This is a genomic window from Streptomyces sp. CB02009 (genome assembly GCF_001905825.1).
Classification (GTDB): Bacteria; Actinomycetota; Actinomycetes; order Streptomycetales; family Streptomycetaceae; genus Streptomyces.
The window spans coordinates 671956-729626 of record NZ_LIVV01000002.1 but is presented as its reverse complement, the minus strand read 5'-3'; the positions used below and the strand labels follow the sequence as shown (position 1 = coordinate 729626).

The following is a 57671-nucleotide window of genomic DNA, read 5'->3' as shown; positions in this document are numbered from 1 at the left end:
CGGGCGCCGCCCTTCGCCCACGGCGACCGATCTGAGTAGCCGTACTCATGGCCCGGGGCGGGGCCGGGCGGGAGCATGGCGCCAGGGTGTGAACGGGCTCGGAGGGGGCGGCGTGAACAAGGTCGTGGGTGTGTTCGTGGCTGCGGGTCTCGCGGTCGGAGCGCTGGTCCTGGCGTACGCCGTGGGGGTGCCGCCGGGCACCCTGCTCGCCGTGGGAGCGGGCGCCCTCGGACTGCTGTGGCTCCTGCTGCTGCTCACCGCGCCGTGGAATCTGTACTTCCGCGCGCACGCGGTGCTCGCCGAGATCGCCGTCAGCCGCGAGAAGGGCATCGCCGTCTCCGGGGAGCGGGACACCGAGGCGCGGCGCATCGCGCGTGTGATGCTGCGGGCCGCCGTCGGCGGGCATGTGGTGACGGCCTGCGTGGCGCTCGCCGCGGCCGCGACGACCGGCCGCGAGGCGGGCTACTGGTTCGCCGGCTTCTTCCTCCTCAGCACGTTCTTCAGACCGGCCGGGGCGTACTTCGGCCAGCTGCGGCGGAGGCTGGGCGTCCTGCTCAAGGACGTGACGTTCCCGCGTGACGACGTGGTGGCGCTGACCGGGCGGGTCGCCGCCCTGGAGAGCGGCGCCTCGGTGCTCGACGGCAAGGCGGAGGAGCAGTACCGGGCCCTCGCCGAGCTGCGCCGCACGGTGGACGCCGTCGCGCTGTCCTCGCATCAGCGGGCCGACGAGACGGACCGGAGGATCGCCGCGCTGGCGCGGGAGTTCGAGTCGACGGTGAACCGCCTCACCGACAACGAGGAGATCGTCACCGGTCTGAAGGCCTTCCTGCGCCTGCTGCGCGCCACCGACGCCGGCGGTTCTCACAACACGCCCGGCGCCGCTGTGTGACCGGTGTTACGGATCAAGATCCGCCGGGTTGACACGGGTGTAACGGCCGTTCCGTACGGTCGGGGCTCGAACGGTTCCACAGAGAGGCGCCCCGGTGACCCGACAGGACACGCCGACCCCCCGGGCCGGCACGGCGGGCACGCCCGACCAGGTGCGGACCGTCTGCTCGTACTGCGGCGTGGGGTGCGGCATGCTCCTCGACATCGGCGCCGGGCCCGACGGGCGCCGTACCGTCCTGAAGGCGACGGGCGACAGGGACCACCCCGCGAACCGGGGGCGTCTGTGCACCAAGGGCGCCACCACCGCCGATCTGCTCGCCGCCCCCGGACGCCTGGCCACCGCACTCGTACGGGAGGGGCGCGGGGCCGGCCTCGTCCCGGCCGACACCGGCCGGACCCTGACCGAGACCGCCCTGCGGCTGCGCGCGATCGTGGACGAGCACGGGCCCGACGCCTTCGCGCTCTACGTCTCCGGCCAGATGAGCCTGGAGGCCCAGTACCTCGCCAACAAGCTCGCCAAGGGCTTCCTCCGCACCAACCAGATCGAGTCCAACTCGCGGCTCTGCATGGCGAGCGCCGGAACCGGCTACAAGCTGTCCCTCGGTGCCGACGGCCCGCCCGGCTCGTACGACGACCTCGACCGGGCCGATGTCTTCCTCGTCATCGGCTCCAACATGGCCGACTGCCACCCGATCCTGTTCCTCCGTGTGATGGAGCGCGTGAAGGCCGGGGCGAAGCTGATCGTCGTCGACCCCCGCCGCACCGCCACCGCCGACAAGGCCGACCTCTTCCTGCGGATCAGGCCCGGCACCGACCTCGCGCTGCTCAACGGGCTGCTGCACCTGCTGCACGAGAACGGCCACACCGACCCCGGCTTCATGGCGGCGCACACCGAGGGCTGGGAGGCGATGCCGTCGTTCCTCGCCGACTACCCGCCCGACACCGTCGCCCGGCTCACCGGGATACCCGAGGCCGACATCCGTACCGCCGCCGAGTGGATCGGCACGGCCGGCGAGTGGACCAGTTGCTGGACCATGGGCCTCAACCAGTCCACCCACGGCACCTGGAACACCAACGCCTTGGTCAACCTGCACCTGGCGACCGGGGCGATCTGCCGCCCCGGATCGGGCCCCTTCTCCCTGACCGGCCAGCCCAACGCGATGGGCGGCCGGGAGATGGGCTACATGGGCCCCGGTCTCCCCGGCCAGCGCTCTGTCCTGGTCGCCGAGGACCGGGCCTTCACGGAGGAGCTCTGGGGCCTCCCGCCCGGCACGATCCGCGAGGACGGCACCGGGCAGGGCACCGTCGACCTCTTCCGGCGCATGGCGGACGGCGAGATCAAGGCCTGCTGGATCATCTGCACCAACCCGGTCGCGTCCGTCGGCAACCGCGCCACCGTCGTCGAGGGCCTGCGGGCCGCCGAACTCGTCATCACCCAGGACGCGTTCGCCGACACCGAGACCAACGCGTACGCGGACGTCGTCCTGCCCGCCGCCCTGTGGACCGAGACCGAGGGCGTGCTGATCAACAGCGAGCGCGGCCTCACCCTCACCCGGCCCGCCGTCGACCCACCGGGGGAGGCGCTCGCCGACTGGCGGATCATCGCCCGGATCGCCTGCGCGATGGGGTTCGAGGAGGCGTTCACGTACGACAGCGCCGAGGAGGTCTTCGAGGAGATCAGGCGCGCCGGGAACCCGCGGACCGGCTACGACCTGAGCGGAGTGTCGTACGAGCGCCTGCGCGCCACCCCCGTCCAGTGGCCGGCCGCCGCCGGCGGTCCGGCACGGAACCCGATCCGGTACGTCGAGGGGAACGGCGGCGGGCGGGGAGGCGGCCCCGTCTTCCCGACGGCGAGCGGCCGGGCCGTCTTCCATGCCCGGCCGCACATCGACCCCGCCGAGATGCCCGACGACGCCTATCCGTTCGTTCTCAACACCGGGCGTCTGCAGCACCAGTGGCACACCCTCACCAAGACGGGGAAGGTGCCCAGGCTCAACAAGCTGAACCCGGCGCCGTTCGTCGAACTGCATCCCGAGGACGCCGCGCGGCTCGGCATCGCGGCGGACGACCCGGTGGAGATCGCCTCGCGACGCGGGAAGGCCGTGCTGCCCGCCGTGGTCACCGACCGGGTGGCGCCGGGGAACTGCTTCGCGCCCTTCCACTGGAACGACCTGTTCGGCGAGGACCTGTGCGTCAACGCCGTCACCCACGACGCCGTCGATCCGCTCTCCTTCCAGCCCGAGCTGAAGGTGTGCGCGGTGGCGCTGGCGAAGGCCGCGGTCCCGGCGCGGACGGTCGCGACGGTCCCGGCGCCGGCCGTGCGGGCCTCCGCGGTCCCGGTCGTCCCCCTCACCCCCCTCGCCCCTCTCGCCCCCGCCCTCCCGCAGGTGCTCGTCCCGGGCGGTGGCCCGCCGCCCGGCCCCGCGGCCGCCTTCGGCCTCGACCCTGCCCCGCCGCCCGTCCTGTCCGCCGAGGAGCGGCAGTACCTCGTCGGCTTCCTCGCGGGACTGGAGTCGGGCGCGCCCGGAGTACCCGTCCTGCCGCCCGGCGCGCCGTTCCGGGAGGATCACGCGCAGTGGGTGAACGGGGTGCTGGCCGGGCTCTACTCCCGCGCGCCGGAGACCGCTCCGGTGGGCGGCGCGGGGGCCGCGGGCCGCGAGGTCGTCGTGCTGTGGGCCTCGCAGACCGGGAACGCCGAGGACTTCGCGGCCGCCACCACCGAGCGCCTCCTGTCCGCGGGCCACCGTGCCGCGCTCACGGGCATGGACCGGACCGATCTGACGGCGCTGCCGCCCGCCGCCGACCTGCTGCTGATCACCAGCACCTTCGGGGACGGGGACGCGCCGGACAACGGCTCCGGCTTCTGGGACGCGCTCGCCGCGCCCGACACCCCCCGCCTCGACGGCCGCCGCTACGCCGTGCTGGCCCTCGGGGACTCCTCGTACGGTGACTTCTGCGGTCACGGGCGGCGCCTGGACCAGCGGCTGGACGAGCTCGGCGGCGTCCGCCTGGCACCCCGCGCCGACTGCGAACCCGACTACGAGACCTCCGCCCTCGCCTGGCTCGACCAGGTCCTGACCGGGCTGTCCGACGAGCCCGCGGCCTCGGCCACCACGTCTGACCGCACCCCGTCGACCGTGCCCTCACCCTCACCCTCGTCCTCGTCCTCGCCCTCGTCCTCGTCCTCGCCCTCACCCTCACCCTCGCCCTCGCCCTCTGCCGTACCCCCTGCCGCACCCGCCCCGGCCCGTCGCTCCGGCCCTGCCACCGCCCCCGCACGGCTCGTCGGCAACCGGCTGCTCAGCCTGCCGGGCGCGGGCAAGGAGGTCCGGCGGTTCACCTTCGACACCGGCGAGAACGGGGTGCCGCTCGGCTACGAGAGCGGTGACGCGCTCGGCGTCCATCCCGTCAACTGCCCGGAGCTCGTGGCCGAATGGCTGGCCGTCACCGGCCTCGACGCGGACTCCCCCGTGGACCTGCCCGGCCAGGGCCCGGTGCCCTTCGGCCAGGCCCTCCACCGCCACCTCGACATCACCCGGGCCACGCCCGCGCTGCTCGGGCTCGTCACCGAGCGGACCGGCGACCGCGACCTCAAGCGGCTCCTGCGGCCCGACAACAAGGACGGGCTCGCCCAGTGGACCTGGGGCAGGCAGGCCGTGGACGTGCTCGCCGAGCATCCCGTGCGCGCCTCCGCGCAGGAGTGGGCCGACCTCCTGGGCCGCCTCAGGCCGCGTCTGTACTCGATCTCCTCGAGTCCGCTCACCGACCCCCGTCAGGTGTCCCTGACCGTCTCCGTGGTCCGCTACGAGAACCGTCGCGGTCGCGCCCGGAAGGGCGTCTGCTCGCCGTTCCTCGCCGACGCCGAACCCGGCACCACCGTCCCCGTGCACGTCCAGCGCGCCCCCCACTTCCGGCCGCCCGCCGACCCCTCGACCCCGATGGTGATGGTGGGACCGGGTACGGGCGTGGCGCCGTTCCTCGGCTTCCTCGACGAGCGCCGCGCCCTCGGCCACCGGGCCCCGAACTGGCTCTTCTTCGGCGAGCAGCACCGCGCCACCGACTTCTACTACGAGGAGGAGCTCACCGCCCTCCTCGCCGACGGCACCCTCGACCGCCTCGACACCGCCTTCTCGCGCGACCAGCGCGCCAAGGTCTACGTCCAGGACCGGATGCGGGAGCACGGTCCGCAGCTGTGGTCGTGGCTGCAGTCCGGCGCGCACTTCTACGTCTGCGGTGACGCGGCCCGGATGGCGAAGGACGTCGACCGCGCGCTGCGCGACATCGCCGTGGCGCACGGCGGGCTCGACGAGGAGTCGGCGGGGGTGTACGTCAAGCAACTGGCCGCCGACAAGCGGTACGTGCGCGACGTGTACTGAGAGAGGGACCGGGGACAGGGAAAGGGACCGGGGCCCGCGGCTCGGGGGCGCGCGGGCTCACCCGCCGTCCGTCGCCCGGCGCTCCGCGGCCGTCCGCGCCCCCCGGTCGGTCAGCCAGCCGATGACCTCGTCCGCCTTCTCCGCTCGGGCGATGTCGAGCGGGGTGAGGTCGTCCCAGCCGATCCGGTCGATGTCCGCGCCGGATTCCAGGAGCCGTACGGCGACGGCGAGCCGGCCGCCCTGGCAGGCACCCCAGAACGCCTGGTCGATCTCCTCCGGTGACGGGACGGGGACGGCGGTGAGGCGGGCCTCGACCACGTCGAGGAGACCGAGGGTCGCGGCGTCCTGGAAGGTGGGACGGGCGCCGAGTTCGAGCAGCCTTCGGGCCGCGCGCCACTGCCCGAAGGCGCGGGCGTCGGCCAGCGGCGTACCGCCGGCGATGACCGCTCCGTCGGCCTCGATGTCGGCTCCGGCGGCGATGAGCGCGTCGACCATCGGGACGTCGTCGTTGCTCGCCGCCCAGTGCAGCGGGGTCTCCCGGTGGGCTCCGGCGAAGCGGGCGTCCGGGTCGGCGCCGGCCTCGACCAGGACGGCGACGGTCTCCGGGCCGCGCGGCCGGTGACCGGGCCAGTCGGCGGCGAGGTGCAGCAGGCTGCGGCCACCGGGCCCGCGGCCCTCCCGGTCCTCGACGATCCGGGCGGCGGCCAGTCCGGGATGCCCGGCGAGCAGTCCGCGCAGGGCGTCGGTGTCACCGGTGGCGATGGCCGCTGTGACGGCGACGGCCACCGGATCCTGCGAGCTGAGCGTACGGGGATGCGGCATGCCGCCAGGGTGCCCCACCGGGGGCGCCGGCGCACGGACCGGCCCCGACGCGGTGCCGCACGGACCGGCTCCGACCTGCGCGGACGCTTCCGGGGACGGTGTGGTCCGGGCCCGACGTGCGATCCCGTGCCCACGGTGGTAAGGCCACCGGGCGGGAGCCGGTTCACCCGCTTGCCGGTCCCCGACTTGACGCTAGTGTCGATATATAGGCCACATGTGCCTCCTGCGTCCCGCACTCATCAGGCGGCGGGAAGGCGGAGTACGGAAGGAGCCTCCCATGACCCGTACATTGCGGGGCGCGATAGCCCTCGCCGGAGCCACCGCCCTGTGCCTGGGCGCCGTGGCGACCAGCGGGGCCGTCCAGCCGGGCGCCGAGTCGGCGCGGCAGGACGTGAGGATCGGCCTGCTGCTGCCGGAGAGCAAGACCACACGGTACGAGAAGTTCGACCGGCCCTACATCGAGGCCAAGATCAAGGAACTGGCGCCCGACGCCCAGATCGACTACTACAACGCCGCCGAGAGCGCGAACACCCAGCAGCAGCAGGTGAACACCGCGCTCGCCAAGGGCGACAAGGTCCTGATCCTGGACGCCGTGGACGCCAAGTCGATCCAGTCCTCCGTGCAGAAGGCCCACGACGCGGGTGTGAAGGTCGTCGCGTACGACCGTCTCGCGCAGGGCCCGGTCGACTCGTACGTCTCGTACGACAACCGCAAGGTGGGCGAGCTGCAGGGCCAGGCGCTCCTCGACGCGCTCGGCGACAAGGCCGGGAGCGGCCAGATCGTCATGCACAACGGGTCGCCGACCGACCCCAACGCGGCGGAGTTCAAGGCCGGCGCGCACTCGGTCCTGGACGGCAAGGTGAAGATCGGCAAGGAGTACGACACGCCGAACTGGGACCCGAACAACGCCAACCAGCAGATGTCCGGCGCGATCAGCGCCCTGGGCAAGGACAACATCGTCGGCGTGTACTCGGCCAACGACGGACTGGCGGCCGGTATCTCCACCGCCCTGAAGGCGGCGGGCATCAACGTGCCGCTGACCGGCCAGGACGCCCAGCTCGACGCGATCCAGCGGATCCTGCTCGGCACCCAGACGATCACCATCATGAAGCCGTACAAGCCGGAGGCGGACATCGCGGCCACCATGGCGGTCGACTTCGCCGAGGGCAAGCAGCTGCCGGCCGACCTGGTCCCCACCACCGTCACCAGCGGCAGTGGCCAGAAGGTCCCGGCCAACCTGCTCACGCCTGTCGTGGTCGACAAGACCAACATCAAGGACACGGTCGTCAAGGACGGCCTGTACACGGTCCAGGAGATCTGCACCCCGACGTACGCCGCTGCCTGCAAGGAGGCCGGCCTCCAGTAGCGGCACGGCGTTTCCGTCCCGGGCGCTTCCGCCCGGGACGTCCCGCCCGGGCGGCATCCGTCCCGGCGGGGTCCGGACCCGCGCGAGCGGGCGAGCGGAGGAGGCGGTTCCTTTGCCGGATCCCGTGCTCTCACTGCGGGGGATCTCCAAGCGGTTCGGCGCGGTCCAGGCGCTGAAGGACTTCGACCTGGACGTCCACCCCGGTGAGGTGGTCGCGCTGGTCGGCGACAACGGCGCCGGCAAGTCGACCGCCGTCAAGTCGATCGCCGGGGTGAACCCGCCCGACGAGGGCGTCATCACCTGGGAGGGGAAGCCGGTCAGCATCAGCCGGCCGCACGACGCGCAGCACCTCGGCATCGCCACCGTCTACCAGGACCTGGCGCTGTGCGACAACCTCGACGTGGTCGCCAACCTGTTCCTCGGCCGGGAGCTGCGGCGCTTCGGCGTGCTCGACGAGGTCCGCATGGACCAGCGGGCGCGCGAGCTGCTCGACACGCTGTCCATCCGCATCCCGAGCGTCCGCATCCCCGTGGCGTCCCTCTCCGGCGGTCAGCGCCAGACGGTGGCGATCGCCCGTTCGCTGATCGGCGCACCGAAGGTCGTCATCCTGGACGAGCCCACCGCCGCCCTGGGCGTGGAGCAGACCGCCGAGGTCCTCGACCTGGTCGACCGGCTCCGCGAGCAGGGTCTCGGGACCATTCTGATCAGCCACAACATGGTGGACGTGATGGCGGTCGCCGACCGGATCGCGGTGATGCGCCTCGGCCGGAACAACGGCTTCTTCGACAAGCGCTCGACGACCACGGAGGAGATCATCTCCGCGATCACGGGGGCCAGCGACAGCGCGGTCACCCGCCGCCAGGCCCGTAAGCGGGAGCAGGAGGAGGAGCGATGAGAGGCGACCGAGGCCGCGACCCCTCCGGCTCCGACGCGGGCCAGGAACCGGCACCCGGTGCCGTGCCCGCCGTCGACACCCGTCTCCTCGTCCGCGAGGAGGGCGTCAAGGGGTACCTCGGCGAGTTCCGGCGCAAGCTGCGCAGCGGCGAACTGGGTTCGCTGCCCGTCGTGCTCGCCGTGATCATCATCTGGACGGTCTTCGGCAGTCTGAACAGCACGTTCCTCTCGGCCCAGAACCTGTCCGACCTCAGTCAGCAGATCGTCGGCACGGGCATGATCGCGGTCGGCATCGTCTTCGTCCTGCTGCTCGGCGAGATCGACCTCTCCGTCGGCTCGGTCAGCGGTCTCTGCGCCGCGATCTTCGCCGTGCTCAACGTCCTGAACGGCATGAACGAGTGGCTCGCGCTGCTCGTCGCCATCGCCGGCGGCGCCGCCGTCGGGCTCATCCAGGGGTTCTTCTTCGCGAAGGTCGGCGTACCGGCGTTCGTGGTGACCCTGGCGGGCAACCTCGCCTGGAACGGGCTCATGCTCCAGGTGCTGGGCAGCAGCGGCACGGTCAACATCCCGAGCGAGAGCATCGTGTCCAAGCTGTACTCGACGATCTACCACAGCCCGGCGGCCGCCTATGTGACGGCCGCTGTCGGGGTGGGACTGTTCCTGACGGCCTCGCTGCTGGACGCCGGGCGCCGCCGGAAGGCCCGGGTGCCGTTCCGTCCGATCGCCGAGATCGTCCTGCGGACCGTCGTGATCGCGGCCCTCGCCTTCGTCACGGCGTACATCCTCAACCAGTACCAGGGGCTTCCGCTGGCCCTGCTGATCTTCCTGATCGTGCTGGTGCTGCTGGACTTCGTCCTCCGGCGCACCACGTACGGCCGCCGGATCTTCGCGGTGGGCGGCAACATCGAGGGCGCGCGCCGGGCGGGCATCAGCGTGCCGTTCGTCCGGATGTCCGTCTTCTCGATCGCCGGGACCATGGCGGCGGTCGGCGGCCTCTTCCTCGCCGGGCAGATCCAGTCCGCGAGCCAGACCTCCGGCGGCGGCAACCTCCTGATGAACGTGATCGCCGCGGCCGTCATCGGCGGTACGAGTCTGTTCGGCGGCCGCGGCACCGTCTGGTCGGCGCTGCTCGGTGCGCTCGTGATCGGCTCCATCCAGTCCGGGATGAACATCATGGGCGTGAGCAACGCCGTCCAGTTCATGATCACGGGTTCGGTCCTGCTGGCCGCCGTGGTCGTGGACTCCCTGTCCCGCCGCACCCAGAAGGCGGCGGGCAGGGCGTGACCCGTCGGGTGGTTCAGGGCGCGTCGGCGTCCTGCGTCCCGGGGCCGATCCTGAGCTCGAAGTCGCCGTCGTACTGCTCGTGGCCGGCGATCACGGCGAGTTCGACGACCTCCGCGCCGACCTCGCCACGCACGATCAGCGGGTCCCTGCGGAGGTCCCGCATCAGGGCCACGCACATGCCGATCATGACCAGCACGAACGGCGCCGCCACCAGGATCGTGAGGTTCTGCAGGCCCGCGAGGGCGTCGCCCTGGCCGTCGCCGATGAGGAGCATGATGGCGGCGACCGCGCCGGTCACGACGCCCCAGAACACCACCACGGGGCGGGTCGGTTCGAAGGCGCCCCGCTGGGACAGGGTGCCCATGACGATCGAGGCGGCGTCCGCGCCCGACACGAAGAAGATGCCGACGAGGATCATCACGAGCAGGCTCATGGTGCCGGTGATCGGGAACTCCTGGAGCACACCGAAGAGCTGCCCCTCCGGGGTCGACTCGCCCGCCAGATCACCCTGTTCCCTGAGCTTCATCGCCGTTCCGCCGAAGATGGCGAACCAGACCAGGCTCACGGTGCTGGGCACCAGGATGACTCCGCCGACGAACTGGCGGATGGTGCGGCCCCGGCTGATCCGGGCGATGAACATGCCGACGAAGGGCGTCCAGGAGATCCACCAGGCCCAGTAGAAGACGGTCCAGCTGCCCAGCCAGTCGTGGATCTCCGCACCGCTGGTCGCCTCCGTGCGGCCGGCGAGCTGCGGCAGGTCGTCGATGTAGGCGGCGATGGAGGTGGGCAGCAGGTCGAGCACGATGATGGTGGGGCCCGCGATGAACACGAAGAGGGCGAGGATCCCGGCGAGCACCATGTTGATGTTGGAGAGCCACTGGATGCCCTTCTCCACACCGGAGATGGCGGAGAAGACGAAGGCCACGGTCAGTACGGCGATGATGGCGACGAGCAGCCCGGTGCCGGTCTTCTCCATCCAGCCCAGCTCCTCGAAGCCGCTCCCGATCTGGAGCGCGCCCAGGCCGAGCGAGGCCGCGGAGCCGAACAGCGTGGCGAAGATCGCCAGGATGTCGATGACCCGCCCGGGCCCGCCGTACGCCGCCTTCTCGCCGATCAGCGGGACGAACACGGCGCTGATCGTCTGCCGGCGCCGCCGCCGGAACGTGGAGTACGCGATGGCGAGGCCGACGACCGCGTAGATGGCCCACGGGTGAAGCGTCCAGTGGAAGAGCGTGGTGGCCATGGCGGTCTGCATGCGCTCGGCCGAGTCCAGCGGGCGGGTGCCGGGGGGCGGGGTGCCGTAGTGGGCGAGCGGTTCGCTCACCCCGTAGAACATCAGGCCGATCCCCATACCGGCGCTGAACATCATGGCGATCCACGACACCGTCCGGAACTCCGGGCCCTCGCCCTCCTGGCCGAGCGTGATCCGGCCGTAGCGGCTGATGGCCAGCCAGAGCGCGAAGACGACGAAGCCGGACGCGGCCAGCATGAACGCCCAGCCGCCGTTGCGGATGAGCCCGTCGAGGAGGTCGCTCGACACGCTCTCCAGGCTGTCCGTGGCCGTGGCGCCCCAGACGACGAACGCCACGGTGAGGACGGCGGTGACACCGAACACGATCCGGTCCGTACGGGCCCGATGGTGGTGGTCGGGGCGGCCCGGCAGATTCGCCGTCACCGGCAGCCCGCCCCGTTCGGCGCCTGTTCGGCCACCGTCCGGCCCCTGATCTTCCTGCGACACAGATGGCACCTTTCACCGGCAAAGCAGCATTTCACCACAAATCTGACGAAGTCTCTGTAAGGCAGTACCACAGCCGGGGCCGAACCGTGCGGACCAACAGACCCCGACCGCTTGACCGGTGGCTGTCGGCGGGCCGACGTATCCTCGCCCCGGGCACCCCGAACGGGGGACGGACAGCACGGCGGAGCAGGGAAGAGGTCGGGGCGCGTGACGGACGGACGACGGACCGACTCGACTGCCGCGGGCGACGGCGCCTCTCCCCCCGCCCCCGCCCCGCTGAGCACGCGCGCGCGTGAGGCGGTCCTCCAGCGGATCGTGGACCGGCGGTACGCCCAGGGAGCCCGCCTCGTCGAGCGGGAGGTCGCGGAGGAGCTCGGCATGTCTCGGGTCCCGGTACGCGAGGCGCTGCGCGCCCTGGTCACCGAGGGGCTCCTGGAGCTGCTCCCGCACAGCGGCGTACGCGTCCGGCGCCTGGAGCGCGCCGACGTGGAGCACCTCTACGAGGTGTGGGAGCCGCTCACGGTCCAGGCCTCCCGGCTCGCGGCGCGGGCGCGCGCGGCGGGCGACACCGAGGGACTCGCCGCCCTCGAAGCGGCCCTGCACCAGGCCGAGTCTGCGGCCGCGGCGGACGAGGCGACCCGCGAGGTGGCGGCCCACACGGCGTTCCACGAGAGCATGGTGGCCATGTCGGGCAACCCGCTGCTCGCCCGCACGATGGAGCAGCTGAGCTGGCAGCTGCGGCTCGTGTTCGGCCTGCGCGAGGAGCCCGCGCACATGCGGGCCCAGCACGCCGAGATGTACCGGCACATCGCCGCGGGGGACGCGGAGGCCGCCGCGGCGAGCACCCTGCTGCACGTGCGGGACAGCCGGGCCGTGGCGCTGCGGTCCCTCTTCGGCGAGCACTGAGGGTACGGGTGGCCGAGCGCCGCCCATCATTCGTATACCAAGATGCGTGATCGCACACCCCTCAATCCGTCGGTGCAGCCATCAAACAGGGCAAACCTGTACCGGAACGGGTGTTTCCGATTCCCTGGATCATCACCCTTGTCCGGCGCCGTGAGCTTGGTATACAAAACGGGGAAGCCCTGGCCCACTCCCCCCAAGGAGCACCCATGTGCGTCGAAGGCACCCCGCCGCCCTCCAGCAAGCTGACCCGCCGCGGCATCCTCGCCGGAGCGGCCGCCCTCGCCGGCACCCTGGCCGCGGCGGGACACGCGACCGCCGCCGGCGACCACCGAACCGACTCCGGCCGCCACTCCCCCGGCACCACCCCGCGCGCGGGACACCTGGTGATCGAGGGCGGCACCCTCCTGGACCCGGCCACCGGCGGGGTCACCGAGAACGCCGTCGTCGTCATCGAGGACGGCACCGTCGGGGCCGCCGGCCGCCGGGGCGCCGTCGCCGTGCCGCAGGGCGTCGAGGTGCTCGACGCGCACGGCCGCTGGATCCTGCCGGGCCTGGTCGACGCGCACATCCACCTCAGCACCGCCGCCGAGGCGCGCGACGCCGTCCGCAAGGGCGCGACGAGCGCACGCAGCGGATCGACCTCCTTCTACCAGGACATCGCCGTCCGCGAACTCGCCCGGCACAGCCCCGCGCTCGCGCCGCGGCTGACGGCCGCCGGGGTGTTCGTCACCCCGGACCTCGGCGACACCGTGCTGGCCGACCCCGACCTCACCCCGCTCGCCCGCCTCAAGGACGGAGTGCGCTCCCCGGAGGCACTGCGGCGCGTGGTGGAGGTGAACCTCGCGCGTGGCGCGGACGTGATCAAGACACGGGTCAACGAACGCGCCGGGCTCCCGGAGCAGGACCCGCTCGCACAGGTCTACTCGCGCGACCAGCTCGCCGAGATCGTGGCGGCGGCCCGGCGGCGCGGCAAGGGCGTCCTCTGCCACAGCTACAGCGAACAGGGCTGCCACGACGCCGTCATGGCGGGCATCCGCTCCCTGGAGCACGGCGCCTTCGTCGGCGAGCGCACCCTGCACGAGATGCGGCGCCGGGGAACGTACTTCACGCCCACCCTCACCGCGATCGCCGGCCTGGCGGAGTCCTCCGACCCGGTCCTCGCCGAGCGCGGACGCACGTACCTCCCGGTCCTGAAGCGCGCGGTCCTCGCCGCGCACGAACTCGGGGTCCCGCTGGCCGCGGGCACCGACTCGTCGGGCGGGGTGGTGGACCCGATCGGCGGCGAGGTCGAGCTGATGCACTCCGCGGGCCTCTCGCCCCTCGACGCGATCCGCACGGCGACGACGGGCGCGGCCCGCCTCCTGGGCCTCACCGGCACGGCGGGCCGCCTCACCCGCGGCCACACGGGCGACGCCCTGCTGCTGCCGGGCGACCCGCTGGCGGACCCGGCGGTGCTGAAGCGTCCGGTGACGGTGGTACGGGCGGGGGTCGTCGCGGCCTGAGACGGCCGAGACGTCCACCTCCCGCTCGCCGTCCCTCTCCCGCTCCCCTCCCCGCGCCTTCCCCTCACCCTCTGCCTCTGCCTCTGCCTCTCCCTCGACCGGTAGCGCCCTTCACCGGATCCGCCGGACACCCGGCGCGGTCCGCGCCGCCCGCCTTCACCACGGCGACCTCGCCGTCCCGTCCCGCCAAGGAGCCCCCATGCAGTCGTCCTCGTCCCCGCAGTCGTCCTCCCCGGCCTCCCCCGGCGCGCTGTCCCGTCGCACGATGCTGGCGGGAGCCGCGGCGTTCGCGGGCGCCTCGGCCACCGCCGCGGCCACGGCCGGGCCCGCTGCGGCGGCGGCTCCGGTCGCCGCCGAAGCGGCGGCCTCCCGCACCTCCGGGCACAGGGCCAGGGCGGTCGTCTTCCGTGACGTCCGCCCGTTCGGCGCGGCGCGGGCCAGGGACCTCGTGGTCGTCGACGGCCGCGTCTCGGACCGACCGGCGCCGCACGGCGCGAAGGTCGTCGACGGAGGCGGCCGGATCGCGCTGCCGTCCCTCGTGGACGCGCACATCCACCCGGACAAGACGACCTGGGGCGGGTCGTGGGTGTCGCGGCGGCCGGCGAGCGAGATCGCCGACTACGTGTCGCAGGACGTCGAACTGTTCCGCAGCCAGCGCCGCCCGGTGGCCGAGCGGGCGTACGGCCTGATGTCGCACGCCGTGTCGCGGGGCACGCGCGGCATGCGTGCCCACGCGGACGTGGCACCGGCGTACGGCCTGGCGGGGGTGGAGGGCGTGGCGGCGGCCCGCGAGCGGTTGCGTCACGCGCTCGACGTCCAGATCGTGGCCTTCCCGCAGCACGGGGTGATCCGGACTCCGGGAACGGCCGCACTCCTGGAGAAGGCGGCGCGCGAGGGTCTCATCGACATGATCGGCGGCATCGACCCGATCGGGTTCGACAACGCCCTCGACGATCAGCTGGACGTCGTGTTCGGCATCGCGGACCGCCATGGTGTGGGCGTGGACATCCACCTGCACGATCGCGGGGAGAAGGGCATGAAGGCGATGCGCGGCATCGTGGAGCGCACCCGGGCGCTGTCCCTCGCGGGGAAGGTGACGGTCAGCCATGTCTTCTGCCTGCCGGGTCTGACGGACCGCGAACTCGGCTCGATCGCGGCCGACTTGGGTGACCAGGACATCGCGCTCACCACGGTCGCCCCGTCCGACTCGCTGGTCCTGCCGATCGCGCGCCTGCGGGAGCACGGCGTGCGGGTCGGGCTCGGGTCGGACGGCGTGCGTGACTCGTGGAGCCCGTTCGGGAACGCCGACATGATGCACCGGGCGCACATCCTCGGCTGGGTCACGGATGTACGCCTGGACGACGAGCTGAGGGACTGCTACGACGTCGCGGCGCACGGCGGCGCGGACGTGATGGGCCTGGCGCACGCGGACTTCACGGCCGGCGCCCCGGCCGACTTCGTGCTGGTCCGGGGCGAGTGCCTGCCGCAGGTGGTCGTGGACATGCCTCGCCGCGACATGGTGGTGCACGGCGGCGTCGTGGTGGCCAGGGACGGCGAGTTCCTGGCCTGAGGAGGACCCGAGGGCCGGCCGGGCACCGCACGGGTGCCCGGCCGGCCGCGGTTCGCCCCGCCTCGCCCTACAGGTAAGGACGCGTGATCAGCTCGAACGCGTGACCGCCCGGGTCCTTGAAGTAGACCCCGCGGCCGCCGTGTTCGTCGTTCGTCTCGCCGGGCCGCTTCATCTGGGGGTCGGCCCAGTGCTCGACACCCTGGTCGCAGAGCCGCTGGTACGCCCGCTCGAACAGCTCGTCGTCGACGAGGAAGGCGTAGTGCTGCATCTGGATGTCCATCGGGGGCTCGGCGAACTGGATGAGCACGCCGTCGGCGAGCTGGACGTTGATGAAAGGACCCCAGGACGGTGCCTCGGGGAGTTCGAGCAGCTCCCGGAAGAACCGCGCGGACTCGTGGCGGTCCTTGGCGGCGATGATGGTGTGGTTGAACGTGACTGCCATGTGGATGACCTCGCTGTTGATTCGACACGAAAGGGACTCGTCGCAGTGCCGGAGCACTGGGGGGTCCGCGTGCCGAACCGTGGGGGTGCTGTCGACGCACCCACGGAGCGATCAGTCGTCCACCGGATGGCCCGTCTGTGTATGGCGTCGAATCGCCGGTCCGGTGTTCACGTCGCAGGACGCTACTTGATCATCTCTGAACTGACAAGCGGACAAGCGACTTCGACGCACCCGCGCCGACCGCTCCACGAAGCCGACTCCTGAGGCGGCTCACCACGACGCCGTCGCTCCGACGGAGGGCGTGATGTCAGTACGGCATGGCAGGGTCTCGCTCATGACGACGCCGAAGCGAGGCGGCCTGTGGCGTGATCACGGCAGGTAATCAACGCGATCGCGTTCAAGTACCGCACCGGCACACCGTGGATGGACCTGCCCGAGGGCTTCGGGTCATGGAAGGGCGCCCACAACCGCCTGCGGAAATGGGCTGCCGACGGCACCTGGGAGAAGGTCTTCACCACGCTCCTCGCCCAGGCCGACGCCGGAGGCGACCTCGACTGGGTCGTCGCGGTCGACTCCACCATCGTCCGCGCCCACCAGCACGCCGCCGGGGCCCGTCAAGAAGGGCCCCGGCCGGCGAGCCCGACGACCATGCCCCTCGGACACTCCCGCGGCGCACCGACCACCAAGATCCACCTCGCCGCAGACGGCAACTGCCGATCACTCGCGTTCATCCTCCCAGGACTCCACATCGCCGCCATCTTCATCTGGTCAGCGAGATGATCTCTAGGAAACGCCCTCGTGAGTAACCGCGTTGTGGCACTTGGACGGTCTCAGTTCTCCGTCCGCGCCGGCGGGCGTTCGCCGCGTGGGTGGGCACTGTTTCAGTTCCCTGCGACGCTGAGGGATCCCATGGTGCTCGTCACGCCCACTTCGGGCATGTGTCCGGGTTCCTGTGCGGCGATCGACAGGGAATGTCCGGTTTGCGGGCGCCGCCGCAATGTGTTTGTGCACGTCAGGGGCATTGACGAGGTACTGCTTCCCGGCGTTGTATCCCCACACAGGAAGATCACATATGGAACTGGGATCTTCACTGCACATGCATGTGCGTCAAGGGTCATGCACTGGTGCACACGCATCCGGTTGATCTGCGGGTGGGGAATGAACATGAGATCGGGGCGTGCGCGGCGCGCCCAGGGGAGAGGGCGTGCACTCGCCCTGACAGCAGCCTGGACGCTTCTGACGGGTGTCGTGCCCGGTCTGGCCGCCAGTCCGGCGTGGGCCGATGAAGTTCCTGCAGTTGTTCTTACAGTCGTCCATCGTCCCGGTTCGGATGAACACCGGCAGACAGTGGACGCGGCCCGACGCAATGAGATCTTCAACGCTGTAGCCGCACACCTAAAGACCGGAGACTATGCCGTGAAGGCAGACTTCGAAGCGTACCGAGGGAGAAGATTCTGATGCGAAAGCTGCGCCTTAGATTCCTCTCTCGCCCCTCTGTTGTCATGGGTATAGTCGCCGTTGCGGTGGCAGTAGTGGGTGTGCTCGCATTCCTTAGAGTTTCGAGCCGCCCCCCTCTCAGTGTGGGCGATGTTGAGGGGGTGTGGAGGGGAGAGAACGGGGAAAGTGTCTCTGTTTCGGTCAGGCCAGATGGAACAGCCACGCTATACAATGTTCCGGAACCCTGCCCACCCAGTAACGGCCGCTATTATTCTGGTCCTGCATCTTGGGAGTTCCATACCGTCCCCGATGAATCGCCAGGCGTTCGTTTCAGGTTTTCGGGCACTCCTGAAGAATGCATACTGTCTTTCTCCATCGTGGAGGATGGGAGCGGTTTCTTCACGGAGGACCGGAATTCCATAGGGTACGTTCGCGATTAGGGTAGATATATTAAGCCGTAGATCCTGACTCGGCTCTCAGAAACTGTCAAGTAGGGTTTATCTGGTGCGGCAGATCATGTGACCGCTCTATGCCCGAGTCGTTCCCGAGGGAATGGGGCGGGGTGATTCGAAGGGTGCCGGGTGGGAACGGCTGCGGCCGTTCCCACCCGGCCGGTTAGGCCGTTTCGTGCGAATCTTGCGAGGCTTGCCACACTTCCCAAGTGGAGCTGCAAGCCGAGAAGGCAGCGCGGCGTTGGCTGGCTGAGCAGGGCGTCAGCCGGCTGCTGGAGCCGCCCACGTCGATGGCGTCACGCCTGCGGAGGGCCTGATGTCAGTGCGGCATGGCAGGGTCTCACCCATGACGACGCCAGAGGGGCTTACGCGAGAGCCGGCCGGGATCGCCCACCGCGACACGTTCGACGCCGTCGTCATCAGGACCGACTTCAGCGACGACGAGTGCTGGGGCGCCGTGGTCGAGGAGCTGCGCCGTCCGTGGGGGCCGTCCGGCGAGTACCCCTCGACGGTGCGGGTCGTCGATGCGCCCGCCTGGTCGGGAGCGACAGCCGACGAAGTCCTCGCCGTGGTGGACGAGGACGAGTATCTGAGCGTCGTCTTCCTCGCCGACCGCCACACCATGGAGTCACCGGCGCGGGCCCTGCTCGCCCTGACGACGACCTGGGAGGACGAGGGCGACCTCGATCCCGTCTACTACCAGGAGCTCATCGATTCACCGGAGCCCCGGGAGTTCCGAACCGCGCCCGCAGCCGTGCACGAGGTCCACGTGAACCTGGCGCTCGGCACCATGGACTTCGCCGAGTTCGCCGCGGCGGCCTCCGCGGAACCCGACCAGGTCCTGCGCCCCATCTGACCGCAGCGGCCGACGCACGTCGCCTCGACAGCGGTGGGGGCTTCGCGGTCACCCGCGTACGGAGGTCCTCCTGCGCGGAGTCTTGCCACGTTCCCGGGTGCGTCCTATCGTCCGTCGCGAAGAAAGCGCTTTCTTTCTGTCTGTGGGCAGCTCCATCCGTCTGCCCATGGGCTCTTTCCGCCGCACCGAACGACGTTCCGCACAGCACCTCAGCCAGGAACCGACCCCCAGCGTTCGAAGACGAGAAGGACGGCGAACATGAGACGACCAGTCGCACTTCGGCTCCACGCGGCCCTGGCCGCCCTGGCCCTCGCGGCCGCGACCGGAGTCGTGCTGTCGATGCCTCAGGCAGCGGCGGCGACCGGTGGCGCCACGGGCTACGCGACCCAGAACGGCGGGACCACCGGCGGCGCCGGCGGGCAGACCGTGCGGGCCACCACGGGGACCGCGATCCACGCGGCCCTGTGCGCACGGGCAAGCAGCAGCACCCCGCTCACCATCGAGGTCGAGGGGACGATCAACCACGCCAACACCACCAAGGTGTCCGGCGGCAGTTGCAACACCGCCGCCGGCGTGATCGAGCTCAAGCAGATCAGCAACGTCACCCTCGTCGGGGTCGGATCCGGCGCCGTCTTCGACCAACTCGGTATCCACATCCGTGAGTCCAGCAACATCATCATCCAGAACGTGACCGTGCGGAACGTCAAGAAGTCGGGCTCGCCGCTCTCCAACGGCGGCGACGCCATCGGTATGGAGAGCGACGTCCGCAACGTCTGGGTCGACCACACCACCCTGGAGGCCTCGGGCGGCGAATCGGAGGGCTACGACGGCCTCTTCGACATGAAGGACAACACCCAGTACGTGACCCTGTCCTACAGCGTCCTGCGCAACTCCGGCCGTGGCGGCCTCGTCGGTTCCAGCGAGACCGAGCTCTCGAACAGCTTCATCACGTACCACCACAACCTCTACGAGAACATCGACTCGCGCGCTCCCCTGCTGCGCGGCGGCACCGCCCACATGTACAACAACCACTACCTGCGGATCAACGAGTCCGGCATCAACTCCCGCGCCGGCGCCCGCGCCAAGGTCGACAACAACTACTTCGAGGACTCCAAGGACGTCCTGGGCACCTTCTACACCGACGCGGCCGGGTACTGGCAGGTCGGGGGCAACGTCTTCGACAACGTGACCTGGTCCGCGCGAGGCGCCGAGAACAACCCGGCGGGACCGGACCCGCAGTCCAACACCACCGTCGCCATCCCCTACGCCCACGCCCTCGACCCCGCCGCCTGCGTACCGGCCGTCGTCGCCCGAACGGCCGGTGCGGGCAAGGGGCTTCTCGTGTCGGACGGCAGCTGCTCCCCGCAGACCCCGAGCCCCACGCCCACTCCGACGCCGACCTCCTCCTCGCCCACCCCGGCGCCCACCACACCCACGCCCGGACCGACCGCCCCGAGCGGCACGAACCTCAGCATCGGGGCCGGCGCCGACGGTTCCAGCAAGGCCGACGGCACGAGCTACGGGAACGTCCGGGACGGCGACCTCGGCACCTTCTGGTCGCCGGCCGGTTCCACCGGCTCGGTGTCCGTCAAGTGGGGCTCCGCCACCACCGTGTCCGCGGTCACCATCCGCGAGGCGGCCGGGTCGGCCGGTGCCATCGGGTCCTGGCGCCTCCTCAACGGCGACACCGGAGCCGTCCTCGCCTCCGGCAGCGGGGCCGGCGCCCTCACCGTCCCGCCCACCGCGCTCAAGAAGATCACCTTCGAGATCCTCGGCTCCACCGGCGTCCCCCGCGTCGCCGAGTTCGAGACCTACGCCTGAGGCGTGCGGGAGGCTCTACGGAGCCGACTGCGCGAGGCCGCGGACGAGGAGGGCGAGGCCGAACTCGAACTCCTCGTCCAGCGCCACGGACGTGAGGGACCGGGCGGCCCGGAGGAGGGCGGGGTAGGAGGCCGGGTCGAGCCCGCCGTAGAAGTCCGCGAGTTCGGTGCTGTGGTCGGGGGCGGCCCCGGGACCGTACTGCTGGACGGCGAAGCCGATGGCGTAGTGCGTGACGGACGTGAAGGCACGGGCGGCCAGGTCCACCGGCAGCCCGTGCTCCAGGAGCGCGGCGAGGACGCGCTCGCGTCGGGCGAGTGCGAGGGGGCCGACGGGGACGTACGCCATGAGCAGCGGCAGGGTGTTCGGGTGGCGGCGCAGGGTGTCGTGGAGCCCCCGGGCCGTCACCGTGAGGGCCTCGCGCCAGTCGGAGGCCGTGGCCGGGGCGTCCGCGTCCACCTCGCCGAGGACGCGGTCCACCACGTACGCCATGATCTCGTCCTTGCCGTCGAAGTGGCGGTAGAGCGTGGCCGTACCGGAGTTCAGGGCATCGGCGAGCATGCGCAGGGAGAACGCCTGCGAACCGTGCTCGTCGACGAGCCGCAGCGCCGTGCCGACGATGTGCGCGGTGTCGAGCGACGGGCGTCCGCGCCTCGGCTCGGCGGCGGCGGAAGGGGTCGCGGGGGCCGGGCGGGATGCCCACCACGCCGGACTGCCGGGGGGTGGCGGGGTGGTGGCCATGCGCGGGCCCTCTCTCGCTGAGCCGGGTCGTCGCCGCCCTGGGCGTCACGCGCCCGGCGGTCATCCGTGGTGCGCTGACACGGTACCGGGCGTGCGGGTGGGGCCCTGGGCCGGGCAGGGCCCCCGGGGCCGGGCACGCGCCGGGACCGGGCGGGGCCGCCGGGACCGGGCACGGGCCGCCGGAACCGGGCGAGAGCCGCGCCCGGGCGGGGCGCCCCGCCCCGGCCCCCGCGCGGCCCCGACTCGGGCCGGCGCCACACAGGAGCCGGGGGGGGAATCAGGCGGGAGTCAGACGCGCGATCGCCGGGGACACGGGTGGCGTGCCCGTGCCCAGCGGCTCCTCGGCGTCCGGGCCGTTGCCGCCCGGGCCGTTGCCGACCGGTCCGTGCCCGACCGGTGTGCGGTCGCCGTCCGCCTCTTCCGCCGTGAGGCGGATGTCGCCGATGTGGCCGTCCGGGCGGACGAGCACGATCGTGTCCTCGGTGATGCCGTACGCCGCCAGCAGGGCCGCTTCGTCCGGCGTCCCCGGTGTGGTGCGCGTCAGCACGGTGTGGCGGCGCAGCGGGGCACCGCCGGGCGGCCAGGGAAGGCGGTCGAGCGCCGTGGCGGCGCCGGAGCCGAACGCGAGGGCGGTGAAGTGCGGGCCCCGGTAGAGGTCGAAGAGCCGACGCGCCGGTCCGGTCGCCACCGCCGCGTCCGGCGCGCGGTCGCCGCAGCGCAGGCTCGCCGTGCGGGGCGCGTCGGCCGGGGCCAGGGGGCCGCCGAAGTACGAGATGCCGAGCTGGTGTTCGTCGGGGCCCCGGGTGAGCCCGCCGGGGCGGGTGCGGCGCAGGCCCTCGTACAGCTCGGTCGAGCGGCCGAGGACCTGCGCGGCGACCGGGCGGCGCTCCCGTTCGTAGCTGTCCAGGAGCGTGTCGTCGGCGCCGGCGAGGACCTGCTGGAGTTTCCAGCCGAGGTTGTGGGCGTCCTGGACCCCGGTGTTGAGGCCTTGGGCGCCGGCGGGTGTGTGGACGTGGGCGGCGTCTCCGCACAGCAGGAGCCGGCCGTCGCGGTAGCGCTCGGCGAGGCGGATGTTGGGGCGGAAGACCGAGGTCCAGGTGATGGCGCGCAGGGTGAGGTCGGCGCTCGCACGGCGGCGCAGGAGGGCGGCGAGGGCCGGGCCGGAGAGGTCGACGGGGTCCTCGGGGCGGATCCTGATCATGATCTGGAAGCGGCCTCCGCCTTCCGGCAGGGGGCATGCCGCGATGCCGCGCCCGCGCAGCCGGGGCCAGACGTGCCAGCGGTCCTGGGACAGTCCGTCGACGGTGGCGTCGACGAGGATCATCCGGTCGGTCTCGTCCGTGGTGCCCTCGAAGGCGATGCCCGCCGCCTTGCGGACGGTGCTGGAGCCGCCGTCGGCCCCGACCACGTACCGGCTGGTGAGGACCCGGCCGTCCTCCAGGCGTACCGTGCACCTCTGCTCGTCCTGGGTGATGTCCACGGCGCGCGCGCCGAAGTCGACGGGCACTCCGAGGCGTACGACGGCATCGTGGAGGAGGGCGGTGGTGGCGTACTGAGGGAGCAGGAGGATGTCGGGGTAGGGGGTGCCGATGCTGTCCGGCGCGGTGGCGTGCATCTGCCAGGTCTTGGTGAACGGGCCGACATGGAGGCCCATCGGCGGGTAGGCGCCGCCTGCGGCGCGGGCGGCGTCGGCGAGGCCCAGGTCGTCGAGGACCTCCAGGGTCCGGGGCTGGATGCCCTTGGCCCGCGATCCCTGGAAGCGCCGGTCGTCGCGCTCGACGACGCGCACCGGGACCCCTCGGCGGGCCAGGTCGAGTGCGAGCGCGAGGCCCACGGGTCCCGCGCCGACGACGGTGACGTCGGTGTCGGGCGCGCGCGCCGCCGCGTCGCCCGTGTCGTTCGATTCCGGCATGTCCGTTGCTCCTCGCCGCCCCGGGTGCGCGAACGGGTGCGCACACCTCGATCCACGTTTCGGATACAGCGTATCCGAAAAGTGGCTCCCCGGGTGCGCGGACGATCCGACGCACCCAGAGGACCTGCCCGGCTCAGCCGTTCGGGAGGATGACCGCCCGCCCGTTGACGCGCCCCTCGTGGAGCCGCTCGTAGGCCTGCGGCGCGTCGTCCAGGCCGTACGTCTCGGTGTGGACGTCGACGGCGCCGGCACGGGCCAGGTCGAGCACCTCGATCAGCTCGGCCCGGGTACCCCAGTACGGGGACGCGACCGAGACCTCGTACGGCAGGGCGCCGAATCCGACGGGCAGGGTGCCGCCGCCGAGGCCGACGACGGTGACGTCGCCCTCGACCGCGACCATCGCGCCGGCGGCGGTCACGGTCGGCTGGGCGCCCACGAAGTCGAGGACCACCTCGGCACCGCGTCCGCCCGTGAGTTCACGGACCGCGGGGGCCGCCCCGGCGTCCGACAGCACCGTCTCGTGCGCGCCCACGGCGCGGGCCAGGGCCAGCTTGTCCTCCGTGACGTCCAGGGCGACGACCCTGGCCGCGGTCATGGCGCGCAGCAGCTGGATGGCGACGTGGCCGAGTCCGCCGGTGCCGATGACGACGGCGGTGCTCCCGGGGACCAGCTTGGGCAGGGAGCGCTTGACCGCGTGGTACGGCGTGAGGCCGGCGTCCGTGAGCGGTACGGCCTGGACGGGGTCGAGGCCGGCGAGCGGGACGAGGTGGCGGGGGCTGTCGACGATCATGTACTCGGCGATGGCGCCGGGGGCGCCGAGTCCCGGCGGCCTGATGCCGAGTTCGGCGGCCCGCAGGCAGTAGTTCTCCTTGCCCTCGGCGCACTTGGCGCAGCTGCCGCAGCCCCAGGGGCCGTAGACGGCGACGGCGTCACCGACGGCGACGCCCTCGGCTCCGGCGCCGAGCGCCGCCACCGTGCCCACGCCTTCGTGGCCGAGGGTCAGCGGCAGCGGGAAGGGCAGCTGGTCGGCGGACCAGCTCATGACCGCGATGTCGGAGTGGCAGACGCCGGCGGCGGTGACCTTCAGGAGCACCTGGCCGGGTCCGGGTTCCGGGTCGGGGACGGTGACGACCTCGGGCGGGGCGCCCACCGTGCGGTACTGCAGTGCCTTCATGACGCTTTCCTTTCGCGTTTCTCTTCCCCCAGCCGCGGCCGCGTGGCTCAGCGGGCGGCGTAGGCCCCGTCGACGAGGTGGTAGCTGCCGTGGACGAAGGACGCGCGCTCCGACAGCAGGAACGCGACGAATTCGGCGACCTCGTCGGCGCGGCCGAGCCGGCCCGCCGGGTGGAGGGCGACCAGGGCGTCGTACGCCTCCTGTCCGATGCCGGCGAGGAGGGGGGTGTCGATGTAGCCGGGACCGACGGCGTTGATACGTACCCCCTGGGAGGCGTATTCGAGTGCGGCCGTCTTGGTGAGACCGACGACGCCGTGCTTGGCCGCGACGTAGGCGGCGCTGCCGGCCGAGCCGTTGGTCCCGAGGATGGAGGACATGTTCACGACGGCGCCGCCGCCGGAGGCGAGGATCGCGGGGAGTTCGTGGCGGAGCGAGTGGAAGACGCCGTCCAGGTTGGTGGAGACGACGCGCCGCCACTCCTCGGCCGGGGTCTCGGCGATCGGGACGCGCGCACCGGCGACGCCCGCGTTGTTGACGGCCAGGTGGAGGCCGCCGAAGGCGGCGACCGCGGCCTCGACGCCCTGCCGGACGGACCCGTCGTCGGTGACGTCCATCGTCACGGCGAGGGCCGTGGCGCCGCGCTCGGTCAGTTCGGCGACGGCGGCGGCCGCGCGGTCGGCGTCGTGGTCGGCGACGGCCACCGCGGCACCGGCGTCGGCGAGGCGGCGGGCGACGGCGAGTCCGATGCCGGAGGCGCCGCCGGTGACGAGGGCGGCCTTGCCGGCGAACTCCCGGGAGTCGGCGGTCCGGGCCTCGGAGGCGGGAACGTCGGGCGTGGGGGTGGGAGTGGGGGTGGGGGTGTGGGTCATGGTGGTTCCTCAGACGGTTGTACGGGTTTCCGCCGGCGGCGGTTCCGCCGCCAGCAGGGCGAAGGCCTCCTCCACGAGGGCGGGGAGGGCCTCCCGGGGGCCGCCGAGCACCCAGGCGCGGGTGGCGGCCAGGAGCGTGGCGGCTCCCGATCCGACGGCGACGGCGGGCCGCAGGTCGTGTTCCGGGTCGGTGCCGATGCGGGCCGCGACCAGCCGGACCGACGCGGCCTCGCCCTCCAGGAGGACGCGCCGGAGGACGGCGCGGAGCGGGGCGTCGGTCTCGGCGAGGCGGAGGATCTCCCGCACCCCGTCGCGGCGGTGCCAGGCCGGGGTGACCGGATCGGCGAGCCAGCTCCGCAGCGCAGCCCGGTAGGCGGTCAGCGGGGTCTCGCTCGCCGGGCGGGCGGCGAGCGCCTCGTTGATGCGTGCGCAGTCGGCGCGGAAGCCGTCGAGGACGGCCTCCTCCTTGGAGCGGAAGTAGCGGCTGAAGGTGCGGCGGGAGACGCCGACGGCGTCGGTGACGTCCTCGACGGAGACTCCGGCCGGTCCCCGCTCCAGGACGAGCCGCAGCGCGGCCTCGCCGAGCGCCTCGCGGGTCCGCGTCCCCTTCGGGCCGCGCCGCGGAAAGCGGCCTTCTCGCTCGGCACTCATACATGCACCGTACACCCAATAATGTCCCAGTGAGACATTCAAGGTGATTCCCGCGTCACACCACACAACGACCCTTGTGACGACTTGTCGCCAATAGGCCCTATTCCCCGCATGGACGGAGCCCTGCTGGGCAGATCATCGGCGGGCCGACCGCGCCCGCGAGAGGAGCGTGCCGTGCTGTCCGATCTCTTCGACCGGCTGTTCAGACGCCGCGGCTCAGACAGCCGCCCCGGGACGGGCCCCCGCGGACCCGCGCGCACACCGGGGAGGGTCGTGCTCGACGCGGACTTCTCCTCCGCCGAGCAGTGGGTCGCCGGGCGTTCCTGGGCCTATCCCGGCGGCGGGCCGACCAATCCGGGTGACAACAAGCTCGACCACCTCGTGGAGGACCCCGCGTACAGCAGGACGGGCGTCTTCCGGGCGACCCGCCGGCCCGACGGCAAGTGGGACGCGGGGCTGCTCACCACGGAGGGCAGCGCGGAGGCCTTCCTGGTGCGGGCCGAGGACGTCCTGGAGGCGCGGGTGCGCCTGCCCGTGGAGACGGGGGCCTGGCCGGCCATCTGGACCTGGCTCGACGGCGGTCAGGAGATCGACGTCTTCGAGTACCACCCCGACAACCCCGATCTCCTGGAACTGTCGAACCGGGTCAAGGGACGCCACCTCTACTACCGGAACGCGGCGATCCGCCCGGGCGCCTGGGTCGACCTGCGGGTCGAGTTCGGCGCCCGCAACGTGGTGTGGTGGGTGAACGGCGCGCGGGTCTTCGACGACCGCCGCGGCGTGGGGCGTTCCTGGCGGGCGCACCTCATCGTGAACCTGTCGGTCTGCGCGGGCCGCTACCACCCGGCACCGGCCCCCGGAGTCTCGGAGATGTCGTACGAGGTGGCGCAGTTGCGCGTGTACCGGGACTGACGCGGCCGCACGGGCGTCGGCGAGACGGGTCGTGACGGCCCGTGACCCGCGCGGACGCCGGCGACGCGCGCGGAAGGAGGGGGGATGCGGGCCCCGGAGGAACGGGCGTTGCGTAGGCTCGAACAGAGCGTTCCGCGCACTCGCACCGCGCCGCCCGTACGACGAGGAGGACCCTCCCATGCACACCGCCGACGAGGGACGGCAGCAGCAGCTGGACGTGGCCAGCGTGCTCAACGCGAAGACCACCCTCCTCCAGCTCCTCGCCCGGGCGGGGGTCTACACCGGCGACGCGGAGGAGCTCATCGGGCTCGTCGAGGCCGGGGCGCTCGCCCTCGCGCACACGGAGGTCAGCGAGGCTCGGAGGAGCGCTCCGAGGGAGAGGGGTGAGGTCTACGCGTCGGGCTGGTCCGACGGCGCCCTGGCCGCCACCGACGAACTCGGCGCCGTCGCCGAGCGGGCGCTGATCCGCGCCGTCACCACCGGCCCCTCTGCCGACTCCCCCGACGAGCGCTCCCCCGTCGGACGGGCAGAGATGGAGCGGGCCAAGGTGGCGGTCACACCGCTGTACCTCTCGTTCGCCGATGTCTCCGACCTCGACCCCGAGGTCACCGAGCAGGTGCTCGGCGCGGTGCTGCGCACGATGAGCCCGCGGCAGCGGGCCGGATATCCGGGGCGGCTGACGCGGTTCGCGTCCACGCATCACGCGCACCTGGAGCGGTTGTACGCGGAGTACGGCCCGGGCAGCCCGATCGCGATCCACGGCCGGTACTCCCTCGTCCACTCCGCCACCAGCGTGGCCGTGCTGGAACGGCTGGCCGAGACGCCGGCGGCGCTGCACGAGGAGTGGGACGCGGCCGAGCTCCCGCCGGCCTGGCTGGACGGCCTGACCACGGCGTGGGGGTCGCCCGCCTGAGGACGGGGCGGTCCCGCCTCCCACGACTTCTTCAACTCGGCTCGGGGGCAGAGCCGTTGAAATTCCCTCACCTGACGCGGTGCGGTGGATCCGCGATTCCGCCGACGGGACTACTTAGGTTAGGCTAAGTTAAGTTTCGGTGCGCCGACCTGGGGTGTCACCCCGCCGGTGCACCGACGTCCCCCACGCGTCAGGAGAGACGGAAGAACATGACCACACGGGTCGCGGTGGCCGGCGCCAGTGGCTACGCCGGCGGGGAGATCCTCCGCCTGCTCGCCTCTCATCCCGAAGTCGAAGTCGGCATCCTGACCGCGCACAGCAGTGCCGGACGCACCCTCGGCCAGGTGCAGCCCCAGCTGACCTCGTTCGCCGACCGGGTGCTGGCGGAGACATCGGCGGAGGCACTCGCCGGGCACGAGGTCGTGTTCCTGGCCCTGCCGCACGGCCAGTCGGCCGCGCTCGCCCGCGAGTTGGACGCCGACACCCTGGTCGTCGACTGCGGGGCGGACTTCCGCCTGCGCGACCCGGTCGAGTGGAGACGGTTCTACGGCTCCGAGCACGCGGGCACCTGGCCGTACGGGCTCCCCGAGATGCCCGGCGCCAGGGACGACCTGAAGGGGGCGACCCGGATCGCCGTCCCGGGGTGCTACCCGACCGCCGTCACCCTCGCGCTCTACCCCGCACACGCCGCCCGCCTCGTGGAACCCGAGGTCGTCGTCGTGGCGGCCAGCGGGACCTCGGGGGCCGGCCGGGCGGCCAAGCCGCACCTGCTGGGCTCCGAGGTGATGGGGTCCATGACCCCGTACGGCGTGGGCGGCGGGCACCGGCACACCCCCGAACTCACCCAGAACCTGTCCCTCGTGGCGGGCGAGCCGGTGACCGTGTCCTTCACGCCCACCCTCGCCCCGATGCCCCGCGGCATCCTCGCCACCTGCTCGGCACGGCTGCGCCCGCACGTCGCCGACGACGGCCTCGACGAGGTCCGGGAGGTCTTCGAGGCCTCGTACGAGACCGAACCGTTCGTCCGGCTGCTACCGCGGGGCCAGTGGCCGTCCACGGCCTCGGTGCTCGGATCCAACACGGTGCAGGTGCAGGTGGCGCTCGATCCGGCCGCCCGCCGCCTCATCTGTGTGAGCGCGATCGACAACCTGACGAAGGGCACCGCCGGTGGCGCGGTGCAGAGCATGAACGTCGCCCTCGGCCTGCCCGAAGGGCTCGGCCTGCCCACGAATGGAGTGGCTCCGTGACCGTGACCGCCGCCCGGGGATTCCTCGCCAGCGGAGTGGCCGCCGGCATCAAGGCGTCAGGCGATCCCGATCTCGCCCTGGTGGTGAACCAGGGCCCCGCACCGGCCGCCGCGGGAGTCCTCACCTCCAACCGGATCCAGGCCGCACCGGTCCGCTGGACGCGGCGGGTCCTCGCCGACGGCCGGGTCTCCGCGGTCGTCCTGAACTCCGGCGGCGCCAACGCGTGCACCGGCCCCGCGGGCGCCCACGACGCGCGGACGATGGCCGAGCGGACCGCCGTGGCGATCGGGACGACCCCGGACCGGATAGCCGTCTGCTCCACCGGACTCATCGGCGTGCCCCTGCCCATGGAGCGGGTCGCCGCCGGCATCGCCCTCGCGGCGGAGCGGCTCACCCCCGACGGCGGCGAGGACGCGGCCGTCGCGATCAAGACCACCGACTCCGTCCACAAGACCGCCGCGGTGACCCGGGACGGCTGGACCGTCGGTGGCATGGCGAAGGGCGCGGGCATGCTCGCGCCCGGTCTCGCCACCATGCTCGTGGTCCTCACCACCGACGCCGTGGCGGCCGACGCGTCGCTCGACTCCGCGCTGCGCGCCGCCGTACGCACCACCTTCGACCGGGTGGACTCCGACGGCTGCATGTCCACCAACGACACCGTGCTGCTGCTCGCCTCGGGCGCCTCGGGCACGACCCCGGCCGACGAGGACCTCGCCGCGGCGGTGCACGCCGTCTGCCTCGACCTCGCACACCAGCTCGTCGCGGACGCCGAGGGCGCCTCGAAGGAGATCGAGGTGGCCGTCGTCGGCGCCGCGACCGAGGACGACGCCGTGACCGTGGGCCGCTCGATCGCCAGGAACAACCTCCTCAAATGCGCCCTGCACGGCGAGGACCCGAACTGGGGCCGGGTGCTCTCGGCGATCGGCACCACCGACGCCGCGTTCGACCCCGACCGCCTGGACGTGGCCATCAACGGCGTCTGGGTCTGCCGGAACGGCGCGGCCGGGGAGCCCCGGGAGAAGGTCGACATGTCCGGCCGCCGGATCACCGTCACGGTCGACCTGCGCGCCGGCGAGGCGTCCGCGGAGATCTGGACCAACGACCTGACCGCCGAGTACGTGCACGAGAACAGCGCCTACAGCTCATGAGCCGAGGGAGTACGAGAATGAGGACGCTCGGCGAGCAGCCCGCCGCGGGAAGCCTGGACTCCGCGCGGCGTGCGGACGTCGTGCCGCGGCCGCGCTCCGCGACGGGTACGACCGCCGAAGCCCACCCGGGCCCGGTGGACCTCCCGGCCGCGGACGTCCCGTGGTCCGAGGCTCTCCAGGGCCGGACCGTCGTCGTCAAGTGCGGTGGCAGCACCCTGGACGACCCGGCGCTCCGGCGGTCGTTCGCGCAGGACGTCGTCGAGCTGTGGCAGGCGGGCCTGCATCCGGTCGTGGTGCACGGCGGCGGCCCCCAGATCAGCTCGATGCTCGACCGCCTGGCCCTGGAGGTCCGGTTCGAGGCCGGCATGCGGGTGACCACCCCGGAGGCCATGGACGTCGTCCGGATGGTGCTGACGGGCCAGGTCCAGCGGGACCTGGTCGGCGCGATCAACGCCCACGGGCCCTTCGCCGTCGGCATGTCCGGCGAGGACGCCCACACCCTGACCGCCGAACGCCGCCCGGCCTGGGTGGACGGCCGGCCCGTCGACATCGGTCTCGTCGGCGACATCGTGGACGTCGCCCCCGACACCGTACGGAACCTCCTGGCCGGCGGCCGCATCCCGGTCGTGTCCCCCGTCGCGCGCGGTGCGGACGGGCAGGTCTACAACGTGAACGCCGACCTCGCGGCCTCGGCCCTGGCCGTCGCCCTCGGCGCCGACCGGCTCGTGATGCTCACCGACGTCCCCGGCCTGTACGCGGACTGGCCGCGGAGCACCGAGGTCGTCCCCGAGCTGACGGCCGAGGAGCTGGAGTCCCTGCTCCCCGGGCTCGCCGGCGGGATGCTGCCCAAGATGGAGGGCTGCCTGCGGGCGGTGCGGTCGGGAGTCGGCCGGGTGCACGTCCTCGACGGGCGCACGCCGCACGCCGTCCTCCGGGGCGTCCTCACGGAGGAGAATCCCGGCACCACGGTCCTGCCCGACGAGGCGCCGGACATCACGCGGGCCGCCGCCCCGGCCGTCGCGCCGCACGAGGAGGAGCCCCCCGCATGACCGTCACCGTTCCCCTCAGGAACCGCTGGCGTGCCGTGATGATGAACAACTACGGCACTCCCCCGCTGGCCCTGGTCCGCGGCGAGGGCTGCACCGTCTGGGACGAGGCCGGCCGCGCGTACACGGACTTCACCGGCGGGATCGCGGTCAACACCCTCGGGCACGCCCACCCCGCCGTGGTCGCGGCCGTCACCGACCAGGTCGCACGCCTCGGCCATGTCTCGAACCTGTTCGTCGCCGAGCCCCCGGTGGCGCTCGCGGAGCGGCTGCTCGGCCTGTTCGGCAGGCCGGGCGGCCGGGTCTTCTTCTCCAACTCCGGCGCGGAGGCCGTCGAGGCGGCCGTCAAGGCCGCCCGGAGGACCGGGCGGCCGCGCGTCGTCGCGATGGAGGGCGGCTTCCACGGCCGCACCCTGGGCGCCCTGGCGGTCACCGGCCAGCCGGCGAAGCGCGAACCGTTCCTCCCGCTGCCGGGGGACGTGACGCACGTGCCGTTCGGCGACGTCGACGCCCTGCGCGCGGCGGTCTCCGAGGACACGGCGGCGGTCTTCGTCGAACCGGTGCAGGGCGAGGCGGGCGTGATCCCCGCGCCCGAGGGGTACCTGAGGGCAGCGCGGGCCATCACCCGTGCCGCGGGCAGTCTGCTCGTCCTCGACGAGGTGCAGACCGGGATCGGCAGGACCGGCCACTGGTTCGCGCACCAGGCCGTGCCGGGGGTGGACCCGGACGTGGTGACCCTGGCCAAGGGGCTGGGAGGCGGTCTTCCGATCGGCGCCACGGTGGCGTTCGGCGAGGCCGGCGACCTCCTCGGCCCCGGCCAGCACGGATCGACCTTCGGCGGGAACCCGGTGGCCTGCGCGGCCGGCGCGGCCGTCCTCGAGACCATCGCGGCGGAGGGCCTCCTGGAGCACACCGTACGGATGGGTGAGCTGCTGCGGACGGGCGTGGAGGCGCTGGAGCACCCCCTGGTGGCCGAGGTCCGGGGCGCGGGGCTGCTGCTCGGCGTCGTCCTGACCGAGCCGGTCGCCGTACGGGTCCAGGAGGCGGCGCAGGAGGCCGGGTTCCTCGTGAACACGGCCGGCCCCGGGACCGTACGCCTGGCTCCGGCGCTGACCGTGTCGGCACGTCAGGTCGAGGAACTGGTCGAGGCGTTGCCGGCAATCCTGGACGCGCGCTAGGCCCTGTCGTCAAACTCCCTCCTGCCCCGCGGGCGACGACGGGAGTTTGACGACAGCACCTGGCCCGCGTACGGGCCCAGGTCCCACGAAGCGGCCGGCCGACGAGTGCGTCCTCGTCGGCCGGCCGCTTCGGCGTCACTCCTTCACCGGCTCGGTCCGCCCGTCGACATACGTCGCCACGACCTCGATGTCCCCGATCCGCGAGGTCTCGACCGTCCGGGGATCGTCGCCGAGGACCACCAGGTCGGCGCGCTTGCCGGGGGTGAGGCTGCCCGCGCTGTCGTCCCAGTGGCAGGCGTACGCGCCGGCCACCGTGTAGGCGTGCAGGGCCTCGTCGACGGTGACGGCCTCGTCCGGGCCGATCGCCCGGCCGGAGGTCGAGGCGCGTTCGACCATGAACTGGATGGCGCGCAGCGGCGAGCCGTCCGTGACCGGCCGGTCGGAGCTGCCGACGAGGGTGACGCCGTGGTCGAGGAAGCCCCGGCCCCGGTACATCCAGGGTGCCCGCCGCTCGCCCATGACGTCGGCGTAGTCGTCGCCGAAGTAGCGGAGGAAGTTGGGCTGGACCACGGCGCTGACGCCGAGCCGGGCGAAGCGCGGGAGCTGGTCCGGGCGGATCAGGCCCGCGTGCTCCACCCGGTGCCGGGCGGTCGGTCGGGGCCGGAGCCGCTGGGCGCGTTCCAGGGCGTCCAGGGCGAGGTCGGCGGCCCGGTCGCCGATGGCGTGGACGGCGAGCTGCCATCCGGCGAGATGGCCGTCGACGACGAGGTCCGCGATCCGTTCGGGCTCGTCCTGGAACTGTCCGGTGTGGGACATGCCCTCGTACGGCTCGGTGAGCGCCGCCGTACGCGCCATCATGCCGCCGTCGGTGTAGATCTTGAGGGCTCCGAGGGAGAGCCAGTCGTCGCCGAAGCCGGTGCGCAGCCCGAGGTCGAGGGCGCGCGGGATGCCGTCGTCCCGGTGCGCGGCGCGCGGGCGGAGCGTGTCGCCCGCTGCCATGAGCTGGACGCGGAGGGGCAGTCGGCCGCGGTCCCTGAGGAGTTGGTACGCGCCGAGTTCGACGGGGCTGTGTCCGAGGAGGCCGCCGCCGATGCCGGCCTCGGCGCAGGCGGTGATTCCCTCGGCGAGGCAGCCGCGGCCGGCCCGCTCGATCGCGTCCGCGAGTTCCTCCTGGGAGTACGGCAGCCGGAGCCGCCGCACGGCGGTCATGGCGCTCTCGGCGAGGAAGCCGTCCTGGTGCGGCACCTCGGCCGGAAGGAGGTCGAGGACGGCGCTGTTGACGACGCAGGCGTGTCCGGAGTCGTGCATGAGGAAGATCTTGCGGCCCTGGCTGACCCGGTCGATCTCGGCGGCGGTGAGATGGCGTCCCAGGGCCCGCTGGTCGTAGCCGGCGACGTCGACCCAGGCTCCGGGCTCGCCCTTCCGGGCGGCGGCCTCCTCGATGACGGCGAGGACGTCCTCGATCCGCTGGCAGGGGGCGATGCTCGGGGTGTCGGCCTTCAGTCCCGCCCAGGCCAGGTGGACGTGGCTGTCGATGAAGCCGGGCAGCACGGTGGCGCCCTGGAGGTCGACGACCTCGCGGGCGGGGAGCGAGGTCACGGCTTCGTCGAGGCCCACGATCCGTCCCCGCCAGATGCCGAGGTCGTGGGCGACGGGGTGGTCCGGGTCCATGGTGAGAATGCGCGCGTTCGTCAGCCTCGTACAGAGCATGGGCAGTTCCGTTCCCGGTCGCTGTCGCTGTCGCCAGTTGCTGTCGCCTGTTGCTGTTTCTGTTGTTGTTGCTGTCTTCAGGGGGTCTTGGCCATCACGGCGTCGGCACCGGTCGTCCCCGGCTCCGTCCCCCCGGCGTGGGCGTACCCCTTGGGGGCGGCGGGGACCATGAGCGGCGTGCCGGTCTCGGGGTCGGGGATGATCCGGCAGGGCAGGCCGAAGACGTCCTCGACCAGCTCCGCGGTCATGACGGTCGACGGGTCGCCCTCGGCCGCGACGATGCCGCCCGGGCGCATCACGATGAGGTGGGTGGCGTACCGGCAGGCCTGGTTGAGGTCGTGCAGGACGGCCACGATCGTGTGGCCCCGGCGGGCGTGGAGTTCGGCGCACAGGTCGAGGACCTCGACCTGGTGGGCGATGTCGAGGAAGGTGGTCGGCTCGTCGAGCAGCAGGATCTCGGTCTGCTGGGCCAGGACCATGGAGAGCCAGACGCGCTGGCGCTGGCCGCCGGACAGGTCGTCGACGGGGCGGTCTGCGAGTTCGAGGACGCCGGTCTGCCGCATCGCCTCGACCACGGCCTCCTCGTCGTCGGCGGACCACTGCTTCAGGAGGCCCTGGTGGGGGTAGCGGCCCCGGGCCACCAGGTCGCCCACCGTGATGCCGCCGGGCGCGGTGGACGACTGCGGGAGCAGTCCGAGCCGGCGGGCGACCTCGCGGGAGCGGTACGAGGCGATGGCGGCGCCGTCCAGGTAGACCTGTCCGGTGCGCGGCTTGAGCATCCGGGCGAGGGCGGTGAGGAGGGTGGACTTGCCGCAGGCGTTGGGGCCGATGACGACCGTGAAGGAACGGTCGGGGATCTCGACGTCGAGGCCGGTCGCCACCGTCCGCTGGTCGTAGGAGAGGGTCAGGTTCTCGGCGCGCAGGCGGGAGGCCGGACGGTTCGTTGCTGTCATGCGCGGCTCTTTCGCGACTCGGTGACCAGTAGCCAGATGAGGTAGAGCCCGCCGACGCAGCCGGTCGCCGTGCCCACCGGGAGGAGCGCGGGGGCGAAGAGGCGCTGCACGGCGAGGTCGCTCAGGGCGAGCATCACGGCGCCCATGAGGGCGGAGGGCAGCAGGGCCGGGCCCGACGAGCCGGTGATCTTGCGGGCCACCTGCGGCGCGGCCAGGGCGACGAACCAGATGGGCCCGGTCACGGCGGTGGCGAACGCGGCGAGGGCGACGCTGATCACGAGCAGGAGGGTGCGGGTGCGGGGGACGTCGACGCCGAGGGCCATGGCGGTGGTGTCGCCCATCTCGACCATGGAGAGGCGGCGGGAGAGGAAGAAGGCGAGGGGCAGCAGGACGGCGACGGCGATGCCGATGGCCTGGGCGTGGATCCAGAGCCGGTTGCCCAGGCTGCCGATCAGCCAGGACTGCGCCTCCAGGGCCTCCTGGAAGGTGGCGCGGGTGATCAGGTACGAGTTGACGGCGAGGAGCAGGGCGCTGACGCCGATGCCGACCACGACGAGGCGGAAGCCCTGGACGCCCCGGCCGATCATGAGGAGATGGACGGCGAGGGCGGTGGCGAGGCCGCCGACGAGGGCGCCGAGCGCGATCTCGGTCATGCTGCCGTGCAGCAGGACGATGACGACGAGCGCGCCGACGGCGGAGCCGTTGGTGAAGCCGATGATGTCGGGGCTGCCCAGGGGGTTGCCCGTGATGCTCTGGAGGATGGCACCGCTGACGGCGAGGGCCGCGCCGACGCACAGCGCGGTCACCAGGCGTGGCATGCGGAGGGTGTTGACGACGAAGTCGGCGATGCCCGACCCGTTCCCGGTGAGCGCCTGGACGACCTCACCGACGGAGAGGTCGAAGTCGCCGGTGGTGAGGGTGATGCCGGCGACGAGGAGGAGGGCGGCCAGGAGGGCCGCGGTGGCGGCGACGGTTCGGCCCTGGACGCGCAGCGAGACGCTGCCGGAGCGGGTGCGGACGACCCGGCCGGTGACGACCCGGGGCGGGTGCGGCACGGTCGCCGCGCCGGGTCCCTCGCGGGGCGTCGGGTCGGGCGCGGAGGCCTTCGCCTCCCGTACGGCAGTCACAGCATGACCAGCTTTCGGCGGCGGCACAGGGCGATGAACAGGGGGGCGCCGATGAAGGCGGTGACGATGCCGACCTGGAGTTCGCCGGGGGCGCCGAGCACCCGGCCGAGGACGTCCGAGCCCAGGAGGAGGACGGGGGCGATCAGCATCGAGTACGCGAACACCCACCGCTGGTCGGGTCCGACGACGAACCGGGCGATGTGCGGGACGGCGAGGCCCACGAAGCCGATCGGTCCGGCGGCGGCGGTGGCGGCCCCGCACAGGAGCATCACGGCGACGGCGCCCAGGGCGCGGGTCCGCCCCACGTTCACGCCGAGGGCCCGGCCCATCTGGTCGCCCATGGCCAGCGCGTTGAGCGAGGGCGCGAGGACGAGGGCGAGGACGAGGCCGGTGCCGATGAACGGCAGGGCCATCACGACGATGTCGTAGTACCGGCCGGCGAGGGAGCCGACGGTCCAGAAGCGGAACTGGTCGAAGGCCCGCGGGTTGAGCAGCAGGACGGCCCAGTTGAAGGCGTACAGCACGGCGGTCACGGCGGCGCCGGCGACGACGAGCCGCTCAGGGGAGGCGAGTTTCCGGCCCGAGGAGCCGAGCAGGTAGACGCCGACGGAGGCGGCGGCGGCACCGGCCAGGGCGAACCAGACATAGCCGAGCGGGGCCGCGACGCCGAAGAAGGCGATGGCGACGACGACGCCCGCGGAGGCGCCGAGGTTGACGCCGAGCATGCCGGGGTCGGCGAGCGGATTACGGGTCAGGGCCTGCATCAGGGCGCCGGCCAGACCGAGGGCGAGGCCGACGAGGACGCCGAGGAGGGTGCGGGGGATGCGGTAGTCGTGGATGATGACCGACGTCTCGGACCCGTCGGGGTTCCACAGCGCGTCCCAGGTGGCGGTGAAGGGGATGCCCCGGGTGCCCACCCAGACGCTGAGCAGTCCGACCAGGACGAGGGCGGCGAGGCCGACGACCAGTCCCAGTCCCCGTAAGGCGGCGCCGGTGCGGCCCGATCCTCGTGCGCCGGGACCCGTGGCTGTCTCCGCGGGTTGCTCCTGGGGCTGCTGTCCCTGCACCACCCGGGATTCGACGGACAACGACAACTCCCCCTGGCGGCGGTACAGATGTACGGCGGGAACCTGCCGGCGCGAGACCGAAGGATCACGACTTAGGTGAGGCTAACCGAACCGTGTCCCGAGGTCAACGCGCCCGGCAGGACCTCTCCGGCGCCTCTCCCACCTCGCCCGGAACTCCCCCGGACCTCCTCCGGGACCCGCCCCGACCCCCGCCGGACTCAGAGTAGGCTTACCTAACCAACCATCTACCTCCATAGAGGAGTCTCATGCCAACGGGCGGACCGACGGGGGGACTTGTCCTCCGCCAGGCGATCAGAGGACAACGCCGCCGAGTGATCACGGCGTCTCTGCTCGGTATGACCCACCAGGGCTGCGAGGCCCTGGTGCCGGTGGTCATCGGCGCCACCATCGACACCGCAGTCGCCACCGGCTCCACCTCGGCGCTGCTGCGCCTGCTCATCGCCCTCGCCGTGCTCTTCCTGGTCCTGTCGACCTGCTACCGCGTCAGCGCCCGGATCACCGAGGGCAGCGGCGAACTCGCCGCGCACCGGCTCCGGCTCGACCTGGCCACCCGGGTGCTCGACCCCCGGGGCGGGGCCGACGCGAACCGCCTCCCCGGCGCGCTGACCAGCATCGCCACCAACGACGCCCGCCGCGTGGGCTCGGTGGCCACCATCATCGCCTACGGGGTGTCGGCCGTCGCCGCCCTCGTGATCAGCGCCGTCGCACTCCTCAGGATCTCCGTCCCCCTCGGCCTGCTCGTCCTCCTCGGCATCCCGCCGCTGCTGTGGCTCGGGCACCGCATCAGCCGACCGCTCGAACAGCGCAGCGAGGCCGAGCAGGAGCGGGCCGCCCACGCCTCGGGCGTCGCCGCCGACCTCGTCTCCGGACTCCGCGTCCTCAAGGGCATGGGCGCCGAGTCGGCGGCCGTGGCCCGCTACCGCACCACGAGCCAGGACTCGCTGTCCGCCGCCCTGCGCGCCGCGCGCAGCCGGGCCGGGCACGAGGGCGCCGTCCTCGCCCTGACCGGCGTGTTCATCGCCGTCATCGGCGTGGTCGGCGCGTACCTCGCCATGGACGGCAGCATCAGCGTCGGCGACCTGGTCGCCGCCGTCGGTCTCGCGCAGTTCCTCCTCGGCCCGTTCCAGCTCCTCGGCTACGTGAACGCCGAGCTCGCCCAGGGCCGCGCCTCGGCCAAGCGGATCGCCGAGGTCCTCGCCTCGCCCGAGGCCGTCGGGACCGGACACGACGTGCCCGCCGACGGAGCGGCCGGACACGTGGCCCTGCGCGGGGTGACACTCGGCACCCTCAAGGGCGTCGACCTCGAACTCCCGGCGGGCAGCCTGACCGGCATCGTCGCCCGGGACGCCGCCGCCGCCAACGACCTCCTCGTCTGCCTGGCCCGCGAGGCGGACCCCGCCGAGGGCGCCGTCGAGCTCGACGGCGCGCCGCTGACCTCGCTCGACCCCGACGCGCTGCGCCGGGTCGTCCTGGTCGCCCACCACGACGCCGACCTGTTCGAGAGCACGCTGCTCGACAACGTCCGGGCCGGGGCCGCGGACGACACCGCCGCCGTCGAGCGAGCCCTCAGGGCCTCGGCCGCCGACGACGTCGCCCGGCTCCTCCCGGACGGCGGGGACACGCTCCTCGCCGAACGCGGCCGCTCGCTCTCCGGAGGCCAGCGCCAGCGCGTCGCCCTCGCCCGCGCGCTCGCCGCCGACCGGCCCGTCCTCGTGCTGCACGACCCGACGACCGCGGTGGACACCGTCACCGAGTCCCACATCGCCGCCCGGCTGCGCGAGGTCCGCCGCGACCGCACCACGATCCTGGTCACCACCAGCCCCGCTCTCCTCGCCGTGACCGACCGCGTGATCGTCCTGGAGGACGGCGCCGTACAGGCGACCGGACGCCACACCGAACTCCTCGCGGCCGACGCGACCTACCGTGCGGCGGTGCTCGCATGACGCTCGCCGACGAGACACGGACGGACAGCCGGCCGCAGCGGGACGAAGGACGGAAGAGGGAGACGGACCAGACCATGAGCGGAACCAGCCCGGACCGCGTGCTCCTGCCGACCGCCACCGGCGCCGAGTCCGTCGCGGCGCTCCGCACCATGCTGCACGGCCACCGGCTGCTCGCCGCGGTGGCGATCGGCGTGCTCGTCGCCGGCACCGCGGTCGGACTGCTCACCGCTCCCCTGCTCGGGCACATCGTGGACCTCGTGGTCGACAAGAAGGGCGCGGCGTCACTCACCCTCCCGCTGGTCCTGCTCGTCGTCGTCGCCGTCGCCAGGGGCGCGGCCGCGGCCGTCGGCAGCACGCTGGTGGCCCGGCTGGGCGAGACCGTCCTGGCCGCGCTGCGGGAGCAGTTCATCGAGCGGGCGCTGCGGCTGCCGCTCGACCGGGTCGAGGCGGCCGGTTCGGGCGACCTGGTCTCCCGGGTCACCAGCGACGTGTCGATGATCGGCAAGTCGGTGCGCCAGGCCCTGCCCGAGTTCAGCCGCTCCGCCCTGACGATCCTGCTCACCTTCGCCGGACTCGCCGTCCTCGACTGGCGCTTCCTGATCGCGGCGCTCCTCGCGTCTCCGGTCCAGGTGCTGTCGGTGCGCTGGTACATGCGCCGGGCCGCGCCCGTGTACGGCGAGCACCGCGTCGCGACCGGCGCCCTGCAGCACCAGCTGCTCGACAGCGTCGGCGGTGTGCGGACGGTACGGGCGTTCCGCCTGGACGGCACCCACACCGAGCTGCTGGAGAAGCGGTCCGCGGCCGCCCGCGACCTGGGCCTGCGGGGCATCCACATCGTCACCGGCTTCTTCTCCCGCCTCAACCTCGGCGAGTTCATCGGCCTCGCCGCGATGCTCGCGACCGGCTTCTTCCTCGTGGACAACGGCTCGGTCAGCATCGGTACGGCCACGGCCGCCGCGCTGTACTTCCACAGCCTCTTCAACCCGATCAACGCGACCCTGTACCTCCTGGACGACGCCCAGTCGGCAGGGGCGAGCTTCGCCCGCCTCGTCGGCGTGTCGAACCTCCCCGCGGAGCGGGCCGAGAGCGAGGCGCACACCGTCGCCGACGGCTCGGTCGAGGTGTCCGGGCTCAGCCACGCGTACGGCTCCGGCGCGCCGGTCCTGCACGAGGTCGACCTGCGGGTGCGGAGCGGGGAACGGGTGGCCCTGGTGGGCGCGAGCGGCGCGGGCAAGACCACCCTGGCCAAGCTCATCGCCGGAGTCCACAGCCCCACCGGGGGGTCGATCGCCCTCGGCGGGACCGACACCGCGGAGCTGGGCCCGGCCGGGGTCCGCCGCGCGGTGGCGCTCATCAGCCAGGAGGTGCACGTCTTCGCCGGAACGCTCGCCGACGACCTGCGCCTCGCCCGGCCCGAGGCCGACGACGAGCAGCTTCGCGCGGCACTCGACCGCGTCGACGCGCTGGAGTGGGCCGAGGCGCTGCCCGAGGGCCTCGCCACGGTGGTCGGCGAGGGCGGGCACCGGCTGACGGTGACGCAGGCGCAGCACCTGGCCCTGGCCCGGCTGGTCCTCGCGGACCCGCCGATCGCGATCCTCGACGAGGCCACCGCCGACGCGGGCAGCGCCGGCGCGCGCGTCCTGGAGGACGCGGCGGCACGGGCCCTGGAGGGCCGCACGGGGCTGCTCGTCGCCCACCGGCTGCCGCAGGCCGCGGCCGCCGACCGGGTGGTCGTCCTCGACCAGGGCCGCGTCGTGGAGACCGGCACGCACGAGGAGCTGGTGGCGGCGGGCGGCCGGTACGCCGTCCTGTGGGCCGCGTGGTCGGCCAGCCGCCAGGAGCCCGGGGAGCAAGTGCCGCGGCCGGCACCGGACCCCGACGCCCAGGCCTCACCGGTCGCCTGACGCCGGCGGCGGTACGCCCGAGGGCGCGGTACGACGAAGGGGGCGGTACGACGAGAGTCGTACCGCCCCCTTCGTGCTGCGCCCCCCCCCTTCATGCTGCCCCCCTTCGTGCTGCCCCTCTTCCTGCTGACTTCCTGCTGACCCCCCTTCGGACAGCCCTCCCCTTCGTGCGGCCTCTCTCGCGCAGCCCTGTTCGCGCGCGCTCCCGCCCCCGCACACACCGCCGCCCGCGAGGGGAGTTCCCCCGCGGGCGGCGGTCGGTGTCGGCGCCGGTGGCGCCGGGTCAGTCCTGGAGGGCGATGAGGCTCGCCGGGCGCAGATCGGTCCAGTGGGCCTCCACGTAGGCCAGGCACCCCTCGCGGGTGTCCTCGCCGAAGACCGTCCGCCACCCGGCGGGGACCTCGGCGAAGGAGGGCCACAGCGAGTGCTGGTTCTCGTCGTTGACCAGAACCAGGAAACGGCCCTGCGGGTCCTCGAACGGGTTGGTGCTCATGCGTTCTCACTCCTCTTGTGTGTCACACCGAACAGCTGGGACAGGGGCTGTTCGGAGTCGTCCGTCACGCTGCGCAGCAGGGTCTGGAGTTCCTCGGCGAGCCTGCGCGCCTTGTCCGCGCCGAGCCGCTCCGTCGCGTGGATCAGGCCGCAGTGCACGGGGCCTTCGCCGCGGGGCTCGTAGAAGCTGAGGGTCAGCTCCGCGCGGGTGGATCCGGTCGGCACGGCGACCAGGTCGCCGACACCGCCCTGGAGGCGCTCCAGGTCGGCCTGCTCGTGGTGGATCACCATCACCTGGGGGCCCTCGGGCCGCAGGCCTGCGGTGCGCACGACCTCGTCGAAGGGCACGTCCTGCTGGTCGAGGGCGCTCAGCGTGGTCTCCCGTACGCGGGTCAGGAGCTCCGCGAAGGAGGGGTCGCCCGCCGTGTCGGTGCGCAGCACGACCGTGTTGAAGAAGCAGCCGACGAGGTCGGCGAGCTGGTCGTCGCCGCGCCCGGCGACCATCGTGCCGATGGGCAGGTCGGTGCCCGCCCCGTGGCTGGTGAGCAGGGCGGCGAGGGCCGCGTGCAGCACCATGAACATGCTGGTGCCGGTGGTCCGGGCGAGCCGGTCCACGTCCGCGTGCAGCCGCTCGTCGAGCGTGAACTCGACGACTCCGGCCGCCCCGCTCCCCCGCTGCGCGGGCACGGAGGCCCGGGCCTCCGTCGGCAGGGCGAGCTCGCGCGGGGCGTCGGCGAGCGTCCGCCGCCAGTAGGCCAGTTGGCGTCCGCCCCGGCTCTCGGGATCGGCCAGGTCGCCGAGGATCTCGCGGGCCCAGCGGGCGTAGTCGCCGTAACTCACGGGCAGCGGCTGCCAGTCGGGCGCCTGCCCGGCCGTCCGCGCGCCGTACGCGGTGGTGAGGTCGCGGAACAGCGGGACCACCGACCACTCGTCGACGGCCAGGTAGTGCAGGGTGAGCAGCACCGCCTGGGCGCCGTCGGGGCCGGTGAGGAGCCGGGCCCGCAGCGGGGCCTCCCGCTCCAGGTCCGGTGCCGAGGAGGCCAGTTCGGCGAGCCGTGCGTCGAGGTCCGCGCACGCCTCCACGACCGGCTCCGGCGCCTCGACGGCCCGGCGGAGCAGGGTTCCGTCGCGGTCGGTGAAGGCGGTGCGGAGCGGTTCGTGGCGGGCGGTCACGTCGGCGAGCGCGGCGGCGAGCGCGTCGGCGTCGACGCCGCCGGGCGAGCGCAGGACGAGTGCGTGGTCGAAGCCGGGCGCGCGCCGGTAGGCCTGCCACTGCCACCGCTGTACGGGCGCCACCGGCGGCTCCGTGCCGTCCGCGGCGGGCCCGGCCGGGCGCAGGGCGGGGCGTGCCGCGCTCGCGCCCTCCAGCTTCCCCGCGATGCCGGCGACGGTGAGGGCGTCGAAGACGTCGCGGATGCTCAGTTCGACGCCGAACTCGGCGCGGATGCGGCCGAGGAGGCGCATGGAGGCCATGGAGTGGCCGCCGAGGGCGAAGAAGCTGTCGTGCACGCCGACGGCGTCCAGCTTGAGGATCTCGCAGAACAGCTCCGCGATCCGCGCCTGCGTCCCGGTCGCGGGGGCGGCGTCCCCGGTCATCGCCGACCAGTCCGGCGCGGGCAGCGCCTTGTGGTCCAGCTTGCCGTTCGGGGTGAGCGGCAGCGGGCCGTCGAGCGGGACGACGAGGGCGGGGACCATGTACTCGGGCAGGACCGCGGCGACGTGGGCGCGGAGTTCCTGCGGGTCGAGCGCGGGGTCCGCGCCGGGCTCGGGCACGGCGTAGCCGATGAGGCGGACGATGTCGCCGTCGCGGTCGGGCAGGACGGCGGCCTGGGCGACCGACGGGTGTCCGGCGAGGGCGGCCTCGATCTCGCCGAGCTCGATGCGGAAGCCGCGGATCTTGACCTGGGTGTCGACCCGGCCGAGGAAGTCCAGGTTGCCGTCGGCGCGCCAGCGGGCCCGGTCGCCGGTGCGGTACATGCGGCTGCCGGGGGCGCCGTACGGGTCGGCGACGAACCGCTGCGAGCTGAGCCCGGCCTGTCCGAGGTAGCCCCGGGCGAGGCCGCGCCCGGCCACGTACAGCTCGCCGATCACGCCCGGCGGGACGGGCCTGAGGTGCTCGTCGAGGACGTAGCAGCGGGTGTTGGGGTCCGGGCGGCCGATGGGCACCCGGCCGCCGGCGCGGCCCCCGTGCTCGCGGGCCGGCCAGAGGGTGGAGTTGACGGTCGCCTCGGTGAGCCCGTACGCGCAGATCAGGTTCGCGGTGGCGCCGAAGCGGTCGAAAAGGTCCGGCGGCACGGTCTCGGTGCCGACCAGGACGGTCGACCCCTCGGGCAGCCGGCAGCCGGGCGGCAGGGCCGACACCAGCGAGGGCGGCAGGATCATGTGGGTGATCCGCTGGGCTTCGAGGAAGTCGGTGAGGGCGGGGCCGGCGACCCGGGCCTCGTCGGTGATGAGGACGAGCCGTCCGCCGTGGCAGAGGGCCATGGCCAGCTCGAACGCGAAGACGTCGAAGCCGATGGAGGCGAACTGGAGGACCCGGCTGTCGTGTTCCAGACCCATCCGGTCGACCGCCGTGGCGACCAGGCTGGCGATGCCCTCGTGGGGGACGACGACGCCCTTGGGCCGGCCGGTGGAGCCGGAGGTGTAGATCACGTACGCGGCCTGGTCAAGGCCCGCCGGTCCGCCGGGCGGCGGGGTCGCGGGCAGGGCGTCGAGCTCGGCGGCCGTGTCCGGGGCGTCGAGCAGCAGCACCGGGACGCCGTCGGTGTCGGGGATCTTCCCGGCGACGGGCTCGGTGCCGACCACGACGGCGGCCCCGGAGTTCTCGATCATGTAGCTGAGGCGGTCGCCGGGGTGGACGAGGTCGAGCGGCAGGAACGCGGCCCCGAGCTTCAGGGCGGCGACGACCGTGGCGATCATGTCGACCGAGCGCGGGACGGCGACGCCGACGACGCTCTCGGCGCCGACACCGCGGGCGGCGAGGAGCCGGGCGAGCCGGTTGGCGCGGGCGTCGAGCTGCGCGTACGTCACCGACCGGGAGCGCTCGACGACGGCGACGGCGTCGGGGCGCTCGGCCACCCACCGGGCGAAGAGCGCCGGCAGGGTCTCCTCGTCGACCTCGCGGGGCAGCCCGTTGAAGCCTTCGAGTACGAGGCGGTGCTCGTCCTCGGTGAGGATCCCCGCCTCGGACAGCGGCCGGTCGGGGGCCGCGACCAGCGTCGCGACCAGCCTGCCGAGGCGGTCGGCGATGCGCTCGGCGGTCTCCCGGTCGAAGAGCTCGGTGGCGAACTCCAGGCGGCAGCCGAGGGAGTCGGCGGCGCCGTCGGCCGAGGTGCGCTCGGTGAAGCTGAACACGAGGTCGAACTTGGCGGTGCCGATGCGGTGCGGCAGGTAGCCGGTCTCGAGTCCCGGCAGCCGCAGGGCCTCGTCCGTGCGGGCGTGGTAGCCGACCATCACCTGGAACAGCGGGTTGCGGGAGAGGGAGCGGGTCGGGTTGAGCTTCTCCACGACCGACTCGAAGGGCACGTCGGCGTGGGAGAACGCGGCGAGGTCGGTCTCCCTGACCCGGCCGAGGAGTTCGGTGAAGGACGGGTCTCCGGCGAGGTCGGTGCGGAGCACCAGGGTGTTGACGAAGAAGCCGACGAGCTCGTCCAGGGCCTCGTCACCGCGGCCGGCGATGGGCGCGCCGAGCGGGATGTCGGTGCCGGCGCCGAGCCGGTGGAGCAGGGCGGCCACGGCCGCGTGGGCGACCATGAACATGCTGGCGCCGGTGTCGCGGGCGAGTCGCCGCAGCCCCTCGTGGACGGTGCGGTCGAAGGTGATGTCGAGTTCGGCGCCGGTGAACGCCGGGCGGGCGGGCCGCGGCCGGTCGGTGGGGAGTTCCAGTTCCTCGGGGGCGCCGGCCAGGGCCGTGCGCCAGTGCTCCAGCTGCCGGGCGGCGAGGCTGTCGGGGTCGGCCGGGTCGCCCAGGAGCTTCTGCTGCCAGAGGGCGTAGTCGGCGTACTGGACGGGCAGCGGCTCCCAGTCGGGGGCGGCGCCCGCGAGGCGGGCGGTGTAGGCGGTGGTCAGGTCCCGCAGGAAGGGGCGGTCGGACCACTCGTCGGTGGTGATGTGGTGGAGGAGCAGGACGACGACGTGCTCGTCGGGCGCCAGTTCCACGACGGTGGCGCGGATCGGCAGTTCGGAGGCGAGGTCGAACGGCCGCCCCACGGCGGCGTCCACGATGCCGGGCACCTCGTCCTCGGTGGCGCGCAGATGCTCCACGACCGGGGCGGCCGTACCGGCGGGCAGGATCCGCTGGTACGCCTGGCCGTCGCTCTCGCGCTCGGCGAAGAGGGTCCGCAGGGCCTCGTGGCGGTCGGTCACATCGGCGAGGGCGGCGCTCCACGCGCCCCGGTCGAAGGTGCCGCGGAATCGCATGACCAGGGGGAAGTTGTACGCGGCGGAGGTGCACTCGATCTGCTGGATGACCCACAGGCGCTGCTGGGCGTGCGACAGCGGCAGTTCGTCGGGCCGCTCGGCCGCGACGAGCGCCGGACGGGCGGCGCCGCGGGAGGCGGCCGCCCGCTCGACGAGCTCGGCGACGGTCGGAGCCTCGAACAGGTCGCGGATGGCCAGCTCGGCGTCGAGGGCGGTGCGGGCGCGGCTGACGAGCCGGGTGGCCAGGAGCGAGTGTCCGCCGAGGTCGAAGAAGTCGCTGTCGATGCCGACGGCGCCCTCGGGCAGTCCGAGGACCTCCGCGAAGAGCGCGCACAGCGTCTCCTCCTGCGGGGTGCGCGGAGCGCGGCTGCCACCGGTGCCGGTGAGGTCGGGGGCGGGCAGCGCCTTGACGTCGAGCTTGCCGTTGACGGTCAGCGGCAGGGTGGCGACGGGGACCAGGGCCGACGGGACCATGTAGTCGGGGAGGCGGGACCTGAGGTGCTCGCGGAGCTCCTTGACGAGGGTGTCGGCGCCCGCGTCGGCGGGGGTGGCGTCCTCGGGTCCGACCGTGCCGTGCTCCGGGGCGACCGTACCGCCCTGCGTGACGACCGTGCCGTCCTCCCGCACGAAGTAGCCGACGAGGCGCTTGGTTCCGGCGGTCTCGTGCACGACGACGGCCGCGTGGGCGACCTCGGGGTGGGCGGAGAGCGCCGTGGAGATCTCGCCCAGTTCGACGCGGTAGCCGCGGATCTTGACCTGGTCGTCGGTGCGGCCGAGGAAGTCGAGCAGTCCGTCGGGGCGTTCCCGGACGAGGTCGCCCGTGCGGTACATGCGCTCGCCGGGCTTCCCGAAGGGGTCGGCGACGAACCGCTCGGCGTTCAGCGCGGCCCGGTCGTGGTAGCCGCGGGCGAGGCCGGTGCCGGCGATGTACAGCTCGCCGGGGCTGCCCGGCGGGACGGGCCGCAGCATCGTGTCGAGGACATGGGCGCGGGTGTTGCGGATGGGTCGGCCGACGGTCGGAGTGGCGCTCTCGGTGGTGGAGCCGCCGAGGGTGTTGATCGTGTACTCGGTGGGGCCGTAGAGGTTGTAGCCGTACGTGCCCTCGGTGCGGCGCAGCTGCGTCCACACGGTGTCGGAGACCGCCTCGCCGCCGAGCAGGACGAGCGCGGGCCGGTGCTTGCCCGCCGCCTCGTCCTGGTCGAGGAGGCCCTCCTCGATGAGGAGCTGGGCGTAGGTGGGCGTCACGTTGACGACGTCGACGCGGTGCTCGTCGCAGTAGGCGACCAGCGCCTCGGCGTCGCGGCGGAGCTCCTCGTCGCAGACGTGCACCTCGTGGCCCTCGACGAGCCAGAGCAGCTCCTCCCACGACATGTCGAAGGCGAAGGACACGGTGTGCGCGATGCGCAGACGCCGGCCGCCGGCCGAGGCGATGGCCGGGTCGAAGATCTCCTTCTGGTGGTTGAGCTGCATGTTCGTCAGGCCCCGGTAGGGGGTGACGACGCCCTTGGGGCGGCCGGTGGAGCCGGAGGTGTAGATGACGTACGCCGGGTGCTCCAGACGGTCGGGGACCCCGCGGGCGAACGCGGGGCGCTCGGCGTCGGTGATCCCGTCCCCGGACAGCCCGGCGAGTTCGGCGAGCACGGCCTCGTCGTCGAGGAGGACTTCGGGGGCGACGGGGCCGTCCTCGCGGCGCAGCGTCGGGGCGACGGCGGTGGTGGACAGCAGGCAGAGCGGCCCGGTGTCCTCGGCCATCAGCCGCAGCCGGTCGGCGGGGTGGTCGAGGTCGAGCGGGAGGTACGCGGCGCCGGTCCGCAGGACGGCGAACAGCGCGGCGACCATCTCGATGGACCGCGGCAGCGCGAGGGCCACGACCTTCTCGGGGCCGGCGCCCCGGGCGAGCAGGAGCCGGGCGATCCGGTTGACCTGCGCGTCGAGTGCGGCGTAGGTGAGGGCGCGGTCGCCGAAGACCAGCGCGACCGCGTCGGGGGTACGGGCGACCTGGGCGGTGAGCATGTCGGCGACGGTCTCGTCCGGCACCGGCTCGCGGCCCGACTCCCGGGCGGTGCGCAGGGCGGCGTTCTCCCCCGGGAGCAGCAGGTCGACGCCGACGGTGCGCGCGGACGCGGCGGCGGGTCCCGCGAGGGTCTCGCCGAGGCGGTCGAGGACCGTGGTGAACCGGGCGAGGATCGTGCCGGCGGCGTCGGCGTCGAAGAGGTCGGGACGGGCGGCCAGGGTGACCTTCAGACGGGCGCCCGGGGTGACGATCAGCGTGAGCGGGAAGTGGGTGCCGTCCACGTTCGAGACGCCGGTGATGCCGTGGCGTTCGCGGAGGGCGGCGGCGCGGTCCTCGCCGTCGGCCGAGCGGAGCACGAAGAGGGTGTCGAAGAGCCGGCGGTGGCCGGACTCCTGCTGGAGGGTGCCCAGGCCCACGTGCTCGTACGGCATGACGGCGGCGCGTTCGGACTGCATGCGGCGCAGCAGGTCGAGCAGGGGCTCGTCAGGGGTGAGGGCGACCCGGGCGGGGATCGTGTTCAGGAACATGCCGATGATGCCGGCGACGTCGGGGACCTCCGCCGGGCGTCCCGCGACGGCTGTGCCGAAGGCGACGTCGGCGCGGCCCGTCATGGCGGAGAGCACCAGGGCCCAGGCCGCGTTGAGGACGGTGTTCAGGGTCAGTCCGTGCCGGCGGGCGACGGTGCGGAGCCGGTCGCCGGCCTCCTGGGTGAGGAGGGCGTCGAAGTCGACCGGGATGACCGGTCCGGTGTCGCGGCCGGTCGGGGCGAGCAGCGTCGGCTCGTCGAAGCCGGCGAGCGCCCCGCGCCAGGCGTCGAGGGCGACGGAGGTGTCCTGGGCGGCCAGCCAGGCGAGGTGGTCGCGGTACGAGCCGGGCAGCGGGAGTCCCGTGGGGTCGCCGGCCCGCTCGTACAGCGTGAACAGCTCCTCCAGGAACAGCCAGGCGGACCAGCCGTCCCAGAGGATGAGGTGGTGGGTGACGACGAGCTTGTCCCGGCCGTCGCCGAGGCGGATGAGGAGCAGTCGGCAGAGGGGCGCGGCGGAGAGGTCGAAGCGCTGCCTGCGGTCGGCGGCGAGGAGTTCCTCGGTCCTGGTCCGCTGCTCGTCGGCGGGCAGCCCGGACAGGTCGGCCTCGACGAGCGGGATCTCGGCGCCGTCCGCGATGAACTGGACGGGGCCGGGCAGGCCGTCGCTGGTGAATCCGGCGCGGAGGCCGGTGTTGCGGTCGAGGAGGGTGCGGCAGGCGGCGCGCAGCCGGTCGGCGTCGATCCGGCTGTCGAGGTCCAGGGTCTCCTGGGACTGGTAGACGTCGAGCGCGTCGCCCGCGTCGTAGGTGGCGTGGAAGTACATGCCCTCCTGGAGCGGGGAGAGCGGCCAGATGTCGGCGACGGGCAGCCCGGCGGCGGCGTGGACGCGGGCGGTCTCCTCCGGGGTGAGCTCCGGTCCGGCGAGCGGCGCGGGGGCCGGGGGTTCCGGGGCCGGGGCGGGGGGCGGCGCGGCGGCGGTCAGCTGGTCGAGGAGGGCGCGCAGTGCGGGGTCGACGGCGGCGCCGGACTGCTGCTGCAGGGCGAGAACGGCCTGGAGGGCGGCGGCGGCCTGCCCGGCGTCGGAGGCGGAGACGGTCACGCCGTCGGAGTGCACGGGTACCTCGGTGGAGTCGGGGGCCGGGGGCGCCTCGGCGTCCCCGTGGGGGGCGGCGGCCGCGGCGAGGGCGGCGGGGGTGCGGTGCTCGAACACGTCGCGGGGGCTGAGGGTCAGGCCCCGCTCACGGGCCCGGGTGGCGACGGCGATGGAGCTGAGGCTGTCGCCGCCGAGGACGAAGAAGTCGTCGTCGGGGCCGGTTCCGGGGACGCCGAGGACCGCGTCGAAGATCGCGCAGAGGGCGCGCTCGCGGTCGTCGCGCGGCGGGCGGCCGGCGGAGCGGGGCGCGGTCTCGGGAGCGGGCAGGGCGTTCTGGTCGAGCTTGCCGCTGGGTGTCAGCGGGAGTTCGGCGAGGACGACGACGGCGCTCGGCACCATGGCGGCGGGCAGTGCCTCGGCGAGGGCCGTGTGCAGGGCCTCGGAGGCGGGAGCGGCGCCGGGCGCGGGGACGGCATAGCCGACGAGGGCGCCGTCGCGGACGATCACGGCCGCGCGGGCCACGCCGGTCAGCGCGGCCAGGGCGGTCTCGATCTCGCCGAGCTCGACGCGGTTGCCGCGGATCTTGACCTGGCGGTCGGTGCGGCCGAGGTACTCGACGGCGCCGTCGGCGCGGCGGCGCACCAGATCGCCGGTGCGGTACATCCGCTCCCCCGGCGCGCCGAACGGGTCGGCGACGAACCGCTCGGCGGTGAGGCCGGGGCGGTCGTGGTAGCCGCGTGCCAGCTGGACGCCGGCGAGGTGGAGTTCGCCGGGCACCCCGTCGGGTACGGGGCGCAGGAACGGGTCCAGGACGTGGAGCCGGGTGTTCCAGACGGGCCGGCCGATCGGGACGGCCGGCTCGGTGCCTCCCTCGTAGGGGAAGAAGGTGACGTCGACGGCCGCCTCGGTGGGGCCGTACAGATTGTGCAGCGGTACGGGGGTGCGCCCGGCGCGTGAGGTCAGCTCCCACCAGCGGCGGGCGTCGGCTCCGGTGAGGGCTTCGCCGCTGCAGAACACCCGGCGCAGGCTCGCCGCCCAGTCCGGGGCGTCCGGGGTCGCCTCCATGGCCCGGACGAACGCGGCCAGCATCGAGGGGACGAAGTGCGTGGTGGTGACGGCCCGTTCGGCGATGAGGCGGGCCAGGTACTCCGGGTCGCGGTGGCCGTCGGGGCGGGCGAGGACGACGGTCGCGCCCTCGGTCAGCGCCCAGAAGAACTCCCACACCGACACGTCGAAGCTGGACGGGGTCTTCTGGAGGACCCGGTCGTCGGCGGTGAGCCCGTACGCGCCCTGCATCCAGGCGAGTCGGTTGACGATGGCGCGGTGGGTGACGGCGACGCCCTTGGGGCGGCCGGTGGAGCCGGAGGTGTAGATGAGGTAAGCGGGGTGGTCGGGGCAGGCGGCCCGTCCGGGGGCGCCGCCCTCGGGGGCGTGGGCCGCGGGCGCGCCGTCCTCGGGGGTCCGGTCCTCGGGGGCGCCGCCCTCGGAGGCACGGGTCTCCTCCGCCGCGGGCGCCGCGCCGACGACGACGTGGTGGAGGCCGGGGACGGCGGGGAGTCGTCCGGCGGACTCCTCCGTGGTCACGACGAGGCGCGCGCCCGAGTCGGCGAGCATGAACGCCACCCGGTCGGCGGGGTAGTCGAGATCGACGGGCAGATAGGCGGCGCCCGCCTTGAGGACGCCGAGCAGCGCGACCATCAGTTCGGCCGAGCGCGGGACGGCGACGGCCACGTACTGCTCGGGGCCCGCGCCCCGCTCCCGGAGCCGCCGGGCCAGCGCCTCGGCCCGCCGGTCGAGTTCGGCGTAGCTGAGGGTGGTGTCGTCGAAGACGACGGCCGGGGCGTGCGGCGTGCGGGCGACCCGGTCGGCGAAGAGCGAGGTGAGGGTCGCTTCGGGGACGGGGTGGGCGGTGGCGTTGAGCTCGGCGAGGTGGGTGCGCTCGCGGCCGGACAGCAGGTCGGTCCGGGCGACGAGCCGGTCGGGCTCGGCCACCACGGTCCGCAGCAGGGCGGTGAACCGGTTGGCGAGGACGGCGACGGCCACCTGGTCGAGCCGGGCGGCGTGGTGCTTGAACCGCAGCAGCAGGCCGTCGGCGGCGGGCTCGACGACGAGTGCCAGCGGGTAGTGCACGGCGTCGAACACCTCGGCGCCGGTGACGAGGGGTTCGCCCGTGTCGTGTCCTCCCTGGCCGCCGGGGTGGTTCTCGAACACCACGAGGGTGTCGAAGAGTTCGCCGCCGCCCGCGATCCGCTGGATGTCGGCGAGCCCGAGGTGCTGGTGGTCGAGGAGGGCGGCGTGCTCGTCCTGGACGCGGCGGAGCAGCTCGGTCAGCGTCTCCTCGGGGCGCAGGGTCACCCGGGCGGGGACGGTGTTGATGAACAGGCCGACGGCGGAGTCCAGGCCCGCGACCTCGGTCGTCCGCCCGGAGACGGTGGTGCCGAAGACGACGTCACGGCCGCCGGTGAGGGCGCCGAGCAGCAGCCCCCACACACCGTGGAAGACGCTGCTCAGCGTGAGTCCGCGGGTCCTGGCGTACGTGGTCAGCGCCTCGGTGAGGTCGTGGGGCAGGCGGGTGTCGACGTGCTCGGGGCGGGCGGGCCCGTCGGCCCCGTCTCCCGGGGCGGTGAGCGCGGGGAGCCGGGTCGGTTCGTCGAGGCCGGTGAGAGCCCGCCGCCACGCCTCGCGTGCGGCGTCGCGGTCGCGGCCGGCGAGCCAGGAGAGGTACGGCTCCGGGGCCGCGGGCGCCGGCAGCGCGGCGCCCCGGTAGGCGTCGGTCAGCTCCCTGAGCAGCACGGCGACCGACCAGCCATCGGCGACGATGTGGTGGAGGGTCAGGAGGAGCCGGTGGCGCCGGCCGTCCTTGACGAGGGTGGCGCGCAGCAGCGGCGGCCGGTCGAGGGCGAACCGTTCGGCGCGGTCGGCGCGGAGGATCTCGTCGAGGCCGGTCTCGGCGGTGTCGGCCTCGCGCCACGGGAGGGTCACGTGCTCGGCGAGCCGCTGGACGACCTCGCCGCCGGGGAGCTGCCGGAACGAGGCCCGCAGCAGCGGGTGCCGGTCGAGGAGCAGCTGGAGAGCGCGGCGGAGCCGGTCGGGGTCGACGGGCCCGGCGAGGTCGAGGACCTCCTGGACGAAGTAGAGGTCGGCCGCCTGGTGGTCGAACTCCGCGTGGAAGAAGAAACCTTCCTGGAGCGGGGAGACCGGCAGCGCGTCCGGGTCGAGCGCGACCCGGGGCCGGGTGGGCGCGGGGGCGGTCTCTCCTGCGGTGCGGGCCAGGGCGGCCACGGTCCGGCTGCGGAACACGTCGCGCGGGGTGATCGCGAGCCCGGCTTCGCGGGCGCGGTTCACCAGCTGGATGGCGACGATGCTGTCGCCGCCGAGCTCGAAGAAGCTGTCGTGGACGCCGACCGTCGGGAGCCCGAGGACGTCGGCGAACAGCGCGGCGAGCGCGGTCTCGGCGGGGGTGCTCGGGGTGTCGGTGCCGGTCAGGGAGGTCCAGCGGGGTTCGGGCAGGGCCTTGGCGTCGAGCTTGCCGTTCGGGGTCAGCGGCAGCGGAGCGTCGAGGACGACGACCGCGGACGGCACCATGTGGTCGGGCAGGGCGTCGGTCACGCGGGCGCGTGCGGCGGTCACGGCCGCGTCGCCGCCCTCGTCCGCGGCGCCCTCCGGGACCAGGTACGCGACCAGCCGCTTCACGCCCCGGTGGTCCTCGCGGGCCAGGACCGCGGCCTGGGCGATGCCCGCGCAGGCCATGAAGGCGCTCTCGATCTCGCCCGGCTCCACGCGGTGGCCGCGGATCTTGATCTGGCCGTCGGCGCGGCCGAGGAACTCCAGGTTGCCGTCGGCGCCCCAGCGGACCCGGTCGCCCGTGCGGTACATGCGGGTGCCGGGAGGCCCGTACGGATCGGCGACGAACCGCTCCGAGGTCAGCCCGTGGCGGCCCAGGTAGCCGCGTGCGAGGCCGCGCCCGGAGACGTACAGCTCGCCCTCCGCGCCGACGGGGACCGGCCGGAGCGCCGTGTCGAGGACGTACGCGCGCGTGTTGGGGTCCGGCCGGCCGATCGGCGCGGGGCCGGGGCGGTCGGGGTCCGCGAGCCAGAGCGTGGAGTTGACCGTGGCCTCGGTGAGCCCGTAGGCGACGACGACCCTGAGCCGGTCGCCCCAGCGCGCGATCAGCTCGCTGGGGACCGCTTCGGTGCCGACGACGAGGACGGCGCCCTGCGGGAGTTCGCACTCCTGCGGCAGCGCGGAGACCAGCGAGGGCGGCAGGATCATGTGGGTGGCGCGGTGGCGGGCGATGTACTCGGTGAGCGCGGGGCCCGCGACGCGGCGCTCGGCGGGGACGACGATGATCCGTCCGCCGACGCACAGCGACATGATCAGGTCCCAGACCGTCACGTCGAAGCCGACGGAGGCGAACTGGACGACCCGGCTCTCGGCGGTGATGCCGATCCGGTCGGTGGCGGTGGCGATGAGGCTGCCGACGCCGTCGTGCGAGACGACGACGCCCTTGGGGCGGCCCGTCGAGCCGGAGGTGTAGATGACGTACGCGGCCTGGTCGAGGGCGACCGCCGGTGCCGGGTCGGGGTCGGTCGCGGCGGCCAGGGCCGCCCCGGTGTCCGGGTCGTCGAGCAGCAGGTGCGTGACGCCCGCGGTCTCCGGGAGGTCGCCGGCGAGGCCGCGTACGGTGACGACGGTGCGGGCACCGGCGTCGGAGAGCATGTAGGCGATGCGGTCCTGCGGGTGGTCCGCGTCCAGCGGGAGGTAGGCGGCGCCCGCCTTCATCACGGCGAGCAGGGCCACCACGAGCTCCGGGGAGCGGGGCAGGGCCACGCCCACCACGTCCTCGGTGCCGACGCCGCGGGAGCGGAGGAGCCGGGCGAGCCCGTCGGCGGCGTCGTCGAGTGCGGCGTACGTGAGCTCCCGGTCCTCGCAGACCAGTGCGACGGCGTCGGGGCTGCGGCGGACCTGGGCTTCGAAGGCGGCGGGCCAGGAGAGCTCCGGGACCTCGCGGGGTGCGACGCCGAACTCGTCGAGGAGGCGGGCGCGTTCGGCCTCCGAGGTGAGTTCGATCCGGCCGACGGGCCGGTCCAGGTCGGCGGCGAAGGCGTCGAGGAGGGCGAGGAAGCGGCGCTCGTGGTCGGCGAGGGCGGCGTCGTCGCAGACGTCGGCGTCGGCGTCGGCGTCGAGGTGGACGGTGTATCCGATGCCGTCGGTGCCCTCGGCGAAGCTGAACGCGAGGTCGCTGACCGGGCCGAGCCATTCGGGGCGGAGTTCGGCCCGATGGTCGGCGAAGCGGAGGTCCTCGGAACGGGGCAGGATGTTGACGGTCGGGCCGACGAGTTCCGGTACGCCGTCGACGAGGCCGAGTTCCCTGGCCAGGTCCTCGGCGCGGTAGCGCCCGTGGGCGACGGCGTCGGCGACGGTCGCGCGCACCTGGGCGACGAGGGCGGCGCCCGTGGTGCCGGGGTGGACGGCGAGGCGCAGCGGGACGATGTTGGACACCATGCCGGGGACGGTCGCGGAGACCTCGTCCTCACGGGCGGCGACCGGCAGGCCGAGGACGAGGTCCTGTTCGCCGCCGACCCGGTGCAGATGGGCGGCGACGGCCGCGAGCAGGATCCGGGAGGTACGTACGCCCGCGGCCCTGGCGGCGGTGTCCAGCCGCTCGACCGTCTCGGGGGACAGCTCGGCGGACCTCCGCAGCCGTCGGGTCATGGGGGTGGCGGCCCGGTCGACGAGCCGTACGGGCTCGGTCCGGCCCGCCATCCGCTCCAGCCACCAGGCGCGGTCGGCGGCGTGCCGGTCGGAGGCGCGGTAGGCGCGGTCGGCGGCGACCAGCCGGGAGAGCGACCAGTCGCGGGGGGCGGCGGCCTCGTGCCCCGCGGTGTAGAGCTCGCCGGCCCGCCGGGTGAGGAGCGCGACGCCCATCCCGTCCATCACGATGTGGTGGTAGCGCTGGCACCACAGGACGCGGTCGTCGGCGAGCCGCAGCAGGGTGTGGGCGAAGAGCGGGTCGAGCGCGAGGTTGACGGGCCGGTCGCGGTCGGCGGCCGTCCACGCGGCGGCGGCCGCGTCGGGGTCGGCGGCCTCGCGCAGGTCCACGACGGTGACCTCGACGGGGTGGGAGAGGGTGCGGGGCGTCTGGCGCGGTCCGTCGTCCCCCGGGGTGACGCGTACGTGCAGGCACTCGGCCTCTTCGACCGCCTGGCGGACGGCGGCGGTCAGTCGGTCGAGGCCGATGGCGCCGCGGAGGTGCAGTGCGAAGACGATGTTGTAGGCGGAGCTGTCCGGTTCGATCTGCTGGGCCAGCCAGATGCCGGATTGCCCGCCGGTGACGGGGAGGCCGGAGGGGGTGTTCCGGTCCGACGGCTCGACGTCAAACATCGTACGAAGTGGCCTTTCCCTGGAGGTGCGTGGCAGACGGTGACGGCACAAGCGCCGACGGCGTGGCGAGAGTTCCGCCACGCCGTCGGTCGGTCAGCTGCTGGCTGGTGGCACGTCAGCTGGTGTGCGTCACTTGACGGCCGCGAGGAGCGGCTCGATCTGGTCGATGGCGTACGGGATCGACAGAACGGTGTTGAAGGAGAACGCGGCGCCGATGTCCGGGTCCTGGTACGGCACGAACAGGTCGCGCTTCTCCTGGTTGACCTTCAGCTTCTTGTAGAGCGGCTCGGCCTTGATGCGGTCGTTGGCCTCGGTGCTGGAGGTGACCCAGACGAGCCGGTCGACGTCGAGGACGTTGAGCTTCTCGGCGCTGAGTTCGGCGACGTTGAAGCCCGGCTTGGCCAGCGTGTCGATCTCCGGCTCGAGCTTGAAGCCGAGCTCCTGGAAGAAGATCGACTTGGGGTCGGTCTTCGTGAACGCCGAGTACTTGCCGGCCTCGAAGCTGTCGGCGACGGCCAGCGTCTTGGCAGCCCACTCGGGGTGCTTGTCGCGGGCGGCCTTGAAGCGCGCGTCGATGTCCGAGATCAGCTTGGCGGCCTCGGCGTCCTTGCCCAGCGACTTGCCGATCTGCTGGGTCATCGTCTGCCACGGGGCGCCGTAGTCCGGGTGGTCCTTGGGCTGGGCGACGACCTTGGTGAACTTGGAGAGCGTGTCGTACTGCTCCTTCTTCATCCCCGAGTACTGGGCGATCACGAGGTCGGGCTTGAGGGCAGCGATCTTCTCGATGTTGTACTCGTCGCGCTCACCGACGATCTCCGGGGTGTTCGTGCCCCACTTGTCCTTGGTCCAGGGCCACTTGCCGTACGGCTTCTCCTTGAACCAGTCGACCGAGCCGGCCGGCACGACGCCGAGGGCGAGCACCGCGTCCTGGTCGGAGAGGCCGAGGGTGACGACCGTCTTCGGCTCCTTGTCGATGGTCGTGGAGCCGTACTTGTGCTCGACCGTGACCGGGAACTCGGCGGGCTCGGCTCCCCCGTCGGCGGCGGCCGACGTGGTGGAGGGCGACGGCGATTCGGACTTCTCGGTCCCGCCACCGCAGGCGGAGAGCGCGAGGGCCGCAACGGCGAGGACGGCTACGCGAGGAGCTGATCTGGCGAACCGGGCCAGAGCGGGACGTGCACCAGCGGACACGGACGTTCCTTTCGGGGATTCACAGTGCTGCCGCACCCGCCGGGGCACGGGTGCCGTGCGGCGGGAGTGGCGATGGCGCGTGGGGGGTGGAGCCGGGTGACGCTAGCGCGCCGTGCCCACACCGTCGACCACGGACCTGACCTCGTCGGCGGAGGCAGGGGCGGGGACGGAGGCGGAGGCGTCGACCGGAGCCGGGGCCCGGTCGAGGACCGAGTCGAGGATCTCGCCGACCCTGATCGCGGTGTTGGAGAGCAGTGACGAGGTGATGCCGTGGGTGTGCTCGGTTCCGCCCTGCAGGTAGATGCCGCAGCGGAGTTCGGGATCGGTGGCCAGGCGGTAGTCCCGCTCGACGCGGACCCTGCCCTGCTCGTCGCGGTGGCAGCGGTCGCCGACCGGACCGAGCAGCCCGAGGGGCTCGGCGGGCGTGTAACCCGTGGCGTAGACGACGACGTCGGCTTCGAGCACGGACTCCTCGCCGGTGACGAGGGAGGTGACGAACGCGCGGACCTTGTCGAGGCCGTCCTCGACGCCGGTGAGCCGGGAGATGTTGATGAAGCGCAGCCGCTCGGTGCCGAGGACCTTCTCCTGGTACGCCTGCCGGTACAGGTCGTCGATGAGGTCGATGTCCACCACGGAGTAGTTGGTGTTCCCGTGGTAGTCCATCAGCTTGCGCTTGATGGCGTCG

Annotated in this window: 34 protein-coding genes and 1 pseudogene (1 of these 35 running past the window's edge); 19 read left to right on the top strand and 16 right to left on the bottom strand. The window is 73.2% G+C overall.

Going from position 1 to position 57671, the window contains the following annotated elements:
• Nucleotides 1-112 precede the first annotated feature (112 nt).
• Nucleotides 113-889: a hypothetical protein gene (locus tag AMK27_RS10490; protein ID WP_073905980.1), complete on the top strand. Its 777-nt coding sequence runs from the start codon at nt 113-115 to the stop codon at nt 887-889.
• Between the two features lie 190 nt (nt 890-1079).
• On the top strand, nt 1080-5264 hold the full coding sequence (locus tag AMK27_RS10485; protein ID WP_241847462.1) for a bifunctional nitrate reductase/sulfite reductase flavoprotein subunit alpha: 4185 nt from the start codon (nt 1080-1082) through the stop codon (nt 5262-5264).
• Between the two features lie 57 nt (nt 5265-5321).
• On the opposite strand, the gene AMK27_RS10480 is transcribed toward AMK27_RS10485, so the two are convergent.
• Complete coding sequence (locus AMK27_RS10480) at nt 5322-6086, bottom strand: ankyrin repeat domain-containing protein (RefSeq protein ID WP_073904946.1); 765 nt, start codon at nt 6084-6086, stop codon at nt 5322-5324.
• 277 nt (nt 6087-6363) lie between these two features.
• Between AMK27_RS10480 and AMK27_RS10475 the strand changes: the two genes are divergently transcribed.
• The 3 genes from AMK27_RS10475 to AMK27_RS10465 all read left to right on the top strand — a co-directional run bounded on the left by AMK27_RS10475 (nt 6364) and on the right by AMK27_RS10465 (nt 9630).
• Nucleotides 6364-7452, top strand: a complete 1089-nt coding sequence (locus AMK27_RS10475) for a substrate-binding domain-containing protein (protein WP_073904945.1) — start codon at nt 6364-6366, stop codon at nt 7450-7452.
• Nucleotides 7453-7564: 112 nt separating this feature from the next.
• Complete coding sequence (locus AMK27_RS10470) at nt 7565-8347, top strand: ATP-binding cassette domain-containing protein (RefSeq protein ID WP_073904943.1); 783 nt, start codon at nt 7565-7567, stop codon at nt 8345-8347.
• Nucleotides 8344-9630 carry a sugar ABC transporter permease gene (locus AMK27_RS10465; RefSeq protein ID WP_073904942.1) on the top strand — a complete coding sequence of 429 codons (1287 nt, stop codon included), beginning with the start codon at nt 8344-8346 and terminating at the stop codon, nt 9628-9630. Before AMK27_RS10470 ends, AMK27_RS10465 begins: the two co-directional genes overlap by 4 nt.
• Nucleotides 9631-9643: 13 nt before the next feature.
• On the opposite strand, the gene AMK27_RS10460 is transcribed toward AMK27_RS10465, so the two are convergent.
• Nucleotides 9644-11368, bottom strand: coding sequence for a BCCT family transporter (locus AMK27_RS10460; RefSeq protein ID WP_073904940.1), 1725 nt, complete (start codon nt 11366-11368; stop codon nt 9644-9646).
• A 207-nt stretch (nt 11369-11575) separates the two neighbouring features.
• Here AMK27_RS10460 and AMK27_RS10455 point away from each other — a divergent pair, with 207 nt between their 5' ends.
• From AMK27_RS10455 to AMK27_RS10445, 3 genes are all read left to right on the top strand, one after another.
• A complete protein-coding gene (locus AMK27_RS10455; RefSeq protein ID WP_073904939.1) occupies nt 11576-12274 on the top strand; it encodes a GntR family transcriptional regulator in 699 nt (232 codons plus the stop codon).
• A 206-nt stretch (nt 12275-12480) separates the two neighbouring features.
• Entirely contained in the window at nt 12481-13776 is a 1296-nt protein-coding gene (locus AMK27_RS10450; protein WP_073904937.1) for an amidohydrolase family protein, read from the top strand.
• Nucleotides 13777-13975: 199 nt separating this feature from the next.
• Complete coding sequence (locus AMK27_RS10445) at nt 13976-15346, top strand: amidohydrolase (protein ID WP_079188336.1); 1371 nt, start codon at nt 13976-13978, stop codon at nt 15344-15346.
• Nucleotides 15347-15413: 67 nt separating this feature from the next.
• Here the strand turns inward: AMK27_RS10445 and AMK27_RS10440 are convergent, their stop codons facing one another.
• Complete coding sequence (locus AMK27_RS10440; RefSeq protein WP_073904936.1) at nt 15414-15788, bottom strand: VOC family protein; 375 nt, start codon at nt 15786-15788, stop codon at nt 15414-15416.
• 334 nt (nt 15789-16122) lie between these two features.
• On the opposite strand from AMK27_RS10440, the pseudogene AMK27_RS10435 reads away from it, so the two are divergent.
• From AMK27_RS10435 to AMK27_RS10425, 3 genes and pseudogenes are all read left to right on the top strand, one after another.
• A pseudogene (locus AMK27_RS10435) lies at nt 16123-16529 on the top strand (IS5 family transposase); the annotation flags it as partial.
• A 1494-nt stretch (nt 16530-18023) separates the two neighbouring features.
• Entirely contained in the window at nt 18024-18533 is a 510-nt protein-coding gene (locus tag AMK27_RS10430) for a DUF6924 domain-containing protein (protein WP_073904934.1), read from the top strand.
• A gap of 258 nt (nt 18534-18791) precedes the next feature.
• Nucleotides 18792-20354: a pectate lyase family protein gene (locus AMK27_RS10425; protein WP_073904933.1), complete on the top strand. Its 1563-nt coding sequence runs from the start codon at nt 18792-18794 to the stop codon at nt 20352-20354.
• 15 nt (nt 20355-20369) lie between these two features.
• Here the strand turns inward: AMK27_RS10425 and AMK27_RS10420 are convergent, their stop codons facing one another.
• From AMK27_RS10420 to AMK27_RS10400, 5 genes are all read right to left on the bottom strand, one after another.
• Nucleotides 20370-21092 carry a TetR/AcrR family transcriptional regulator gene (locus tag AMK27_RS10420; RefSeq protein WP_079188335.1) on the bottom strand — a complete coding sequence of 241 codons (723 nt, stop codon included), beginning with the start codon at nt 21090-21092 and terminating at the stop codon, nt 20370-20372.
• 277 nt (nt 21093-21369) lie between these two features.
• Nucleotides 21370-23004: an FAD-dependent oxidoreductase gene (locus AMK27_RS10415; RefSeq protein WP_079188334.1), complete on the bottom strand. Its 1635-nt coding sequence runs from the start codon at nt 23002-23004 to the stop codon at nt 21370-21372.
• A 133-nt stretch (nt 23005-23137) separates the two neighbouring features.
• Nucleotides 23138-24178 carry an NAD(P)-dependent alcohol dehydrogenase gene (locus AMK27_RS10410; protein WP_073904931.1) on the bottom strand — a complete coding sequence of 347 codons (1041 nt, stop codon included), beginning with the start codon at nt 24176-24178 and terminating at the stop codon, nt 23138-23140.
• Nucleotides 24179-24225: 47 nt separating this feature from the next.
• Nucleotides 24226-25047, bottom strand: coding sequence for an SDR family NAD(P)-dependent oxidoreductase (locus AMK27_RS10405; protein WP_073904930.1), 822 nt, complete (start codon nt 25045-25047; stop codon nt 24226-24228).
• Nucleotides 25048-25056: 9 nt separating this feature from the next.
• Nucleotides 25057-25698, bottom strand: a complete 642-nt coding sequence (locus AMK27_RS10400) for a TetR/AcrR family transcriptional regulator (protein WP_073904928.1) — start codon at nt 25696-25698, stop codon at nt 25057-25059.
• 174 nt (nt 25699-25872) lie between these two features.
• On the opposite strand from AMK27_RS10400, the gene AMK27_RS10395 reads away from it, so the two are divergent.
• From AMK27_RS10395 to AMK27_RS10370, 6 genes are all read left to right on the top strand, one after another.
• The gene (locus AMK27_RS10395) at nt 25873-26610 is read left to right on the top strand and encodes a beta-glucanase (protein WP_079188333.1); all 738 of its coding nucleotides are present in this window, start codon (nt 25873-25875) and stop codon (nt 26608-26610) included.
• Nucleotides 26611-26788: 178 nt separating this feature from the next.
• The gene (locus AMK27_RS10390; RefSeq protein WP_073904927.1) at nt 26789-27523 is read left to right on the top strand and encodes a hypothetical protein; all 735 of its coding nucleotides are present in this window, start codon (nt 26789-26791) and stop codon (nt 27521-27523) included.
• Nucleotides 27524-27732: 209 nt separating this feature from the next.
• A complete protein-coding gene (argC, locus tag AMK27_RS10385) occupies nt 27733-28770 on the top strand; it encodes an N-acetyl-gamma-glutamyl-phosphate reductase (RefSeq protein ID WP_073904925.1) in 1038 nt (345 codons plus the stop codon).
• Entirely contained in the window at nt 28767-29918 is a 1152-nt protein-coding gene (gene argJ, locus AMK27_RS10380) for a bifunctional glutamate N-acetyltransferase/amino-acid acetyltransferase ArgJ (protein WP_073904924.1), read from the top strand. Before argC ends, argJ begins: the two co-directional genes overlap by 4 nt.
• A 17-nt stretch (nt 29919-29935) precedes the next feature.
• Nucleotides 29936-30967, top strand: a complete 1032-nt coding sequence (gene argB / locus AMK27_RS10375) for an acetylglutamate kinase (protein ID WP_241847406.1) — start codon at nt 29936-29938, stop codon at nt 30965-30967.
• Nucleotides 30964-32142 (top strand): acetylornithine transaminase, encoded by a 1179-nt coding sequence (locus AMK27_RS10370; RefSeq protein ID WP_073904922.1) that lies wholly within the window; start codon nt 30964-30966, stop codon nt 32140-32142. Before argB ends, AMK27_RS10370 begins: the two co-directional genes overlap by 4 nt.
• A 135-nt stretch (nt 32143-32277) precedes the next feature.
• On the opposite strand, the gene AMK27_RS10365 is transcribed toward AMK27_RS10370, so the two are convergent.
• The 4 genes from AMK27_RS10365 to AMK27_RS10350 form a co-directional block, all read right to left on the bottom strand.
• Nucleotides 32278-33852: an amidohydrolase gene (locus tag AMK27_RS10365; RefSeq protein WP_073904921.1), complete on the bottom strand. Its 1575-nt coding sequence runs from the start codon at nt 33850-33852 to the stop codon at nt 32278-32280.
• 77 nt (nt 33853-33929) lie between these two features.
• A complete protein-coding gene (locus AMK27_RS10360; protein ID WP_073904919.1) occupies nt 33930-34805 on the bottom strand; it encodes an ABC transporter ATP-binding protein in 876 nt (291 codons plus the stop codon).
• A complete protein-coding gene (locus tag AMK27_RS10355) occupies nt 34802-35932 on the bottom strand; it encodes a FecCD family ABC transporter permease (protein ID WP_079188332.1) in 1131 nt (376 codons plus the stop codon). The genes AMK27_RS10360 and AMK27_RS10355 overlap by 4 nt, the downstream gene beginning before the upstream one ends.
• On the bottom strand, nt 35929-37026 hold the full coding sequence (locus AMK27_RS10350; RefSeq protein WP_198955833.1) for a FecCD family ABC transporter permease: 1098 nt from the start codon (nt 37024-37026) through the stop codon (nt 35929-35931). Before AMK27_RS10350 ends, AMK27_RS10355 begins: the two co-directional genes overlap by 4 nt.
• Before the next feature lie 239 nt (nt 37027-37265).
• On the opposite strand from AMK27_RS10350, the gene AMK27_RS10345 reads away from it, so the two are divergent.
• Both AMK27_RS10345 and AMK27_RS10340 read left to right on the top strand, forming a co-directional pair.
• The gene (locus AMK27_RS10345; protein WP_079188331.1) at nt 37266-38963 is read left to right on the top strand and encodes an ABC transporter ATP-binding protein; all 1698 of its coding nucleotides are present in this window, start codon (nt 37266-37268) and stop codon (nt 38961-38963) included.
• 74 nt (nt 38964-39037) lie between these two features.
• On the top strand, nt 39038-40867 hold the full coding sequence (locus tag AMK27_RS10340) for an ABC transporter ATP-binding protein (RefSeq protein ID WP_073905960.1): 1830 nt from the start codon (nt 39038-39040) through the stop codon (nt 40865-40867).
• Nucleotides 40868-41150: 283 nt separating this feature from the next.
• On the opposite strand, the gene AMK27_RS10335 is transcribed toward AMK27_RS10340, so the two are convergent.
• The 4 genes from AMK27_RS10335 to AMK27_RS10320 form a co-directional block, all read right to left on the bottom strand.
• Nucleotides 41151-41360 (bottom strand): MbtH family protein, encoded by a 210-nt coding sequence (locus tag AMK27_RS10335; protein WP_073904918.1) that lies wholly within the window; start codon nt 41358-41360, stop codon nt 41151-41153.
• A complete protein-coding gene (locus tag AMK27_RS10330) occupies nt 41357-55795 on the bottom strand; it encodes a non-ribosomal peptide synthetase (protein WP_073904916.1) in 14439 nt (4812 codons plus the stop codon). Before AMK27_RS10330 ends, AMK27_RS10335 begins: the two co-directional genes overlap by 4 nt.
• 129 nt (nt 55796-55924) lie before the next feature.
• On the bottom strand, nt 55925-56986 hold the full coding sequence (locus AMK27_RS10325) for an iron-siderophore ABC transporter substrate-binding protein (RefSeq protein ID WP_073904915.1): 1062 nt from the start codon (nt 56984-56986) through the stop codon (nt 55925-55927).
• Nucleotides 56987-57088: 102 nt separating this feature from the next.
• A protein-coding gene (locus tag AMK27_RS10320) for a lysine N(6)-hydroxylase/L-ornithine N(5)-oxygenase family protein (RefSeq protein WP_073904913.1) crosses the window boundary here: on the bottom strand, nt 57089-57671 show its 3' end. Its footprint extends 803 nt past the window's final position; only the last 583 of its 1386 coding nucleotides appear in the window; its start codon lies beyond the right edge, outside the window; it ends in the stop codon at nt 57089-57091.

What these genes read in the sequence shown, in the direction of transcription:
- AMK27_RS10445 (WP_079188336.1), top strand. Translation starts at nt 13,976, where the DNA reads ATGCAGTCGTCCTCGTCCCCGCAGTCGTCCTCCCCGGCCTCCCCCGGC.
- AMK27_RS10360 (WP_073904919.1), bottom strand. Translation starts at nt 34,805, where the DNA reads ATGACAGCAACGAACCGTCCGGCCTCCCGCCTGCGCGCCGAGAACCTG.
- AMK27_RS10340 (WP_073905960.1), top strand. Translation starts at nt 39,038, where the DNA reads ATGAGCGGAACCAGCCCGGACCGCGTGCTCCTGCCGACCGCCACCGGC.
- AMK27_RS10475 (WP_073904945.1), top strand. Translation starts at nt 6,364, where the DNA reads ATGACCCGTACATTGCGGGGCGCGATAGCCCTCGCCGGAGCCACCGCC.
- AMK27_RS10370 (WP_073904922.1), top strand. Translation starts at nt 30,964, where the DNA reads ATGACCGTCACCGTTCCCCTCAGGAACCGCTGGCGTGCCGTGATGATG.
- AMK27_RS10415 (WP_079188334.1), bottom strand. Translation starts at nt 23,004, where the DNA reads ATGCCGGAATCGAACGACACGGGCGACGCGGCGGCGCGCGCGCCCGAC.
- AMK27_RS10345 (WP_079188331.1), top strand. Translation starts at nt 37,266, where the DNA reads ATGCCAACGGGCGGACCGACGGGGGGACTTGTCCTCCGCCAGGCGATC.
- AMK27_RS10335 (WP_073904918.1), bottom strand. Translation starts at nt 41,360, where the DNA reads ATGAGCACCAACCCGTTCGAGGACCCGCAGGGCCGTTTCCTGGTTCTG.
- AMK27_RS10465 (WP_073904942.1), top strand. Translation starts at nt 8,344, where the DNA reads ATGAGAGGCGACCGAGGCCGCGACCCCTCCGGCTCCGACGCGGGCCAG.
- AMK27_RS10420 (WP_079188335.1), bottom strand. Translation starts at nt 21,092, where the DNA reads ATGGCCACCACCCCGCCACCCCCCGGCAGTCCGGCGTGGTGGGCATCC.
- AMK27_RS10425 (WP_073904933.1), top strand. Translation starts at nt 18,792, where the DNA reads ATGAGACGACCAGTCGCACTTCGGCTCCACGCGGCCCTGGCCGCCCTG.
- AMK27_RS10430 (WP_073904934.1), top strand. Translation starts at nt 18,024, where the DNA reads ATGACGACGCCAGAGGGGCTTACGCGAGAGCCGGCCGGGATCGCCCAC.
- AMK27_RS10400 (WP_073904928.1), bottom strand. Translation starts at nt 25,698, where the DNA reads ATGAGTGCCGAGCGAGAAGGCCGCTTTCCGCGGCGCGGCCCGAAGGGG.
- AMK27_RS10330 (WP_073904916.1), bottom strand. Translation starts at nt 55,795, where the DNA reads ATGTTTGACGTCGAGCCGTCGGACCGGAACACCCCCTCCGGCCTCCCC.
- AMK27_RS10485 (WP_241847462.1), top strand. Translation starts at nt 1,080, where the DNA reads ATGCTCCTCGACATCGGCGCCGGGCCCGACGGGCGCCGTACCGTCCTG.
- argC (WP_073904925.1), top strand. Translation starts at nt 27,733, where the DNA reads ATGACCACACGGGTCGCGGTGGCCGGCGCCAGTGGCTACGCCGGCGGG.
- AMK27_RS10390 (WP_073904927.1), top strand. Translation starts at nt 26,789, where the DNA reads ATGCACACCGCCGACGAGGGACGGCAGCAGCAGCTGGACGTGGCCAGC.
- AMK27_RS10410 (WP_073904931.1), bottom strand. Translation starts at nt 24,178, where the DNA reads ATGAAGGCACTGCAGTACCGCACGGTGGGCGCCCCGCCCGAGGTCGTC.
- AMK27_RS10450 (WP_073904937.1), top strand. Translation starts at nt 12,481, where the DNA reads ATGTGCGTCGAAGGCACCCCGCCGCCCTCCAGCAAGCTGACCCGCCGC.
- AMK27_RS10405 (WP_073904930.1), bottom strand. Translation starts at nt 25,047, where the DNA reads ATGACCCACACCCCCACCCCCACTCCCACCCCCACGCCCGACGTTCCC.
- AMK27_RS10365 (WP_073904921.1), bottom strand. Translation starts at nt 33,852, where the DNA reads ATGCTCTGTACGAGGCTGACGAACGCGCGCATTCTCACCATGGACCCG.
- AMK27_RS10440 (WP_073904936.1), bottom strand. Translation starts at nt 15,788, where the DNA reads ATGGCAGTCACGTTCAACCACACCATCATCGCCGCCAAGGACCGCCAC.
- argB (WP_241847406.1), top strand. Translation starts at nt 29,936, where the DNA reads ATGAGGACGCTCGGCGAGCAGCCCGCCGCGGGAAGCCTGGACTCCGCG.
- AMK27_RS10480 (WP_073904946.1), bottom strand. Translation starts at nt 6,086, where the DNA reads ATGCCGCATCCCCGTACGCTCAGCTCGCAGGATCCGGTGGCCGTCGCC.